This window comes from Streptomyces sp. NPDC029292 (assembly GCF_055569295.1).
In genome coordinates this window covers 88,463-143,637 of sequence record NZ_JBVHXR010000015.1, presented here as the reverse complement: position 1 = coordinate 143,637, position 55,175 = coordinate 88,463, and the positions used below count along the sequence as shown (strand labels likewise).

The window sequence follows — 55,175 nt, the reverse complement described above, 5'->3', positions numbered from 1 at the left end:
ACGGGCGCCCGCGCAGACGGGGCCCGCCCGAACACCCGGGGCCCGATGCGGGTAGGAGCGGACGGCCCCGGGTGGTCGTAGGACGTGACCCGGAGGCCTCCTGGTCACGATCCGCGAGAAGTATTTATATATACCGCCGGATACGCAAGAACATGAAAATTTTCATGCGCGAATTGGGGTGAATGATCCCGTGATGCCGTGGTGACGGGGGGTGCGCAGGAGGGAGCGCGGAGGGAGCGCGGGAAGGTGCGCGGGAGGGGGTCCTTCAGTCCTTGAGGAAGAACTGGTGCTGCTCGGCGACCTGCTCGTACTCCTCCAGGCGGGCCTGCGTCCGCTCCGGATCGGCGTCCGTCATGGCCTGGAGCAGTGCCGCCGACAGCACCACGGGCGCGGCGTAGGAGTCGAAGACGAGACGTGATCCGGTGCCGGTGGCGAAGGTGACGTCGGCCTCGTCCGCCAGTGGCCCGAGGCCCAGGTCGGTGATCAGGGCGACCCGCAGCCCCGCGCTGCGCGCGACCCGCACCGCGGTGAGCGTCTCCTGTGCGTGCCGGGGCATGTCAAAGGCCAGCAGCCACGTGCCGCCCGCCTCGCGCGACTGGAGCAGTGCGTCGTAGGCGACGCTCCCGCCCCGGGTCACCAGCCGCACATCCGGGTGGATGCGGCGTGCGGCGTACGCGAAGTACTCGGCCAGCGAAACGGAGATGCGCAGCCCGAGCACCGTCAGCGGCGTCGATTCCGACAGCGCGCGGCCGGTGCGGATCACCTGGTCCGGATCGGTGAAGTCCCGGCGCAGGTTCTCCAGGTTCTCGATCTCGGCGTCCACCGCTGCCTGGAGCTCATTGCTCGTGGCCTCGGCGGGCGTGCCCGGCGCGCTGCCGAGGGCGCTGAGCGCGATCGACTGGAGCTTCTCCCGTAGCGCGGGGTAACCGCTGAAGCCCACCGCGGCGGCGAAACGCGTCACCGAGGGCTGGCTCACGCCCACGCGCTCGGCCAGATCGGTGATCGACAGGAACGCCGCCTCGGTGATGTGCTCGATCAGATACTGGGCGATGCGCCGCTGCCCGGGGGAGAGCCGGGGCCCGTCGAACATCTCCCTGAGCTGGGACATGGGGGCCACGCCCGCCTCCGGGGCCGTCTTCCCCGAGGTGATCGCAGATGCCTGCGCGCGTGCCTGCTGCGGCGATGGCACCGGTGCGCCTCCTTCATGTCCCACGAGCACTCAACATAGCTCACGGACCGTGCTGACCTGGGCGTGTATCACCACACGTGATATGCGGCGGTTCCCGTTTCGCCCACACCTGCGGGGTACCCGTGACAGCACGAGGACGTGCCTGTTCTCAGCTGATTCGAAGGCGAGAGGGGAGAGGATTTCCATGAGCGCGCATCCGCTGCCCGCATCGCAGGTCCAGGTGGTGCTCAGCGACTGCTCCGCGGTGGACGCGGGGCACCTGTTCTCCGTCCTGCGCGGTCGCTTCGCCTCGGACCGAGGCGCCGGGGACGAGCCCCACGAGTCCAAGGAGCACCGCCCCACGGTGTGGAGCGGCACCTTCGACACGTCCGGCGAGCGCAAGGGCGGGGCAGTGCCCGCGGCACAGCTCGCGGCGCCGGTGACCGCGGATGTGCAGGGCAGCCCTCTCGCGGTGAAGCGTCTGCTGGACACCCTGGGCGAGGCCTGCATCGTGTACGAGGTGGGCGAGGACTCCGGTGATCAGGAGGTCCAGGTCCAGCTCCGGCTGGAGGGCGAACCGGCGCAGGAGCGGATCCCACACGAATCGGGGTCTGCCACGTGAACACGATCACTCGAACACCATCACCTTGAACACGATGACTTGAGCAGTATACGGATTCTGCCACTTGAACAGAGTCCGATGAGCTGAACTCCCTTAGATTCACGACAACTTGACGACGGGCCATGGACACCGCGGGAGGCGGGAGTTGAGGATGGGAGTCCCCATCCGTAGGAGTTGTTCATATGCATAGACGACGCCTGCTCTCCGGCGCGGCCGCGCTCACGGCATCCGCAACCCTCGTCCCCGCGCTGACGGGCCCCGCGCAAGCCGCCCCGCGCGCCGCCTCACCCGGGTTGCCGTCACGGGCCGATATCACCGCTGTCCTGCGGCGCGTAGCCGATCAGTGGATCACCGCGCACACCGACCCCGGCGACAACGGCTGGGCCAACGCCACCTTCTTCAGCGGACTGCTCGCCCTCCAGCGCCTCACCGGCAGCGCCCGGTATCTGGGCTACGCCCGCAGCTGGGCGGAGAAACACGCGTACGGACTCAACGGCGGAGTGACCACCCGTCACGCGGACAACCACAACGCCGGGCAGGCCTATCTCGATCTGTACGAGAGGGAACCCGAGGAGCAGAAGCTCACCGCGATCGAGACGTCCCTGCACCGCATGGTCTACGAGGACCAGCCGGACAAGAACGACGACTGGTGGTGGGACGACGCCCTCCACATGGCGATGCCTCCCTTCGCCCGCATCGGCGTGCTGCGGGGCGACCCCCAGTACGGGGAGAAGCTGTACGCCCTCTACGACCACACCAAGCGCATCGAGGGCGGCCCCGGCCTGTACGACCCGGCCACGGGCCTGTGGTACCGCGACAAGCGTTTCCTGCCCGGAGGCATCACGTCCCCCGCGGGCAAGCCGGTCGTGTGGTCGCGCGGCAACGGATGGGTGGCGGGCGGACACACCAAGACCCTCAAGGCCCTGCCGCCCGATGCGCCGCACACCGCCGAATACCGTGACACCCTGACCCGCCTGGTGACGGCCGTGGCCGGCGTGCAGCGCACCGACGGCTTCTGGAACGTCAACCTCGCCGACGCCACCCATCTGCCCGGCCCCGAGACCAGCGGCACGTCCTTCTTCCTCTACGGCACGTCGTACGCGATCTGGGCCGGCCTGGTCGACCGGAGCACCTACCTCCCGGTGGCGGCCCGAGCCTGGAACGGCCTCGTCGGCACGGCCGTACACCCCGACGGCTTCCTGGGCTACGTCCAGAACGTCGGCGACCGCCCGGAGTCCAGCCAGCCCGTCACCTACGACAGCACCGCGAACTTCGGCGTCGGCGCCTTCCTGCTGGCCGGCACCGAACTCGCCCGTCTGTCCCCCTCCTGACGACGACGGACCGGAGCCCCCACCGCTGGTTCGCGGCGGGGGCACCGTGGGGTCGACCGGTCAGGGCTGTGCGGTGAGCGTGAAGCTCTGCGCGGGGGAGTCGTCGCAGGGACGCTGGGTGAGCTGGACGCCGTTCGTCGCGGCGCTTGCCGCACTCAGACACTTGCCGCTGTGGCGGGCGATGAAGTGGTAGCGCCCGCTGCTCTCCTGCACGGCCTTCCACTGCTGGTTCTGTCCGCCCGAGTAACTCCACAGCTGGAGCGGCGCGTTGTCGGCCGTCGAGCGGTCGGTCACGTCGACGACCTGCTGCGGATTGCCGCGGATGGTGATCCGCGCGTAGCCGCTGTCCGTCGAGCGGAACTGGAACTGCTGTGCCTGCGTGCCGTTGCAGGCGTACTGCTGGATCGCGGTCCCGTTCGCCGTGGCCGCCGAACGAGCGTCCACGCAGGTGCCGTTGGCGCTGTTTGTGAGCGAGGACCAGTCGGTCTCGGAGATCGGGCCCGCCGGCGGCACGGAACCGTCGGCGCCGCCCAGCCACTTGAGCCCGTCCAGGAGGAACCGGTTCTGGGTCTCACTTGCGAACGTCGACGACAGACGGGTGTTGGTCGAGTAGTCCATCGCGTTGTGGCCGAAGTTCGCGTACAGCATCCGGTACTGCGTGTTGGTCCACAGGATCGGGTAATACCCGCTGTACCAGGTCTGGTTGGGATCGGTGCCCAGCGGGAAGCTGCTGGGGTCGATCGACGCCAGGATCTTGATGTTCGGGTTCTGCCGCAGGTCGTTGGTCCAGCTGTACCACTCGCTGACGGACGAGGTGAACGTGGCCGGCAGGTTCTTGGTGGACGGGTGTGTACGGTCCTCGACCTTCAGGACCGACGTCGTCGGACCCCAGGTGTTCGTGCTGAAGTTGCCTGTGCCGAGGAACTGGTTGTGGTACCACGGCCAGCCCGCCGCATTGGTCGTGAAGGCGGCTACATGGAAGCCCATCCAGGCACCGCCACCACGCATGTACTGCTCGAAACCAGTCCGTTGGGCGGACGTCTGCGGCAAGTCGTCGAGGAACAGTACGACTTGGTAGGCGTTGACGCCGCCGTTGCTGAGTAGGTCCCAGTTGTTGCTGGCCGTGTAGGTGAAACCATTCGCCGCGGCATGCTGGGGGAACCAGTCGTTCGCTTCCTTGACGAAGTCGATGTGCGCCGCGTCCCACGTGCCGCTGTAGAGCGCCAGCACCTTGAACGGTGTCGCCGTGGTGCTCGCCTGGGCGGCGGGTGGTGCCGCCAGACCGAGCAGCGTCGCCAGCAGAAGGAGGACCCGCAGGGCTGCGCGGGCGGAGTCGGATCTGATGGTGTGCATCTGCTGATCGATCCTTCCGTGCGGGTTACGGGTAGTTGGTGAGGTAGGCGACGTTGGTGCTGGAGTTGGACGGTCCTCCGGTGCTGTTGATGATGTGACTGATGGTGCCGACACCGCCCAGCGAGACGGTCACCATGTCGTGGAACTTGACGCCTGACACGCTCGGCACCTCGAAGGCGTGATCGGCGACCACGCTCGAGTTGGCGCTGAAGTAGCAGTAGCTGCCCAGACCCCATGCCTCGTGGCTGGTGACGGAGGCGGCGACCTTGTAGGCGGGATAGCCCTTTCCGGTGCCGTTCATCCAGGAGGCCTGGTTCGGCGGGTCGTAGGGCATCTCGTTCTGGAAGAAGTACGTTCTGCCGCCGTTGCCGTTCCAGATGACCTGGGTCTTCTGGAAGTGCTCGACGAACAGGCCGTACGCGGTCACGTTGCTGCCGTTGACCACCAGCCCGGTGTCCGCCGTGTTGGTGGTCCAGCCGACCGTGCCGCCGTTGCCGTGGTCGGCCCGCCAGATCCAGGTGTGGTCGATGATCGTGTTGGTGCTGTTGACCACCAGCGAGTTGGTCGCCTTGCCGACGGTGGCGCCGCCGATCCGGATGAAGACGTCCGACAGCTGCGTCGGGTCGCTCGCGTGGGTGGCGGATGAACCGGCCGGGCCGATCTGCATCAGCGTCGGGGAGTTGGTGGTGCCCGCGTCGATCAGCAGGCCCGCCAGCTGGATGCCGTCCACGTCGGCGGTGGTGACGGCGGTGATCCCGCCGTCCGGCACGAAGGTGGCCAGGCCCATGCCCAGCACCACCGTGTCGGGGCGCGTGATGTTGATCGTCTGGTTGAGGTGGTAGACGCCGGGGGTGACCAGCAGGTTCTTGCCGGCCGCGAGGGCCGTGTTCATGTCGGCCGCGGTGGCGCCGGGCTTGACGATGTAGAACTGGTCGATCGGCAGGGACTTGCCCGCCGGGGTCTTCCCGCTCCACGTGGTGCCGACGGCGTTGGTCTGCAGCCCGGGCACGAACACCTGGTAGGCGCCCGCGCTGTCGACGTACAGGAACGGCTTCTCGCGGATCGTCGGCGAGCTGGCGACGTTGGTGTACGTCGGGAAGGACTGGGCGGGCGCGCCCTGGTCGCCGACGAAGACCATGTTCCAGTTGGAGCCGGACCAGCTGCCCATCTGCGAGTTCCGGGTGAGGAACTGCTGCTGGGAGCCGGACTGGATCTGCCCGTCGACCTTGGTGTCGGAGATGAAGCCGCCGCTGGACCAGCCGCCGTCGTCGAGCGCGAGGTTGCCCCGCACGTGCATGCGCCGGTAGGGGGCGGCCTGAGAGACGGCCCAGCGGTCGGTGCCGTTGGTGGGGTTGACCGACAGGTTCTCGGCGTCGCGCCAGAAGTTCTGGGTGGCGTTGCCCTGGAACCAGTCGGCCTCCGCGTGCACGGAACCGTTGATGGTCACGTCGTCCGGCGAGAAACCCAGGCCGGCGACCTGCGTGTAGAAGCCGACGTTGGCGTTGGCACTGTAGGTGCCGGGCTTGAACAGCAGGGCCTGGCGGGCCGAGCCGAACTGGTTGGTCTCCTGCTGGGAGAAGACCGAGTCCAGCTTGGACTGGATGCTGGACGCCGACATCGACGGGTCGAACACCGTCACGTTGGGACCGAAGTCCGGAGTGCCCGGCGGGTTCGTCGTGCCGCCGCCCAGGGTGAAGGACTGCGCGGCGGTGCCGTTGCACGTGTACTGCGCCAGCTGCACGCTGTCCGCGGTGGAGGCGCTGGGGACGTCCAGACACTTCCCGCTGTTGCGGTTGACGAAGTGGTAGGCGCCGTCGGCCTCGGCGACGGGCAGCCACTGCTGGTTGTTGCCGCTGGAGTACGTCCACAGCTGGACGGTCGCGGAGTCGGCGGTGGAAACGCCGGTGACGTCCCAGGCCTTGGTGGCGTCGAGGTTGCTGTTCACGCGGTAGTAGCCGTCGCTGGTGGCCACCAGCTGCCAGTTCTGGGCGGTGCTGCCGTTGCACGTGTACTGCTGGACGGCGGTGCCGTCGGCACTCGCGGCCGAGCGGGCGTCGACGCACTTGCCGCTGCCCTTGTTGACCACGGTGGTGTACCCGGTCGGTATGGCGGCGGCCGCAGCGGTCTGCGCGCTCGCCGAGCCCTGCGCGGCGAACTCGATGCCGGTCACGGTGGTCGCCGCGAGCGCGACCACGGTCAGAACCCTCGGTATCCGGTGGCGGCCGGACAGTCTCTTCCGTCTGAGCACGGATCTGGGCACGGATATCTCCTGCGGTGATGGGGGGTGAATGGGCGGAGAGCGTCCGTCAGCCGGTGTACTGGGCGAAGATGCTGGTGAACTGCCAGTTGCTCTGGGCCACGCCCGAGCAGGTGTCGTCGTTCGGGTAGCTGCCCGGGCAGGGACGGTCACGGTTGGCCGACCAGAACGTCAGCCGCGCGAGGTGGTGCGTCTGCGCGTAGCCGAGGATGGTCTGGAAATCGGCGGTGGTGACGGTCTCGTTGTTGTCGGTGATCCCGTTCATGGAGGAGATGCCCATGTCGCGGTACGCCTGGTCGTCGCTGTAGCCGTACGCGTTCTTGAGCGCCGTCTTCAGACCCTCCGCGGCCCGCTGGGTGAGCGTTCCCATGTTCTGCCCCGCACCACCGAAGTCGAACGGCATGATCGTCCAGCTGTCCACGGTCAGCCCGGACGCCGCGGCCCGGTTGATGAGGCCCGTGTCGGGGCCGCTCTGCCCGGTGCCGATGGTGACGTACACCTTGATGCCCGGATTGTTGGCCTTGATCGTCTTGAGTGCGTCCACGGTGCGCTGCTGCACCGTCGTGTTGCTGTACGCGTCGGCCTCGATGTCGATGTCGATGGCCTTGAGCCCGTAGGCGCTGATGACCTTCTGGTACGCCGCCGCCAGCTCCCCGGCGCTGGAGCAGGAGCTCTCCAGCTTGTTGCCGCTGTAACCGCCGAACGAGGGGATGATGTCGCCGCCGTTCGCCCGCACGGTGGTGACGGTCTGCTGGTCGACGCCGCCGGTCAGCGGGCGGCTGCCGTCCCACTGCGGGTTGCAGTAGCCGTTGCTGAGCACGAAGGCCAGCGTGAACCACTTGACGCCGGTGGCGTTCATGACGGTGGTGGGGCTGGGCGGGCTGCCCCAGCCGTTGTAGAGGTACGGGGCTACGGCCATCGGCGCGGAGGGGGTCGTGCCTCCGTCGGCGGCGGGCGCGGTCCACTTCTGGTTGGCGGCGCCTGTGCAGGTCCAGATCTGTATGGGTGTGGCGTTGGCCGAGGTGTTGCCCGTGACGTCGGCGCACTTGTTGGCCTGCGGATTGACGATGTCGCGGGCCGAGGTGACCGTCCACTTCTGGTTCGCGCCGCCGCTACAGTCCCACAGCTGGAGATTCGCGCCGTCGGCGGTCGCATTGCCGGTGACGTCAAGGCACTTGCCGAGGGCGCGTATCGTCCCGTCGGAGCCGACCGTCCACTGCTGGGCGGCGGTGCCGTTGCAGTCGTAGAGCTGTACAGCCGTACCGTTCGCGGAGTTCGCTCCGGCCACGTCGAGGCACTTGCCCGCGAGACCGGTGATCGTGCCGGTGGCGGCGGAGGCGGGCGCCGCGCTCAGAGCACTGGCTGACAGGGCGAGTAATGCCGTGGTGAGTGTGGAGCGCAGTGCGGTGGAGCGCGCGAGGGAATGTCTGGCCATCAGAGGGATCACGGCCCTTCACAGGTGGCTGGTGGGGGGTTCACACGGGTTCACATGTGTTCACGTCCATGAACGTCGAGCGCATTCATGGAGCGTTGGTGATCGGTGAACCTAAAGGTCTGAACCAGACACGTCAAGACGTGAAGCAGTAACACCCTTCAATTGCTCCGCCGGCACAAGGAGTTGAAGGCGTGATCCGGTGGTGCCGCGCGCTGGGCACTTGGTTCTCGGCTCAGGCGAACAGCTTCCGGAGCAGTGTGTTGTCGTACACCCGGTGCGGGTCGAGCCGGTCCAGGATCGCGGCTGTCGCTCCCCAGTCGGGGCCCGTACCGTCGTCGAAGGTGGCGGGCACGTCGGTGCCCAGGACCTCCTCGTCGGTCCATGCGGCCTCGTCCGTGTACCCCCAGCCCTTGGACCACTCGACGCGGGTGAGGGCGTATCCGCCGTCGTACGTCTGGAGCAGGAAGCGCTCCAACTCCCGGTAGAACGCTGCCGCGTCGAGCGTGCCGGGCAGGGTGAGCACGTCCAGCCAGACGGCCGTGTCCCACTCGGGGTGGTCGGCTCGGGGGCGCAGTGCGGACAGCAGCGGGGTGCGGGCGCCGGGCGATTCGGCGTCGGACGGGTCGTCGAGGCCGGTCACGCGGATCTCGACCTGGCCGTTGACGGGGTAGCGCCCGTGGGCGGCGTAGGTGGTCAGCCGTTCGCGGAAGAAGGTGGTGAACTCCGAGACGACACGCTGCACTTCGCCTCGTGAGGTCAGCACGGCGTAGCCGTTGGCGGTCACCCGCAGGGTGGTGGGCTTGATGTAGAGCAGCGTGTTCTTGGACGGTCCCCAGATGTCCGCCGACAGCGTGGCGGTCAGGCCCAGGGTGGCCGCGGTGAGTTGCGCGGTGCCCAGGGCCGGCGCCAGGTACCAGGCCGCATCGGACACGATCCGCCCGGCGAGATCGGCCACGGCGGTGGGGATGTTGTCCGAGAAGGGGTAGTTGTACGGCGACGTCACGCGGCGCGAGGTCAGCGGCTGGGTGGGGGCGACGCTCCATACCTTCAGCCAGGGGAACTCGGTGAACGCGAACCAGATCGCCTCCGCCCGCCCGGACTCGTCGAGGAAGCTCGCGAAGGTACGCCCATCACTGCCCGGCGCCGCGAAGAGCTCGGCGGCGGGGATGTCGACGCGGCTGACGCAACGCAGGTTGGTGTTCGCGCCGACGCGCAGCACGACCTCGGTGATCAGGGCGCGGCCCAGATGGGTGAGGAGGGCCGCGCCGTCCGCGTCGCCCCGTTCGTAGGTGCGCAGCACATAGGCGTCACTGTCCGCGTCCCAGACCACCGCTGTCAGCGACAGCACGAGATTGCTGAGCGAGCCGTAGGTGTGACCGGGCAGACGGGTCTCGCCGTCGGCCGGGACGGCGGTGCCGTGCGCGTCGATGGCCAGCGCGCCGCCGAGCGTCAGATCGCCCGGCGCGGGTGTCGCGGTGAGACCGAGACCGCGGTCCTCCAGGAAACCGAGGAGGGTTTCGAGGGTGACGCCGGCACCGGCTCGTACGGCGGCGGGCTCGGTGGACTCCAGCGTCAGGCCGGTCAGACGGGTGGCCGTGTCGATCAGCAACACCGGGGCGCCGGTCTCGGTTCCCGCGGGGATCGTCAGGGGCGCCCAGCCGTGGGAGCAGCCCCGTGCGCGGACCGTCCAGCCCTGCTTCCGGGCCCAGTTGACCACCTGGACGACCTGGTCCGCGTCGCGCGGCGCACAGGCCCACAGTCCGTCGGCGGTGATGTCTCCGACCCAGTTGCGGTACGCCGACCGGTAGACGTCGACGCCCTCGGGGAACCCGGGCAGATCGGCCGCCATGGCGTGTCCCGGAGTCACGACCTGGTATCCGGCTGCGAGCGAGGCGGCGCTCAGCAGGAATCCTCGGCGCGACCACGCCGGGCGCCCTTCACTTCTTATATGGTCAGTCACGCGGTGCACGCTAGGCGGAGGTTTACACGAATCACCGTTCTGTCGAAGCGCTTCACTCTAACGAGTGACAAACCCGCACAGGCTGTTCTTTGTGGACGCACAGAAACGACGGACGGACGGCCGTCCACGACGGGCTTCGTACGGCACCCGGAACGGCGCGGCGGGTGGCACTCGGCACGGTGCTGCGGACGGCACCCGGTACGGCGCGGCGGGTGGCGTCCGGCGCGCGGGCCGGGAAGTGTCAGACTGACGGCATGGACGAACGCGTATTCGGCAGGTCAGGTCAGCAGGCTTCGGTCATCGGTCTCGGCACATGGCAGTTGGGCGCCGACTGGGGCGATGTGAGTGGCCGGGACGCCCTGGCCGTGCTGGAGGCGGCGGCCGAGTCGGGGGTGACCTTCTTCGACACGGCCGACGTGTACGGCGACGGACGCAGCGAAGAGACCATCGCCACGTTCCTGCGGAGCAGGCCGGACCTGCATGTACGGGTTGCGACCAAGATGGGCCGCCGCGTCGACCAGCTCCCGGAGAACTACGTCCTCGACAACTTCCGCGCCTGGAACGACCGTTCCCGGCGCAACCTCGGCGTCGACCGCCTCGACCTGGTGCAGCTGCACTGCCCGCCGACGCCGGTCTACTCCTCCGGCGAGGTGTTCGACGCCCTCGACACCTTGGTCGAGGAAGAGCGGATCGCCGCGTACGGAGTGAGCGTCGAAACGTGCGACGAGGCGCTCACGGCGATCGCCCGCCCAAACGTCGCGAGCGTCCAGATCATCCTCAACCCGTTCCGTATGAAGCCCCTGCGGCAGGTGCTCCCGGCGGCCCAGGAGGCGGGCGTCGGCATCATCGCCCGTGTTCCGCTGGCCTCCGGCCTGCTGTCCGGCAAGTACACGAAGGACACGGTCTTCGCGGCGAACGACCACCGGACGTTCAACCGCCACGGAGAGTCCTTCGACCAGGGCGAGACCTTCTCCGGCGTCGACTTCGTGACGGGCGTGGAGGCGGCGGCCGAGTTCTCCGCCCTCGCCCCGGACGGCTGCACCCCGGCTCAGCTGGCCCTTCGCTGGATCGTCCAGCAGCCCGGCGTGACCACGGTGATCCCGGGCGCCCGCTCACCCGAGCAGGCCCGCGCCAACGCGGCGGCCGCGCGGCTTCCCGAGCTGCCGCAAAAGACGCTCGACGCGATCGATGACCTCTACGAGCGGCGGATCAAGGAGCAGGTGGAAGGGCGCTGGTGAGTTCACAGCGCGTCGAGCGCCCGTTCGGCGCGGTCCAGCGCGGCTCGGACCTCGGCGTCTGTCAGGTTCTCGATCACCCACGGCAGGTACTGGATCGGGATCTGCACCGCGGCCCACCGGTAGCCGAGTTCGGCTGAGCGGGTGTCCAAGGGGCTTTTGGTCACGTCTTCCCAGGTCCGGCGGTAGACGGCGAATCCGTCGGAGTCGAGGGAGACCAGGTTGGCCAGGTCGAGCATGGCCGGGCCGACCCGACAACTGCCCCAGTCGATCAGCCAGGCGCGCTGACCGTCGATGAGCACGTTCCCGGGGTGGACGTCACCGTGCAGCAACGTGGGCGTCAGGCCGGTGAGCGTCCGCCGTACGGCGGGATGGACGGCGGCCCGGCTGATCAGTGCTCCGGCTCGGGCGATGGTGCCGGCGGGATGGCGGCCGCCGTGTCGGCCGACCTGGGGGAGGACCCAGTGGTGGCACAACTGCTCCCACCACTCGGGGTCCACGCGCGGTATACCGGCCGGCACGTTCGCCGCGCAGTGGAAGTGGGCGTGCAGTCGGGCCAGTGAAGCGAAGAGGCCAGCGGGGACCGGCGTGTCCCGGTCGGGCAGGGGCGCCCCCGAAACGAAGGCGCTGATGAGCCACGCCCCCTCCTCGTCCTCGCCCCAGGTGATCAACTCCGGGACGGCCGTCGCGGTGGGCCGGATCACCTGAGTCGCTGCCAGCCCGGCCGTCTCGTGCGGGAAGACGCGCTTGCGCACGACCTGGACAACCTGGGCGTCCCGGACGTCATGGAGGCCCCGCGTGTGCTCGCCGCCGTCGGCCAAGTACAACGTGATGCGCTCCACCAGGCCGGAGACCGTGCCACCGGCCAGAGGCCGTACGGTGCACCGCTCGACGCGCGCTCCGCCCGTCGTCTCAGCCACCCACGCCAGCAGTCCGGGAGGCAGGGCGGGAGGCGGCTCGGGAGGCGGCTCGGGAGGCCCGGCAGGCCCGGTCACGGCGCGCGCCGCTTCAGCCGACGCGCCCTCCGCCCACGTCGGCCGGAACCGGCGCCGCACATCCCCATCGTCGCACGGCCGCCTCAGGCCGACGTCAATCGGCCGCCCGCACACCGGGCTTCGACGCTTACCTCGCACCGTCGGAGTGTCCCGGACCGGAGCGTGCGGCGGCATCCGCCTGGGCCATGAGCTGGCGGTCGTGCAGTCGGCTCAGGACAAGCACCGAGACGGTGGCTCCGATCAGCGCGCAGAACATGTCCCACTGGGTGTCCCACACATCGCCCTGGGTGGCCAGGAAGTCGTCCGCGGCGTGTCCGCCGATCACCGCGGCCGCCCACTCGAACATTTCGAAGACCGCGCTGAAGGCGAGACAGGCGCTTACGGTCAGCGGCGCCAGCCAGCGACTGCCGCGCAGCGGTGAGGTCCGGCTCAGCAACTCCCGCACCAGGACGGCGGGCACGAAGCCCTGCATGAGGTGCCCGAAGCGGTCGTAGGGATTGCGGTCGAGCCCGAGCCAGTCCCGCACCCAGTCACCCAACGGCACCTGCGCGTACGTGTAGTGGCCTCCCACGGCGAGCACCAGCGCATGCGCCGCGAGCAGGCAGTACAGCAGATTCGTGAGCGGAAACCGCCGCCGGTACAGGACGGCCAACGGCAGACCGACCAGCACCCACACGGTCTCCAGCAGCCAGGTCGTCCGGTCGTGCGGATGCCAGGCGGAGAGGGCCAGGCCCGCGATCACGACCACGACGAGTGCGGTCGGCAGCGTCCTGCGCGCGACGCGTTCGTCGGACACCGGTCGGTGCGTGAGCGAGGCGAGCAGCGGTCCGGGCATGGGCGGGCTCCTTGGTCCAGGTGGGCCCATCGTGCTGGAGCGCGGGTGGAGGGCATGAGTACGGCTACTCACCTCGCGGCTGTGCGGGCAGGCGCCAGGAGAGATCGTTGAAAGTCGACGAACATGTTCGTGACGTACTTGTTCGTAGCGAACATGTTCGTTACCTTGGAGAGGTGACAGCGCACCCCAGCCCCCACCCCACGCCACGCTCCAGCCGTCGCGAACGACCGGCGAAACCGGCCTTGACCAGGGACGGCATCATCGAGACCGCCGTAGCCCTGATGCGGGCCGAAGGCCTCCAGCGGGTCACCATGCGCCGTCTGGCGCAGGAGCTCGACACCGGTCCGGCCTCGCTCTACGTCTACGTACGCAACACGGCTGAGCTGCACGCGGCCGTGCTCGACGAACTGCTCGGCGCCGTCGACCTGAGCCCCGCCGGGGCGAGCGGCGACTGGCGCGACCGGCTCGTTCGGGTACTGGACTCGTATATGGGCGTGCTGTTCGAGCACCCCGGGCTCGCCCGCTCGGCGCTGGTGGCCCGCCCGTTCGGCGAGCACTATCTGGACCTGGTGGAAGCACTGCTGTCCTTGCTGAGCGACGGTGGCATCCCCGACGAGCGGGCGGCATGGGCGGTCGACCTGCTGCTGCAGTTCGCCACCGCGACCGCCGCCGAACACGCTGCCGGGGACAAGGATCCCGCGGACGCCGAAGGCGAGTGGGCCGCGCTCGCCGCCGCCCTGCGCGGCGTTTCCGGAGAGCGGCACCCGCACCTCGCGGCTCTGGGCTCCGAGCTGCTCTCGGGACCCGGCGAGGCCCGCGTGAACTGGGGCTTCCATGTCCTGATCAACGGCATCCTGCAAACGCCCAGGCCGGACATGCCCGCGTCGGACACGAACGACGCGCCCTGATCGTGATGAACCCTCGTCCGTCCATCACCCCTCGTCCGTCATCACCTTCTCGCCCGTCATCGCCCCGCAAGGAGAGCAAGCCATGTCGACACACCACCCCATAGCCGTGATCGGCGCCGGTCTCGGCGGCCTGACGCTCGCCCGCGTACTGCACCTCAACGGCGTCCAGGCCGCCGTCTTCGACCTCGACGCCTCACCGACCGCCCGTGCCCAGGGCGGCATGCTGGACATGCACGAGGAATCCGGCCAGGCCGCGCTGCGAGCTGCCGGGCTCTACGAGGAGTTCCGCGCCATCATCCACGCCGGTGGTGAGGCGATGCGCATCCTCGACAAGGACGCCACCGTCCTGATGGAGGAAGGCGGCGAGGGCGGCGGGCGGCCCGAGGTCTCGCGGGGCGCCCTGCGTGACATCCTGCTCGGCTCCCTGCCCGAGGGCACCATCCGCTGGGGCGCCAAAGTCATCGGCACCCGGAGGCTCGACGGCGGCGGCCACGAGGTGACGCTCGCGAACGGGGAGACGTTCACCACCGACGTACTGATCGGCGCCGACGGTGCCTGGTCGAAGGTGCGCCCGCTGGTTTCGGACGCCACTCCGGAGTACCTGGGCATCTCCTTCGTCGATGTGCACCTCCTCGACGCCGACACCCGGCACCCGGAAAGCGCCGCGGTCGTCGGCGGCGGCATGCTGTTCGCGCTCGCCGAGGAGAAGGGCTTCCTCGCCCACCGCGATCCTGACGGTTCGCTGCGCGTCTACATCGCCCTCAAGGCGGCCGCCGACTGGGTCACCTCCGGTGCCGTCGACTTCGCCGACACCGAAGCGGCCAAGGAGAGTCTCCTGGAGTACTTCGACGGCTGGGACAAGCGCCTGCGGTCGCTCATCGCCGACGCGGACGGCGCGCTGGTCCCCCGGCAGATCCACGGTCTGCCCATCGGCCACCGCTGGGAGCGCACCCCGGGCGTCACCCTGCTCGGCGATGCCGCCCACCTGATGTCACCATTCGCCGGTGAGGGCGCCAACCTCGCCATGCTCGACGCCGCCGAGCTCGCGACCGCCCTCGCCGCCCACCCCGACGACACCGAGAAGGCGCTGTCCGAGTACGAACAGGCACTCTTCCCGCGTGCCGAGGCCGCGGCGGCCGGGTCCGCGGAGAACCTCGTGGTCTGCTTCCGCCCGGGCGCCGCCCAGGGTCTGGTCGACCTGATGGCGGGTTACCGCGCCGAGGCCGGCTGACGTACGGGGGAGGCGAAGGAAGAGCCTCAACGGGCGCTCACCGGAGGCGACTTGGGCCTCCCGCCCTCCCGCACCTTTACCACCTCGCACCTTCACCACCCCGACACCCTTCGGGCGAACGGACCGGACCGCTCCCGCGAGGCCACCGGGCGTCGCTCACTCCCGCGGAGCCGCCCCGCGAAGAGCCGCGATGCAGGAGCCGATCGCCTGCTGGAGATCCTCCAGACGCTGCACCATGTCGTCCTCGTAGATGTCGTCGGCGTCGTCGAGGGTCAGCTCCTCGAACACCTTCGTGGCCTTCTGCAGGCTGCTGTAGAACTTCGTCCGACGTTCCTGGACGCGCAGTTCGGGGTCGGCCTCGACGGTCTCGACGACGAGGCTCTTCATCGTGTCGTACGCCTCGGTCGCCCACTCGCCCGAGTCCTCGCCCTCGTCCAGCTCGTCGAGGAGGGACAGGTGCCGCTCGGCCTCGGAGCGGAGCTCGGCCGGTGCGTCCAGTGTCTGCCCCGCCGGGGTCTTGATCTGTCCCTTCTCCGCGATCTGACGCACGTAGCCAATGCGGTCGGCCGCCCTGGTCTCGGTGGCCACCGCCTTCTTCAGCTCGTCGGTACGGGCGATGTCGCGGGCCAACTCGGCCTGCAGAGCGGGGTCTTCCTTCAGCCGGTCGAGGAGTGCGTGGCGTGCGGCCTGGGCCGTCGAGGGGTCGGCGAGGATCGCCGCCCGCAGCGCGGTGGGGTTCTCGGCGACCTCCAGGGCCTTGGTGGGGCGGATGCCCTCAGCCTCGGCGGCCTCGGCGATGGCGGTGCCGCGCTCCGAGGTGGCACTGGAGCGGGAGACGTAGTACGTCAGCCACACCTCGGCGTCCGGAAGCTCGATGTCCGCGCCGGGGACCAGGACTTCGAAGTGCGGGACGAGACCGTCGTCGGCGGCCTTGTCCCACGCCTTGTAGTAGCGCATGACGCGCTCGGGCGAGCAGCCTGCCAGCTCGGCGAACTCCTTCGCGGAGACCTTCGGCGTCTCGTCGGCCGACTGCCCACCGGGACGCACACTGCGCGCCACCTTCAGGGCGAAGGCCCAGCCGCCGGTCCGCGCATAGGCCCCGAAGTCACGCGCGTCCCGCGTGACGGGGTCCGGCGCGGCGACGCGCGCGGCGGATTCTTCGGACGGGGCGATGGCTGCGGTCACCGGGAACTCTCCTGGGCAGGTGCGGCGTTCATAATCACGGAGGATGAAGCATTGGCCGTAGGTTTGGCCGAAATCAATCAGACACACGAGTGAAGCGGAACCAAGCGGACACTCAAGTAAAACCGAAACGAGCAAGCCAGAAACGACGCGATGTGATGCTCTTCACCCCGATGTGGCGGAAAGTGATGAATTCCTTACGGTCGTGACACGTACGGGTGGGCGTAGAACATCGTGAGACCGCGGGAGGATCATTCGTGCGACCGTTCACCCTCAACTACGCCCTGCCCACAGGGCAGTCGGCCGCAATACCCCCGTACCACTTCGATGTGTCCCTGCAACTGAACGTGCTGCCCGACGGCCGCCCGGCCGTCAGCGATCGAGCGCTCCTGATGGCCACCGGAACCACGACGTCCACCGCCGGCTCGCAGACGCACTTCGACGACTGACGGCCGCCCGCGCGCATGACGGTACTCATTCTCACGGCCGAACAGGACGTCACCGCCGACATGGTGGTGGCCAAGCTGCACGAACGGGGCGTGCCCATGGTGCGCCTCGACCCCGCCGACCTGCCGGGCAAGGCGGTGCTGTCCGCGGACTACGCGCACGGCGACTTCGACGGCTATCTGTCGGTCAACGGTCATGTGCTCAGCATGGGAGGACTGCGGTCCGTGTGGGTGCGCCGGCCGGGCGAGCCGGCGGCCCACGCGGCCGAGCCCTCGCCCTGGCTGACCGCCGAGACCCGGCAGGCCCTGTTCGGCATGCTCTACTCCGCCTCGACCCGATGGATGAACCACCCGCGCCGCGCCGAACAGGCCCGGCACAAGCCCTGGCAGTTACGGGTCGCCCACAGCAGCGGCTTCGCGGTGCCGCCGACCATCATCACCACCGCCCCGCGCGTGGCTCAGCAGTTCGTCGAGGAGTACCGGCAGGTCGTGGTGAAGTCCGCCTCGGGGCCTCCGCCCGGCGAGCCGCCGGTGGCCCTGCCGACCACGCTGATCGGACCCGACGCGGACTTCTCCGGTGTCTCGGCCGGCCCCGCGCTGCTCCAGCAGTACATTCCCAAGCGTGCCGACATCCGGCTGACCTGCATCGGCACCCGGCTGTTCGCCGCCCGGAAGGCGGCTGTGCCCGGACAGGTCGACGGCCGGTTCGGCGACACCGGTCAAGCCTGGGAGACCACCGCGGTGCCCGACCGCATCGCCCGCTCGGTCCACGAGTACCTGGCCTTCACCGGACTCGCGTACGCCGCCTTCGACTTCGCCGAGGACCGGGAGGGCGTCTGGTGGTTCCTCGAGGGCAACCAGGGAGGCCAGTTCGGCTTCGTCGAGCTGGAGACCGGACAGCCGATCGCCGAGGAGGTCGCCCTGTGGCTGTCGCAGCGAAGACCCGACGTCCGGACACCCGAGAGCCGACGGTGACACCCGGCGCCGCGGCGTACCCGTTGGCGTGAATGGCGCTGTTGCTCACGGGCTTTGAGATGCGTAAGCGTGCTCTGTCATGGAACGTGACTGGAGCAGCGCCGCTTTCCCTCTCTCCCGCCGTCAACTGCTCGCCGCGGCAGGGGTCGCAGGGGCCGCCACCATCGGCGCGACGGCGGCGCCGCCCGCACCGTACGCGTCCCACTGGACCGGCGCACACCCCTCCCCGCGGACACCGTGGTGCACGCCGGGCGGCTGCGGGACGGCACGGGCGCGGCGACGAGTGAGGACTGGCTCGAAGTCGGGCGGCTCATGCGGCGGGACGGCTGCTGCGACTCCGGATCACTGTGACGTGCCCGCAGTTCCCTGGAAGGACTTGAGGAACACGTCCAGGGCCCGCCGGTTGCCGGCGGTGTTCCAGTCGTTGGCCGGGGTGGTGTATCTGAGGGAGAAACCCTTGTGGCCGCCGATGAGGAAGCCCCGCCCGAACGTACGCTGACGGACCCCGCCCGACACGGAGAACCACTCCATGTCGGCGCCCTCACGGCCGCGATAGGACACGGCGCGGATGTCACCCACACGCTCGTATCCGGAGTCGCTCCGCAAGGACGCGTCCACCGCGCGCCAGACCTCGACGGGGTCCGAACCGAGCTGCGTGCTGTAGGTGACGGCCAGGGTGCGCAGGTCACCGCTCGCGCCGAAGGTGACGCGGTAGGACAGGTCGGCGGAAGCCTTGGTGCGGAGGGGCTCCCAGTCCTGGGGGAGGTCGACGGAGAAGCCCTGGGGCGCGTTGTAGTGGTAGAAGCCGGACGGCGGATCCTCTCCGAGGGTGGAGGACGGGGAAGGAGAGGCCGAGGCGGAAGGTGTCCGCTGCGGGGGAGCACTGCGGTCGATGGGGGAGGCGGACGGGCCGCCGGAAGACGAAGCAGCCCGCGAAGGCACGGGGCCGGACGCGGAAGTGCCGCGGTCGGACAGCCCGCCCGCCGCGGTGAGCGCCGCGAAGCAGACGAGGGTGACGGCCAGCGCCCCGCCGACCACAACCGGTCGGCCGACAGGCCGCCTGCCCCGGGGCCGCCCCGCGCGCGGGCGGCCGAAGTCCGCGTCCAGGAAGAGCGGCAGGGGCTCCGTGGGCGTCGCGTCCTCGCCTTCCGCCCTGAGGATGCGCGTGAGTGCTTCCCGTACGACCGACTCGGGCACCCGCTCCACGGAATCCCGGCGCAGGAGTCCTTGAACGGCCGGACCGAGCGGACCCGCGCTCAGCGGGGCTCGGATGGGAAGCCGCTCCACGGCACGGAACGTGGCGTCGAGCCGTCCCCGGTCCCGGATGGCCGGACGGCCCTCGACCAGCTCGTACATGAGCGCGCCGAGCGCCCACAGATCCGTGGCCGGTCCGCCGCCCTCGCCACGGGCCTGCTCGGGGGAGGCGTACGACGGGGCCGTGATCCGTGGGGACGCGGCAGCTCCCATCAGACCGAATCCGCCCACCGTGACTCCGCCCCGCTCCTGTACCCACACCTGCCCGGGGCTGAGGTCGCCGTGTGTGATCCCTTCGCCGTGAGCGGCTCCCAGGACGTCGAGAATGCCGAGCCCGATGCGGGCCGCCCGGACGTAGTTCACGGGGCCGTGCCCGAGGAGCGCACTCAGGGGAACGCCCTCGGCCCGTTCGGTGACCGTCCACAGGAAGTCACCGTCCTCGACGACGTCGACGACGGTGGCCACCCGACCTGGGCAGACCAGCCCCAGGGTCTCCGACTCACGCGTGATCCGGACGGCGGTGCGGAGCGCCGGCTCCTCGCGCAGATGGTCCGGCAGCCGTGACCGGGTCAGGGTGACGGGTCGCTTGAACTCGATGTCCTGACCGTGCCAGCCGTCGCGCCCCTCTTCGCGGTGGACCACCTCCAGGAGCCGGTATCTTCCGGCGACCAACTCATCCGTGGAGACTTGCACCTTGACCATGGTCATCCCTCGCTGCGCACCGGGCACTCACCTTTCCCGGTTGTACGGCGGGCGTGACGTTGAGTGTTCAAACGCGGACGATTCCCAGGGCCTGCTTTTCCCGAATTTCTTTCGTGTCGGGCGCACGTGCGAAGAAATCAGGCCGGTCAGCCGGAAAGTCCCCGGCGGTTCACCACCCGGTGTCCTTGCCGATGTACGAATCGGCGAAGGTGGCCGCCGCCGCGGGCGAGCCCAGGATCCGCCGCAGCCGGGCGACCGCGGACCCGGCCCGGAAGGGGTCGCCCGACGACGGCCCGTGCAGCAACTCCGCGAACCACTGCGAGAATTCCTGGTACTCCCAGACGCGCCGCAGACAGGCCGCCGAATAGTCGCGCAGCCCGTCGCCCTCGCCCGTCCCGAAGTACGCCACGAGCCCGTCCGCCAGCAGCAGCGCGTCGTGCAGCGCGAGGTTCATGCCCTTCGCGGCGATCGGCGCCACGAGGTGGGCCGAGTCGCCCGCCAGGAACAGCCGCCCGTACGTCATCGGCTCCACGACATGGCTGTGCATGTCGAGCACCCGCTTCTCGATCAGCCGTCCCTCGGTGAGCGGTGGCGCCCCCGTCGCCGACAGCCGGGTGTGGAGCTCCGACCACACCCGGTCGTGCGGCCAGTTCTCCGGGTCTTCGCCGGGCCGGACCTCCAGGTAGTAGCGGGTGATCTCGGGGCTGCGGGCCATGTGGGCGCCCAAACCGCGCGGGTGGACACCGAAGACGACGCAGTCGGAGGACGGCGGCGCCTCGGCGAGCAGCGCCAGCCAGCCGACTCCGTAGTCGTACCGGGCGACGGTGCCCCGATCCGGTGACACATGGGTGCGGGTCACGCCGCGCGCACCGTCGCAGCCCGCGATGATCTCGCAGTCGATGCGCCGGCGCTCGCCCGTCGCCGGGTCCGTGTACAACACCGAGGGCCGGTCGGAGTCGATGCCGCTCAGCGCCACATCCGTGACGCCGAAACGGATGTCGCCGCCCCGCACGTCCGCGTACTCGCGCACCAGATCGGTCACCAACAGCGGCTGCGGATAGACGAAGTGACGATCGCCGGTCAGCGCGGCGTACTCGAACCGGTGACGCTCGCCGCCGATCCGGAACTCGCACTCGCTGTGCGACTGCGCCCGCTCCACGAGCCGGTCGGCCAGCCCCCGCTGCCGCAGCGCGCGCACCGCCCACTCCTCGATGAACCCCGCCCGGGGCCGCTGTTCGATGAACTCGCGACTCTCGGTCTCCAGGACCACGCAGTCGACGGACGCGGCGCGCAGGATGTTGCCGATGGTGAGACCCGCCGGCCCGGCGCCGACGATGACGACCGGGACGCGCTGCACAGGGGTGGGGGTGGGGGAGGGGGTGACCATCTGATCATTATGGCGGTGACCCGTCAATGGTCGACATCCGCCTGTGGTGTGCGCGCAGTTCGGGCCGCGGCGTCTACGGGGCTGCGCAGCACGGCTGTTGGGCTTCGGGGGTGCGCGCATCAGCAGGTAGCTCGTGGACAGGCGAGAGCCGCACGGGAAGGATGGCGCATGCACACAGTGTCCGCCCGCCCCGTCACCGCCACTGCCCCCCGAGCCGCCCGGAGGCCGTCCGCATGAGCGTCCGTCCACTGCCCGTCAGCACGCCCGCCGAACAGGGCGTCGACGCCTCAGGCATACACGCGTTCCTCGACGCCGTCGAGGCCGCGCCGGACATCGAACCGCACAGCCTGATGATCCTGCGCCACGGTCACGTCGTGGCCTCCGGCTGGTGGGCGCCGTACGCACCCGAGCGCCTCCACCTGCTCTACTCGCTGAGCAAGAGCTTCACGTCCACGGCCGCCGGGCTCGCCGCCGCCGAGGGGCTACTGCGCCTCGACGACCCGGTGATCTCGTACTTCCCCGAGTTCGAGGCCGACATCACCGACCCGCGCAGCCGGGCCATGCTCGTACGGCATGTCGCGTCCATGGCCAGCGGTCACCTCGCCGAGACCTACGCCGAGGCGTCCCGGCTCGACCGGAAGGAGACCGTACGCGGCTTCCTGCTGATCCCGCCGGACCGCGACCCCGGCACCGTGTTCGCGTACAACCAGCCCGCCACCTACACGCTCGCCTCGATCGTCCAGCGCGTGACCGGCCAGACGATGACCGAGTATCTGCGGCCCCGGCTGCTCGATCCCCTGGGCATCGGGGAGGTCGCCTGGCTGCAGCGCCCGGCCGGCCGCGACCTCGGCTTCAGCGGTCTGCACGCCGCGACCGACGCGATAGCCCGGCTCGGCCAGCTGTACCTGCAGGACGGTGTGTGGGAGGGGCGGCGGCTGCTCCCGTCGTCGTGGATCGCGGAGGCCACGCGTGCCCACATCTCCAACGCCGACGGTACGGCCGAGGGGGCGCGGTCGGACTGGCAGCAGGGGTACGGGTTCCAGTTCTGGATGTCCCGGCACGGGTATCGCGGCGACGGGGCGTACGGGCAGTTCTGTCTCGTACTGCCGGAGCACGACGCGGTGATCGCGGTGACCGCGGCGACCGAGCAGATGCAGGACTTCCTGAACCTGGTGTGGCAGCACCTGTTGCCCGCGTTCGGGACCGCCCCGCTGCCCGGCGGGGAGGACGACGGGCTGCGGCGACGTCTCGCGCGGCTCGCGCTGCCACCGGTCGAGGCGGACTCCGAGCCACCGGCGCGGGGCGCGGGCTGGGCGGGCGCCGAGTTCCTCCCGGAGGGCGGCGTCTGCGCGGATCAGCGGTCCTTGACGGGAGTCGTGGTCGCGGCCGGGGCACAGGGCTGGACCGTGTCGCTCCGCGAGAGCGACGGGCCAGTCGACGTGCGGCTCGGCGCATCTGGTTGGACCGTCGACTCGGGCTCGCTCCCCACGGCGGTGAGCGGAGGGTGGACCGACCAGGACACGCTGCGCGTCGACGTGCTGTTTCTGGAGACCCCGCACCGCCTGACGGTGACCTGCTCGCTCCCGGACCGCACCTTCACGGCGCGATGGCACACGACCCCGCTGCACGGCGGTCCACTGCGCTCGCTCCAGGCTCCGCGCCGCGACCGGAGCCAGCCGTCTTCGCAGCCTGCCCGTTCCGCTGTCTGAGGCGCAAGCGCCTGCCTGAGGCTTAATTGTCCGAGACGCCAATCGCCTCTGTGAGGCTCAATCACCGCCGCCGTGAGGGGCGCCGGTCTCCGTCGCGGCGGGCACGCGCGCCGCGACGGGGATGAGCAGCGCCGTGATGTTGTCGGGCCCGCCCGCTCGCAGCGCGTAGGCGACCAGGGACCGCGCGTCCTCCAGAAGTCCGCCGGCGGCCGGGGCCGCGGGTCGGCGAGGGGCGAGCGCGCCCCGCAGTGCCTCGGCATCGGCCAGATGGCGCCACAGCCCGTCGGTGCACAGCAACAACCGGCCCGGCACCGCGGGCCGGAAGCTGCGCAGCCGCGGCGCCGGCGCGCCCGCGTCCGCTCCGAGCCATGCGGCGAGGACGCCGAGCTCGCCCGTGTCGTCCTCGCTCAGCGCCATCCCGGGCCCTTCGTCCGGCAGCCAGTAGGCGCGACTGTCGCCGATCCCGGCGCTCCAGAGGCCCTCCGGGCCGGCGATGCCCGCGACGTAGGTGCAGGCCGGTGCGGCGTCAAGCGACGCCGCCAGGGCGCCGACCGCGCGAGCGGCCCGGACTACGGCGTCCGTGAGCGCTACCTCCGGCAGGGCGTCCCCCCGGAGCCGTGCCACCAGCGTGGCCACCCCGACCTCGGCCGCGACCTGCGCGGCCCGCTCCGCCCGGGGCGACATGGACACGCCGTCGCAGACGACACCGACCGTCCAGGCGCCGGTCACGGCCACCGCCATGGCGTCCGCATTGACTCCGCGCCGCCTGCCGCGGTCGCTCACCCCCGCCGCACCGTCCTCCGCCGTGATCTCCACATGCGCGCGAAAGCCCGGCTGAGCCTCACCGCAGTGCCAGCAGTAGCCATCGGGGGCGACCGTTCCGCCACACACCACACAGTCAGCGATTTCGGCCATGAACACATGATCCCGTCTGGCACGAGCACCCGACCCTGAGCGTCGGTGGCGGCAACTGCCCGCTTCGGTCCGACTCCGGTGCGGGAGGCCCTGAACGATCCGACAGAAAACGCCAGACCGCGCCACCCCTTCCGCCGCATAGAAATATCTACCAACATGCATATGCCGAGGGCCTGATGTGCAGCCGCAGGCCCGCAGTCGGCTGAGTCTTCCTCCGCGCCTGACCAGAGGAGCGGAATATCCCCGGAGTGGGCCATGACGAACGCGATGTGGATGCAAGGGGTGGAGTGGCTCGCCGCGGCCGCTACAGACCCCCGGGCATGCAAACGGGAGTGGGATCAGGGGAGCGGGAGTGTGCTCCTGGAGGCAGGGAGGTTCTGGGACGTGCTGAGCGTTCCCGAACACCTGGGCCTGCTCGCCCTGGACATCCTGTGGTGCGACCCGATTCAGGTACCGGGTCCCACGCTGGTGGACTGCGCGGCCCGCCGCGTGGCCTTCTTCCTGCCGCACGATCCGGCCAGCCGCTGGGTGGGGTCCGGGCTGCGCCACCTCGGCAAGGGCTCGTGGATCGCCGTACCGCCGCCGTACCGCTCCGCGGGATCCCTGGAATGGATAATCCCTCCCGACGGCACGGGTGCCCTGCACCCGGCCCTCACCCTGGAGCTGGCGCTGCGGCAGGCCAACGGGACGCTCGCCGTGCTGGCACCCCTCCACGAGGAGTAGCGTCGCGACTCGGAGCACGGGGTGTCACCTGTCACCGTGCCTGCGCCGAGGGGATCACCAGCGGTGCAGTCACCGTGCCTGCGCTGAGGGATCACCGCCTGGTAAGACCCCGGGGAACGGGAACCGCGGGCACCGGCTTGACCGCGTCGTCCGGCATGTCCCGCTCCCGCTCCGGCTCGGTGGCCGCACGCCGAGCCGGCCGTTCGCACCGGTCCTCCGCCCAGGACTCGGCGGGCCACAGTCCTCCGCTCTCCGGTGCCGGAGCCGCGAAGGAAGCCCACAGCACCTCGCCGACGTCGCGACGGTCGGGAACCGGGTGGCCCTTCGCCCGCCACTCCGTGACGAGCTGAGCGTAGATCGGCGGATAGCTCCGGTAGCCGTCGGTCAGCTCGGCGTAGGGGCGGTTGGTGCACATGTGTGTCGGCACGCGTCGTAGCGCTGTGTGAGTGCTGTCCATGTCGGGGCAACGTCCGTGTGCACGCCGGCGGTACGCGCTCGTACCGCGGCCCACCGAAGTGAGTGAGCGCACCCCCCGTTCGGAGCAACGCGGGATCCGCCTCCTACGCGGCCTCGTAGGAGTGTGCCTGGCCCCCACGCCACTTCACCCAGGCCGGGTCATCGAGGAGGTCCTCGGCATCCGGCAGGCCTGCCCGGCCCAGGAACTCGAGCAGGTCCTCGTCCGAGAACGCGACGCCGAGGCTTTCTCCGCGCGCGGTCACCCGCCGACCGCCGGTGCCCAGCGGTGGATGCACGACCATAGGAGCCCGTCCGGACATGTCTCCAGCATCGTCCTGAGCGCGGCAACCCGCATCCGGACGAGAAACCCCGCGGCCAGGGCTGCATCGCCTCCCCGACGAGTGAGTATTCATTCACCGGTCAGGCGCGGCGGCGGTTCGCGATGTGGCCGTACCGGATCTGGCTGAACCGCCCCCTGGATTCCCCCTGGGCTCCCGTCGAATGAGTGACGTCCTCGCCGCGGAGAACACCGGAGAACAAGAGATGGCTGTCGCCGGCCGAACGATGGGCAGATGAGCGCCGAGGCGGGATGCTGAGGGAGTTTCACCGGGCTTGTGAACTCGGCGTGTTCCCTCGGAGAGGCGGAAGCCCATGAGTGCCTCCGACGCACCGCATCCCGTACCGGCGGGCCGGCAGGAACCCGACGACGCTTCGTACCCGGGCGGGCTGGGCCTCGTCGCCCGCACCGCGTGGCAGCGGGAGGTGGCCATGGGAGTGGTCACGCTGGCGCTCTGGATCGGCTTCGGCTGGCTGATCCACGGATTCATGGTGACGGCGGCGGCGATCTCGGCCGAGGATCTCCCGACCCGTGGCCGGCAGACGGTCGTCGGAATCCTCACCCTCCTGGGCGGGATCGTGCTGATCGTGTCGCCCTTCCGCTCGGTCGCCGCGCTCACCGGCACCTTCCTCGCCGACGACACCGGCCGCCGTCCGGTGCACGGGGCGCAGCCTAAGTCCCAGACGGACCCGCACTGGCAGAACCTGCCGCTGTTCTACGAGTACTTCCACGGGGACAACGGCGCGGGCATCGGCGCGAGCCACCAGACGGGCTGGACCGGCCTGGCCGCCGTCACCGCGACCCTGTTCCACCTCGTCGAGCCCGGACAGTGGCCCACGCGCGGCCGTGACGGCCTGCGACTGTCCACGAACCAGGAGAAGCCGTTGTCCTGAACGAGGTCTAGAGTGAGAAGAAAGTGGTTCAACTTGGGACCAAGTTGGTCTGTTCTTCCGTACCTGAGGAGCCCCTATGGACTCGGTGGACCTGGCAGCGATCGAGGCGGAGCGTCAGCGGATCCGGGACGCGTATCTGACCCAGGAGCGACCCGCGAGTTCCGCACGCGGTGTGCACCATGTGGCGCTGCTCTCCTCGGACGTCGAGCGGACCGTACGGTTCTATCAGGACGTCCTGGGGTTTCCCCTCACGGAAATGATCGAGAACCGCGACTACAAGGGCTCGACCCACTTCTTCTTCGATCTCGGCAACGGCAACATGCTTGCCTTCTTCGACTTCCCCGGCCTCGACCTCGGCCCGTACACCGAGGTACTTGGCGGGCTGCACCACCTGGCCATCTCGGTCGACTCCGCCACCTGGCGGCTGCTGCGCGAACGTCTGACCGCCGCCGGAATCGAGTACCAGGAGGAGAGCGGAACGTCGCTCTACTTCCGCGACCCCGACGGCGCACGCGTCGAGCTGCTCGCCGAACCGCTCGGGGAGATGTACGGCATGTCGGTGCGCTGACGGCGCGGTCGCCGCTCGGCGCGGACCGAAGCGCGAAGCCCGGGTGACGCCCGCGGTCCTCTCAGCGCAGTGTCTCGGCCCAGTTCGCGGGAACGCGTCCGGCGGGTCCGGGCGTGGGCTGGTCGGCCGGATGGCTCAGCGGGGGAGCGAGGTCGGGACCCGACTCGTACAACTCGGACGTGTCGTAGTTCCAGAACCAGCTCTCGCCCGGTTCGAAGCTGCGGATGAAGGGATGCCCGGTGCTCTGCGCGTGGGCGGTGGCGTGCTTGGCCGGTGAGTCGTCGCAACAGCCGATGTGACCGCACTGGGCGCAGCGCCGCAGATGGAACCACCAGCCGCCGGCGGCGTCGCATTCGGTGCAGCCGGTGCCGCTCGGAGGAACGGCGGGGTCGATTCCGGTCGTCGTGGTCATGACGGCTCCTCGGTGGTGTCCGTGGCGGTCAGCGGAAGACGTACCTGGAAGCGGGTGTCGCCGGGCACGGACTGCACCTGGAGGCTCCCGTGGTGCTTGTTGACGACGATCCGCCAGGAGATGTCCAGGCCGAGTCCGGTGCCCTCGCCGACCGGTTTGGTGGTGAAGAAGGGGTCGAAGATGCGGTCGCGGATCTCCGCGGGCACCCCGGCTCCGGTGTCCCGGAACTCGACGAGCAACTGGTCCCCGTCGAGCACGCTGCGCACCGTCAGCGTTCCCTCACCGCCCATCGCCGAGACGGCGTTGTCGATGAGGTTGGTCCACACCTGGTTCAACTCGCCCGGATAGGCGGGGATCCTCGGCAGCGTACGGTCGTACTCCTTGACGACCTTGATGCCGGAGCCCATCTTCCCGGAGAGCATCATCAGTGTGCTGTCCAGCAGTTCGTGCACATCGGCGACCTGGTAGGGCGCCCGGTCGAGCTGCGAGTACTGCTTGGCCGCGTCCACGAGGTGCGAGATACGGCTTGTGGAGTCCTCGATCTCGTTCATGAGGAGTTCGGTCTCCACGGTGTAGTTCAGCCACCGGATCGCGCCTTCGAGTGTCTGCTCGTCCACGGCTGCCGCGACCTGGTCCAGCCAGTCGGTGTCCAGGCCCGCCTGCACGAACGTCGGCGCGAGCTGCCAGCCGCCCGCGATGTCGTGGTCGTCGAGCCAGTCGGCGAGGGCGTCCTCCCGGTCGGAAGCTTCGAGCGGGCTGAGCGGCGTGGCCTTGGCGACCTGTTCGGCGGTGCGCTCCTGGATCTCGACGAGCGACGCCAGAGTGTCGCGCGCGTACGAGCCCGATGCGATCACACCGAGCTTGTGCCGCATATGGGCCACCCGGTCCCGCAGCGTGGAAGTGGCCCGAACCGCCGCCGCGGCCGGGTTGTTCAGCTCATGAGTCAGTCCGGCGGACAGCGAGCCCAGCGCCAGCAGCCGCTCGCGCTGACCGATGGTCCGCTGGGTGTTCTGACTGCCGAAGAACATCCCCTCCAGCAGATGGACGGCCATGGGGAACCAGTCCCGCAGGATCGCCGCGAACATCTCGGCGGGCAGGATGAAGAACCGCGAGGGCTCGGTGACCCGCATCGAGCCCTTGTAAAACGCCTTGTCCTGTTCGGCCAGATACGCCTGCATGGCGCCCGCATACACCCCGCGCTGGGAGGTGCGGCTGATCTCCACGTCGTCGACGCCGACCCGGCGTGACATCACGACGGTGCCTTCGAGGAGCACGTAGAAGCAGGTGGCCGGATCGCCCTCGGCATAGACGGGCCCGGGGTCGAAATGCTCCACCCGGCCTTCTTGGCACAACCGGTCCAGCTGCTCCGCGCTCAGCTTCTCGAACAGGAACAGCGTCCCGAGCTCCGCCACGCTGCACGGCATCGGCTGCCCGCTCACGACTGCTCCAGATAACGGTGGACGAGCATGACGGCCATGGCTCCCTCTCCGACCGCGGACGCGACGCGCTTCGCGGACTCGGCGCGCGCGTCCCCGGCCACGAACACGCCGGGAATATTGGTCTCCAGGTGGTACGGCGGCCGGTCCAGCTCCCAGTCCGCGGGCGGCTGCCCGTCCACGGTCATGTCGGGCCCGGCCACGATGAATCCACGCGCGTCCCTGAGCACGGTCCCCTCCAGCCAGTCGGTGAGCGGGGCCGCGCCGATGAACACGAACATCCACTGCGCGTCGACGAGTTCGGTGTGCCCGCTCGTCACATCGCGCAGGGTGAGCTGCTCCAGGTGGTCCGAGCCGTGCGCGGCCTCGACGACCGTGCCGGTGCGCACCGAGATGTTGGGCGCCTCGTCGATCTGCTGGATCAGGTAGTGCGACATCGATGCGGACAGCGAGGAGCCGCGTACGAGGATGGTGACGGACTTGGCGCCCCGCGCGAGGAACATGGCGGCCTGCCCGGCCGAGTTCGCCCCGCCCACGATGTACACGTCATGGCCCTGGCATGCGGCTGCCTCGGTCAGCGCCGAACCGTAGAAGACCCCGCACCCCGTCAGACCCTCCACACCGGGCGCCTCCAGCTGCCGGTACGACACCCCGGTCGCCAGGATCACGGAGTGCGCGGCGATCACGGAGCCGTCCGAGAACCGGATGGTGCGCGACGCCCCCGTGACCTCGAGGCCGGTCACCTCGCGCGCGGTCAGGATCTCGGCACCGAACTTCGCCGCCTGGCGCCGTGCCCGGTCGGTGAGCTGCGCCCCGGACACACCGTCGGGGAAGCCGAGATAGTTCTCGATCCGTGAGCTCTGCCCCGCCTGCCCGCCGGTGGCCGACCGCTCCACGAGCACGGTCCGCAACCCCTCGGACGCGCCGTACACAGCGGCTCCGAGCCCGGCGGGACCGCCGCCGATGACGACGAGGTCGTAGAACTCCGCCGTCGGTGTCGTGGCCAGCCCCACATGGGCCGCCAGATCCGGGTCCTCGGGCTCCACCAGCGGCGTACCGTCCGTCGTGATCACGAGGGGCAGCCGCTCCCCGTCCTGACCGGCCGCGGCGAGCAGCCGTTGCCCCTCCGGGGTGTCGGACGAGTACCAGCGGTACGGCACCTGGTTGCGGGCCAGGAACTCGCGCACGTCCGAGGAACGCGCCGACCACCGGTGCCCGACCACCTTGCAGGTCGGCACGGGCCGGAAGTCGCTGGCCCGCCATGCGTCCAGGAGATCGTCCAGGACCGGGTAGAGCTTCTCCTCGGGCGGGTCCCACGGCTTGAGCAGATAGTGGTCCAGATCGATCACGTTGATCGCGTCGATCGCCGCGTTCGTGTCCGCGTACGCGGTCAGCAGCACCCGCCGCGCGCCCGGATAGACGTCGAGCGCCTGCTCCAGGAACTCGATGCCGTTCATCTGCGGCATCCGGTAGTCGGCCAGGATCACCGCCACCTGGTCGCCGCGCAGTTTCAGCTCCCGCAGCGCCTCCAGCGCGGTCTCCCCGGACTCGGCGCGCACGATGCGGTGCGCCTCGCCGTAGCGGCGCCTGAGGTCGCGGGCCACGGCGCGCGAGACCCCGGGATCGTCATCCACGGTCAGAATGACGGTCCGCGCCGGACCGGCGGTCTGTGCCATACGTCTCCCACCCCGAGCAGGTCAGTGTCGTCCCGGCCGGGCGTACGCCGCTGCGCCCGCTGGGCCGGTACAGACATCAATCGTATGTACGATCGGTCACCTTTGCTCTGAAACCGGGGACTCAGGCGGGCGAAGCGGTGGCGTCCGCCCGTGGCGGCAGGGCTTCTCGCACCTTGGGGAGGATGTGCGTGACGTAGTCCTCGACGGCCGTGTCCAGGCCGATGTCGTGCTGGGCGTGCTCGGACAGATACCAGCGGTGTTCGAGGAGCTCGTGGTAGATCTCGGCCGGGTCCATGGAGCCGCGCAGGTCCGGCGGTACGGCCCGTACGGTCGGCCGGAACACGTCCCGTACCCAGCGGTGCGCGAGGACCTCCGGGCGGGCCGCGTGGGGGTGCCCCCTGGTCGAGCGAAGCCGAGAGCTTGGGGGAGGATCGCCGGGCGCGTAGTCGTCCTGGGTGGCCATCCAGCTCTCCAGGTCGTTCAGGAGCCGCCGTGCCTGGTTCTCCTCGGCGTCCAGCCCGGTCAGCCGCAGCAGCTGGCGCTGATGGTGGCCCGCGTCGACGACCTTGGGGACGAAGGTGACGGTGTCCCCGTTGGAGGAGTGGCCTATCTGCATCTCGGCGACGTCGAAACCGAGATCGTTGAGGCGGCGTATGCGGCGGTCGATGTAGTGGTGCTTGCCGGCCGGGTACACGGAGGTACGGGTCAGCTCCTCCCACAGTCCCCGGTAGCGCGCGCAGATCTCCATGCCGAATTCGATCGGGTCGATGGAGGGGTGCAGGGCGCCGGCCGCCTCCAGGTCCAGCAGCTCCCCGCTGATGTTGACGCGGGCGAGATCGAGGTCGTACTCGCGCTGCCCACTGCTCAGTTGAGGGTGCAGGTCCCCGGTCTCGGCGTCCACCAGATAGGCCGCGTACGCCCCGGCATCCCGCCGGAACAGCGTGTTCGACAGCGAGCAGTCGCCCCAGGCGAACCCCGCCAGATGCAGCCGCACCAGCAGCACCGCGAGCGCGTCCATCAGCCGGTGCATGGTGGCCGGCCGCATCGTCGTCTCGAACATCGAGCGGTACGGCATCGAGCCGCCCAGATGCCGCGTGATCAGGACCGGCTCCAGCGGCGCGCCCTCCTGGTCGGTGCGCCCCGTGACCACGGCGAGCGGATCCACCGCGGGGATACCGAGCCGGTCCAGGCTGCGCAGCAGCTCGTACTCGCGCAGCGCGGGCCGCTCGGCGAGTTCCTTGACGGCCACGACCTCGTCCCCGGCGCGCGCGTAGCGCACCACATGCCGTGAGATGCCGCGCGGCAGCGGGACCAGGTAGTGCTCGGGCCACTCCTCCAGGGGCAGCTGCCAGGGCAGTTCGAGCAGGAGCGCGGGATGCTCCGGATTGGTGGCACTGATCTGCAAAGCCATCGACGGGCTGCCCTCACCTCAGGTTCGAACGGTGTCCGGCTCAAGCATCTACGAATGATCCTGCAGGTGGAAGACGGATCGGGCGTTGGCCGACAGGAACAGCTCGGTGGTCTCGTCGTCCAGGCGCAGGCCGGCGAGGTGTTCCAGCGCCTGAGTCGGCGTGATCATGGGGTAGTTGGTGCCGAAGAGGACCTTGTGCCGGCCCCGGCCGCGCAGGTACGCGACCAGTTCGGGCGGGTAGCGGCGGGCGGTGTACGCGCTGGTGTCGATGTACACGTTGGCATGCTTGTCGGCCACCGCGATCATCTCCGTGGTCCACGGGTACCCGATGTGCCCGCAGACGATGGTCAGTTCGGGGAAGTCCAGCGCCACCTGGTCGATGTACGGGATGGGGCGGCCGGTCTCGGAGGGGCGCAGCGGTCCGGTGTGCCCGACCTGGGTGCAGAAGGGGACGCCGAGCTCGACGCAGGCGGCGTACAGCGGATAGTAGAGCCGGTCGGTGGGCGGCAGCTGCCACAGCCACGGAACGATCCTCAGCGCCACGAAGCCGAGTTCCTGGACGGCCCGCCGCAGCTCCCGCACGGCCGCGACGGGCTTCGTCAGATCCGCGCCCGCGACCCCGCGCAACCGCCCCTCGGACCCGGCCACGAACTCGGCGACCTCGTCGTTGCTGATGAGCGGGCCCTGCGGCCCGTACCAGGCAGCGGACAGGCCGATCTCCACGTCGGCCGCTGCCATCGCGGCGACCGTGGCCTTGACCGGCAGGGGCTCCTCCAGCAGTTCCATGCCCGTCCAGCGGCGCAGTGACGCGAACATCTCGTGGTTGGAGTGACGGAGTGTGGGGTGCTGCATCCACGCGTCGACGACCGGCATGATCCCGTGCCTCCCCTGAGCCAGCTTGGCTAAGCGATTGCTTACCCCGACTTTAAGGGCGATCGGGCTCCAGAGCTACGGCGATACGGCATCGACGAGCGCCGCCAGCGCCGACGCGACACGCAAGAACCCCGGGCCCACGGGGCCACCCGGCTCGGTCATGTACGTGTCCCGCCGGATCTCCACCATCAGGGCGCTGACCTGCGAGTCCTTGCCATAGAACCGCAAGGGCACATACGCGCCCGAGAACGGGCTGTCGATCCCCACACCCCCCAGGCCCGCGAAGGCCTTCTCGGCGAGGGTGACCAGCTCCGGCGGGGTGTGAAAGGGGTCGGTGCCCAGGCAGATCGGCGGCCGGGGCCCGTCGCCGTGCAGCTCGTACGGCAGGCGGGCCGTCGGATACGAGTGGACGTCGACGACCACGGCCCGTCCGGTGACGGCCAGCCGGTCGGCCACCGCCGCCGTCATCGCCCGCGCGTAGGGATGGAAGTAACGGTCGATCAGCGGCTGCGGGTCGACGTCCGCGGACCGGAGCGCCGTTCGATGCGTGGTCCGCGTGTAGACCGCGCCCATCCCGACGGCCAGCATCTCCTCCCGTTCGTCCGGGAAGCGTTCGGGGTCGATCACCAGCCGGGACAGCCGGTTGACGAACCGCCACGGTCCGACTCCGGCCGCCTCGGCCACGGCCGCGGCCAGCTCCGCGGTGTGCGCGTCCGTGATGTGGTCCAACTCGCGCTCCAGCGCCCCGTCGTCGAGCAGGATGCCGTCGCGCACCGGCGCCGGTATCCGCCGCGCGGAGTGCGGGACGTGCAGGATGACGGGCGAGTCGCTTGCGCCGGGGAGGAGCTCGAAGGAATCCGGGGTGTCGGCCATACGAGATTCCTATCCCAGCCCGGCGGGCCTTTGGGCACGATGGGGGGCGTGTCCTCGGGCACGACGGGGGTTTGCCCGGGGACCTCCTCTCAGCCACCACCGCCGTGGCGTGCATAGTGCTCGATCAGAGCCGCTCGCGTCGTTTCGAGCCGGTGGGCCAGGATGGCGCCGATCGTCCGGGTCAGGGACAGCTCCAGCGTCGGATCCTGGTCGCAGAGGGTCCGTACCTGCGCGGCGTCGAACTCGTAGGCGCGTACGGGGCTGAAGGCCTCGGCGCCGAAATCCCACGTGTGGGGCGGAAACAGCCATGACCAGCCGAGCAGATCGCCCGGGCCCAGTTGCGCGACGGAGATACGTCTGTCCGCGATGACCTTCTGGTACAGGGAGACCGTTCCGGAGCGGACCACCCAGAAGCGGTCCGCGGTTCCCCCTGCCTCGAAGATCTTTCCGTCCGCGGGGAAGGAGACCTCGCGGGCCACACTCATCAGTCGTTCGCGATGGTCGGGGGAGAGGGCGGGCAGAAGCCGGAGAGCAGTGGACATCGCGGACCTCCATCGCGCCGCCGCGGAAAAGCGACTCGTTCCGCGGATGTCGTGCCGGTCGTATCCCGTCACTCTCTATTGGAGCCGGTTCTACGGGATCCGGCGCGTCGGGCAAGAATCCGTCGGAAGGGGCCCAGGAACCGCGCGCCCACCATGCTGCCGCGACGATGGGGCCTTCGCTACCCTGCGGGACGGTGGGTGCCGGCCAAGCCCTTCCGCCGCCCTCGCTACGCTCGTCCACGGCGCACTGGCGATCGTCCTGAACCCGCGGGGCTGTAGATGTTCATCGCGTGCGCGATCACGTCCCGGCGGATGACGTGCAACAGCTCCTCCACCTCCGCCCCCTCATCTGGCAGGGGCCCCGCGAACAACGCCAGCAGGTCGGCCGGGATCGCCGCCCAAGGACACCGGGCCGTCTTCGAGCGACCGTACGCAGGCGGCGACCAGCTCCGTCATCGTGGCGCCCACCCGCGCTCGCCCTCGCCCACCGCAGACAGGGTGTCGACCGCGTGACGCACCTCGGCGATCGGCGGCAGACAACGACTGTGGGACTCATGGCAGTTGGTGTGCAACCAGGGAGCGGGCCCGATCGTCATTGGCATGAGGGTGAGGGGGAGCGGATGGGTGTGGTGCGGATCCTGCTGCCCCTGCCGCGTGCGCTGGCCCGGGTCAGCCCGCGGGTGGGTGGGCCGTTGCTCGGCGCCGCGCTGCTGCGGTGCCTCACACCCGGGTGGGTGTGGATGCGGCCACAGCCGCCGGCGCGACGGCTCGCATGGAGCGCGGAGGCCGTCGCCGCGTACCGCGTCCTTCTCGTAGGTGAGCACCCTCGTCGACGTGACCGGGACGGCTTGGCCCGCGCCCTTGCCCTGTACGCCAACGCCCTGCTCCTGGCCGGCCGTTATCAGGATGCGCTGATGGCCGCCGACGAGTCCCTGACGGTCCCTGGCGCCCGAACGTCCAGGGCACAGGCTGCCTGTGCCCTGCACACCCGAGCTCAGACGCTGACCGAGGCCGGCCGGCTCGAGGAGGCTTTGGAGGCGGCCCGGGAATGCGTGGCGGCGTACCGGCATGCCGTGCCCCGGCGCCGGGACAGGTCGCTGGGGACCCTTGCCGGCGCCCTGCGCACCTGCGCGTTGGTGCTGGGCGGCCTCGGTCGTACGGAGGAGTCCGTCGCTGTCTACGAGGAGTGCGCCGGGCTGCTTCGGGACATGTCGTTCAGACAGCAGCAGCGCGTGCTGCTGGTGAAGCCCCGCGTGCTGATCGAGCTGACCGGCGGACTGCGCGCACTCGGTCGGTACGGTGAGGCCGTCGAGGTCGGAGCCGAGGCCCGGGAAGCGACAGACGAGTTCCCCGCGTGGATCTACCCGGAGATCATGCTGCCACTGCGTGCCCGGCTCCTGACCGACCTGGCCCGGTGCCAGGAAGTGACCGGTGACCTTCCCCGGGCGCGCGAGACCGCGGAGCAAGCCGTCGGCGTGAGCCGCACGCTGGCCGAGCGGGATGCGGCCATCGGCGAACCGTGGCTGGTCGAGGCCCTGGAGTGCCTGGCCCACCACCTGGGCCAGTTGAAGAAGACCGGCGAGGAGCGGTCGGCGCTGCGGGAGTTGGCCGATCTGTGCACCCGGCTCACCGGAAGCAGCCCCGAGGTCTACGAACCGTGACTCGCCCAGGCCCTGGACGACTTGGCTTTCTGCTACGAGGCGGAAGGCGCCGACCGTGAGGCCGTCGAGGCGGGCGAACGGAGCGTGGCCGCGTATCGCGGCGCCGCCGAGCGCAGTCCCCAGACCTACGAACCGGAACTGGCCCGGGCGCTGGCCAATCTCACCATTCGGTACTACGGCACGGGCAGCCCGGACGCAGCCGTGGCCTGCGGACGCGAGGCCCTGGCCATCACCCGTCGGCTGGCCGAGTCCGACTGGGACACCTACCAGGCTCTGACCCCCCGCCGCCTGCGGGTCCTCGCCCGCGCACTGCGACACGCGGGGGACGAGGCGGGGGCACTGGTCTGCTACGAGGAGGCGGAGACGATCCTGCGGGAGCTGATGGAGGGCACCGACCCCGAGCGGTACGAGACCGGGCTCGCCATCACCCTCTCCGCCCTCGCCACCACCCTCCGCACCGCCGCCAAGGCCCACCTCACCGGTGACCGCGTCGATGAGGCGGTCACCGCCCTGCGCAGTCTGCTGGCCCTGACCCGGCGCACCGACCAGACCGACGTCCATGCCGCCTGCCTCACCGCCTTCGCCGTGGCCCGCGCGCAGGCTCCGGATGAGGTCAGGTCGGCCTGGCAGCGGGTCACCGCGGACCCGTACCCGTCGTTCGTCTACCGGATTCCCGCGGCGCACAAGGCCTCCGCTACGAACTGAGGGTCGGCGGAGTGGCCTTCGAACCGGCGGTCAGCGCGGTGGGCACGGGCCACGTCAGCACCGCCAGTGCCCCGGCGGTCAGCAGTGCGCCGATCAGGAACGTTCCGCGCACCCCCACGGCGGACAGCAGGGCGCCTCCGGTCAGCGCACCTGCCGCCACCCCCGCGTTGAAGGCGGCCGAATTCGCCGCCAGGGCCAACTCGGTGCGCCCGGGCGCGACATGGAGCACCTGGCTCTGCGTGGCCATGAAGACGGGTCCCACGGAAGCGCCGAGCAGCACCAGCATGGCGACGGTCACCGTCTGGCTGCCACCGCCCGCGTACAGGCCGAGCAGGGCCACCGCCTGGGCCGCCACGGGGACGGTCAGTGTTCCGCGCGGGAAGCGGTCGAGGAGCGGCCCGGCCGCGGTGACGCCCGCGATCCCCGCCACCCCGAACACCATCAGCAGCGCGCTCACCGAGCCCTCCGAGAACCCGCTCACCTCGTCGAGGAAGGCGACCACGTACGTGAATCCCGCGAAGGCTCCGGTCACCGACAGGGCGGTGGTGGCCAGCACCACGGCGAACCGGCGGGCGTCGGGAGCGGCCCCGTACGCGGCATGCCCCTCCTCCGGACGTGAGGTCGGCAGCAGGACGGCGATCGCGACGAGCGATACGAGACCGATCGCGCCCAGGGCCAGAAACGGCGCCCGCCAGCCGCTGTGCCCGCCCAGCCAGGTACCGGCCGGAACGCCGAGCACCGTGGCGAGGGAACCCCCGACCGACAGCAGCCCGATGACCCGGCCGCGCCGCTCGGGCGGGAACAGTCCCACCGCGACCGGACCCATCACCGCCCAGAACAGCGCCTGGGCCAGCGCGGTCGCCACGCGTGCCCCGAGCAGGAGCCCGTAGGAGAGGGCACCCAGTGCCGAGACCCAGCTGGCCAGCACGAGCAGCGCCAGCAGGCCCGACAGCACATGACGGCGCGGGATCGACCGGGTCAGGTGCGCGAGGGGCAGCGAGACGACGGCCACGGTCAGGCCGTAGCCGGTGACCAGCAGCCCGACGGACGCCAGCGACACACGCAGGTCGTCCGAGATGAGGGAGAGCAGCCCGACCGGCAGATTCTCCGTGGTGTTGAAGGTGAAGGCGGCCAGCATGAGCGCCGCGACGACGGCGGCTCTGCGCCAGGCGGTGAGACGTTCGCTGCCCATCAACGAGCCTTTCTGCGATGGGTTGTTGAGAGTGGCCGGTTGCGGCCAGGGGCAAGCGTGCGGGGCGCTCGCACGGCCTTCTACTCTTTCGGCTGGAGCCGAATCACTCGTGGACGGCTCATCGAGGCTCACCGGAGGCCGTTTTGCCGCTGACCCTGCGCCTGGGCACCGATGACCTGACCCGGTGCCGGTTCGCCGTGTCCCCGCTCTGTCAGACGCACGAGGCACTGCGCATGCTGCGGCGGCCGGCCCGGCACGCCTTCCACCGGGACTGGCTGCGGCGCGTACGCGACACCGTGGCGGGCCTGGACCTGTCGGAGCTGTGGCTGTTCATCCCCCGCGCGGGCGGCTACACGCCGGACTTCCTGGGACCACCGCCCCGGACGCCGAACGCCCCCTTCGAGGAGGAACTGGCGCGGATGCGGGCCACCGACCCGGCCATGGCCCGTGCGGAGCTGGCGCGTTCGCTCGCGTGCACGCCGGGCGTCACTGAATCGCCTTACGGGCGCGCTGCGTTGGACGATCCCGCGGCCACCGTGCGGCGGCTGGCCGAGCTGACCGAGCGGGCCTGGCACACGCTGCTCGCACCGGACTGGCCGCGCCACCAGGCCCTCCTGGAGGCCGATATCGCCCACCGCTCACGGCAGTTGGCGGACGGCGGACTGGAAGCGCTCTTCGGCGACCTGCACCCCGGAATCGGCTGGGCGGACGACACGCTCACCCTGCGCATGTACGCCGACCACAAGGAGGCGCAGGGCGCCGACGGCCGGGGCATCCTGCTGATGCCCAGCGTCTTCGTCCGGCCGGACGTGGTGAGCGGCTTCGCCCGGCCCTGGCAGCCGACGGTGATCTATCCGGCGCGGAGCATGGGCGCCCCTCCGCACACCGCCGGCACCGAAGCGCCCGGAGCCCTGGCCCGACTGCTGGGCCGGCACAGGGCCGCCATCCTCGCGGGCCTCGACACCCCTGTCTCGACGACGGCCTTGGCCGACCGCCTCGGCCTGGCCCCCTCGTCCGTATCGGCCCACCTGGCGGTGCTGCGCGAGGCGGGACTGCTGGTGTCGCACAGGCGGGGCCACCACGTCCTCTACGAGCGCACGGCGCTGGGGAACGCGCTGGCGGCCGGGGCCTGAACTACACGGCGTCCTTCAACGTCACCGTGAAGTGCGCCCCGTCGGGATCGCTCAGGACCGCCTCCGTCGAGCCGACCCCCTGCTGATGGGCGGTGCCCCCGTGGGCCCGCGCGGCCCGGGCACAGGCCTCCACGTCGGCGACCTTGAAGTGGATCTGCCAGTGCGGCCTGATCGTGGGATCGGGCGCTGCTTCCACCGCGCCCGAGTGGATCCGGGCCACGATGTCGCCCTGGCTGCGCAGCACGACCTCGTTCTCCTCGTAGTGGACCTCGCAGCATCCGGGGGTCGGGGACGCCCAGCCCAGGACCTCTCCGTAGAACATGGCGGCGTCGAAGGCGTCGCGGGTGTGCAGTCGTAGGAAGGCCGGTGCCGCGCGGCGCCACTCCTCCCAGCCGGCCACGAGCTCGCCCTCCCAGATACCGAAGACCGCCCCGTCCCGGTCGGCCAGCAGCGCCGCCCGCCCCGGCGGCAGCGAGATCGGCCCCACCGCGGTCGTACCGCCGCGTTCCTGGCTTCGGGACACGGTCTCGTCCGCGCTGGACACGGCGAAGTAGGGGGTCCACGCGACGGCCGTCTTCGCCACGAAGTCCACTTCCGAGACTCCCGCGACGGGGACCCCGTCCACGCGCGCGACCCGGTACTGGTCGCCCATTTTGGTGTCCGCGTGCCATTTCCAGCCCAGCACCGCGTGGTAGAAGTCCTGCGCGGACCGCAGATCGCGCGTGGTCAGGCTGACCCAGCAGGGCGCGCCGAACACCGAGTGACTGGTGACGACCGCACTGTGGAGTGTTCCGTCGCTCTTCATCGCCGCACCGTCCTGAGCTCACTGGCCGGCAGCGGTCGGGGGCGGCCGCCGGGGAATGTCCCCAGCCTGCGGCACGCCTCCGGAATCCGCTCAGCCGTCGATGGCCTCCCGTCCTGGAAGGCCTCCGACGGCATCAGTAGCACCTGCGGATCCGCTGTCCCATCAGCTCCAGCATCCCCCGCCGCGGCGCACTGCGCACGCGCGCGGCTAGCGGCGCGGACGCTCCAGCGTCAGGAGCAGTCCCTCGACGGCGCCGGGGCCTATGCGGCCCTTGACGTCGGCGGCAGTGATCGCCTTGAGCGCCCACCCGTCCTCGGCGTGCTTGTTCAGGACCTTCTCCAGCTTGTCGCTGTCCAGCGCGTCGCCGATCAGGGACTCCCGGAAGGTGACGACCTTGTACTCGTATGTATAGGGGTTACTCATGGCTGCGGAGCTCTCCTGCGCGTCGGTTGGCGTGGCCGGGGCCCACCCAATCATTGTTTGGTGCCGTCGCACAGGGGAGAACCCGTCCTGCGCGGATACCTTTGTTGAAGATTCATGTGGAGGGGGACTCATGGAAAGACACAGACCAGCGGCCACATAGGCGACACCGGAGACACCTCCGGCAGGGCAGCGGCCGACGACTTCGCTCAGCTGCGGGACCGCGCGTTCGGCTACCTCGACGATTGCGGGCACACCTACCTCGACCACACGGGCGCCGGACTGCCCCCACGCTCGCTCGACACCGGGAGCGCGCGGCGTATCACCGGCGGGTCATTCGGCAATCCGCACTCCGAGAGCCGAGCCTCGCGCGTCTGCGGACTCCTGCTCGGCCGAGGCCCGCCAAGCGGTCCTGCGGCACTTCAACGCCGATCCCGCCGAGTACGCCGTGATCTTCACCCCCAACGCGACGGGCGCCCTGCGCCTGGTCGGCGAGGCGTACCCGTTCGCACGCGGCAGTCGACCGGTGATGCCGCTGGACAACCACAACTCGGTCAACGGGCTGCGGGAGTACGCGCGGGCGCGGGGAGCCGCGACGGCGTACATACCGGTGAGCGGGCCCGGCCTGCAACTCGACGAGAGTGGTCCCGACGGGGCCACGCCAGGAACATTTCAATTACCGGGAGAGGAAGTGGACAGGCGGCCCATCCGCTTGGCGTTTGTTTCTGTCGGCGACAAGGCCCTGGTCGCCCCTGCTGGAGGAGCAGGGATTTGTGTACGACAGCGCGATCGCTTCTGAAGCCCGCCCGGGAGGGCCTTTAGGACCCTTTAGGACACCTTTAGAGCCGCAGTCGTGGCGTGACGGTGGAGGAAGTCGACCTCCGTGCGCAGCACTTCGGCGAAGCCGGCGCCGCCTTCGTACACGTCGTAGTGGCCGCCGGCGCTGCGGAACAGTTCGGCCCCTGGTGCCTTGCGGGCGACTTCGAGGGCGGCCGGGACGGGCGCGATGCTGTCTGCCTCAGGAACGACCAGCAGGAACGGGACACGCACGGAGGCAGCGCGTCGCACGGGACGGCGCCAGGAGAAGCTGAGCAGCGAGCGCGCGGCAACGCGGTCGTTCCATGGTGTCCCGTCCTTCGGAGTCATGAGCTTTTCACCGAACGGTCCGTCCGGCGTAGCTCCGATGGACAGGCCTCCGGGTTCTGCGTGGCCGGGGATGTAGATCGGCTTGCGGCTCAACAGGGCACCGACGCGGTCGAGCAGGGCAAGCCCGAAGAGCCGAATGCCGACCTTGGGGTCGGACATCCTCGCTGCGGCCAGGCCGTCGGTGAGCGGGGCCTGGGCGACCGCCGCGGCCAGTCGCGTGTCGGCCACAGCAAGCTCGAGGACGTGCATGCCGGCGAAGGACGTACCCCAAGCGATGATCTGACGCGGGTCGATGTAGGACTGTTCAACTGCCCAGCCGATGACAGTGCTGTAGTCCTCGCGCTGGCGCGGAACGGAGAGCCATTCGCGCGGCTGACCGCCGGAGCCGCCGAAGTTCCGGTAGTCGAAGGCGATGGCGACAAAACCCTCCTCGCGGAATCGCTCGGCGAACGGCGTCAGCCCTCCCGCCTTTATGGCGCCGATGCCGTGGCCCATCACTACGGCGGGGTGGGGGCCGCTGCCCTCGGGCAGATAGACCCAAGCTTCGATCGCGTCTCCCGACGCCGTCGGGATCTCCACGGTGATGCGCTCAGCAGCGGAGTCGTTGAGAGTCATTGCAGGTCATCGCCTTCCATTCAGCCATGTCCTGCCGATGCGACAAGGCTTCAGCAGGCTTCTGGTCAATCAGGTCAGTGGGGCTCACTTACTGCTCTGCGGCAGCTGTCAGGAGAGTTGGTCGAGCAGTTCCTGACGGTGTGCGGTGGCCCACGAGCCGAGGTGGATGGGCTCTCGGCCGAGTAGCTCCTGGACCGTGCTGGTGGTGACCGCGGAGTAGTCCATGCGGCCTTCGTAGGTCTGTCGCGCCCAGATCAGCGTGCTGGCCGCGTACGCGGCGTCCATGTCGGCCGGCGCGACGTCCAGCCCCGCGTCGATCATGTGCTGCAGATCGTCCGGGGTCAGGACCAGCGCGGGGATCTCCCGCCCGAGGGCGGCGGTGAGGACCTCGGCCACCTCGGCGCCGTTGAAGAGATCGGCGGACAGGTAGTAGTCCTTGCCCGCATGCGTGTCGGGGCCTTCGGCCAGGACCTTGGCCACGACCGCTGCGATGTCGTCGCTTGCGATCCAGCCGACCTGCTTGTCGCCCATCGGCCACACCATCTGGCCGTCGCGCAGCCGGTTGATGCCCAGCAGGTTCTCCATGAACACGTGCGGATGCACATTCGCCCAGGCCAGCTCGGAGCCGGCGATGTAGCGCTCCACCAGTTCGTGCCAGGCGAAGTGCGGGTCGGTGGAGCGTTTGTCGCTGAACACGCCCAGGTGCACCAGGAAGCTGACGCCGGCGTCCTCGGCGGCGTCCACCAGGGTCTTGGTCTGGTGGTTCATCGCCGAGGTGTAGCCGGTCATCAGGAATACCCGGTCGATGCCCTCCAGCGCGCCGGGGAAGGTGTCGGGGTCGTCGAGATCGATGCGGACCGCTTCCTTCCCCTCCTTGATCCACTGCTCGACGGTCGCCTTGCTGCGTGAAGCGCGCACCGGGACCGCTTGACCGGGTGTCGCCTCCAGCGCCTTCACGACCGCCGATCCGGTGCGGCCGGTGGCCCCGAGGACCAGCACTCGCGGGGTGTCTGTGTTCCGCATCTGTCTCTCCTTGCCTCATACAAAAGCAATCACTTTCGTATGACTCGATAGTGGTTGCTGTCGTATGCTCTGTCAAGCCGACGCAAGACCGGAGGAGGAACCGTGCGGACCTGGGCCGAGAACGACCCCAAGGCGCGCCTGATGGCGCGCAAGCGCGAGGCGATCATCAACGCTGCCCTCGCGGCCTTCCTCGAAGAGGGGTACGGCGGAAGCTCGGTCAACCGCATCGCCGCGAGCGCAGGTGTGTCCATCACCACCCTGTACCGGCACTTCGACAGCAAGGACGATCTCTTCGTCGCCGTCATCCAGGAGGCCTGCGACACCTCCGCGCAGACCGCAGACCCGCAATGGCTGAACCTGCCGCCCCTGGATGGCCTGACGGAAGCGGGCTGTGAGCTTCTCCAACACATCCTGTCCGAGCAGCAGTTGGCGCTCTTCAGAGTGGTGACCCGGGACGCGCAGCGCTTCCCCGAACTCGGCCGCCGCTACCAGCAGGAGATTCTCGGAGACCGCATAGCCCTGTTCACGCGACACCTGTCCCACTGGCCGGAGGAACTGCGCTCCAAGGTCAGCGACCCGACACGGGCCGCGCACGTCTTCTCCGCCCTCCTCCAGGCGGAGATCGTGGACACCGCCCTGCTCGGCGGACCGGTCCCCGACCCGGCCGCCCTCCGCATCCGCTCCCAGGAAGCCGCGAACGACCTACTTGCCCTCGCCCAGGCCGGACGGCTGTAGGGATCTACGGCTGGCGACGGGGCTGGATCACTTCCGGTCGCCCGGAGACGCGGCCCGGGGCCTGCGTCGACGAACAGGCACAGGTGGAGACCGTCGTAAGGCGTCGCTCAGGCCGGCCAGTGCTCGGCCTGTGGCGGGGTCCATGTTCAGCAGGGTGACTGCGCTCGAACGTGCCGGCGTGTTCGAGGGACTTGCGTCCTTCGCGCACTGGTCGGCGGTCCGACGAGGCGCCGACCGCTGCCGTGCGTCGGCTTGGAGGGCGCGCCGAGGTCCGCAGCGAGCCTTCTCCCGGGGGCGTACCCGTGCTGTGCGAGGAATTCGCCCAGCTCCGCCCGGCCGATGTGGGGTCCGCCTCCGGGTGCCCCGGGGTCGCGGGCCCGTTGTGACTTCTCCCACCTGCTCTTGCCGGGGCGAGGAACGCTTACCTACGTTCGGTCGCATGTCCCCCCATGGCCGCGCCCTTCCTGGCGAACCGGACGAACCCGCTGCAGCGAGCACGCCTGCGGCGGACCGACCTGACGCCCTCCCCTTGGTCGACCTGGCCGTCGACCTGAGCTCACACGAAATGCTCCGGCGCGCTCATGTCCTGGCCGCTCTCGGCTCCGACTGGGACCCCGGCGCAGCACTTCGCGGTGAGGAAGCGGCGTATGAGCTGCTCTATTCCGGCCTCAGCGCGGAGCAGCAGCGTGTGTACGACGAGCTGGTCTCGGCCGGTGTGCTTCCGCGGAGAGGGGGCGGCCATGCTGCCGCTTGACCCGCAGGCCGACGTCGGGCGTCGCGCCTGGGTGGCCTGCCCGAACTGCGACGACCGTCGCGGGTGCGCCACCTGCGAGCAGGGGCGCACCTGCTCCGAGCACTGGCGCTACTTGCTCTCCAACGTAGGCAGCCTGCTCCACCTGCAGTGCCGGTCGTGCACCCACATCTGGACACACGAGACCCATTTCGGTGCCACCCGCTCCCCGTGGGAGCGCATTACCAGCGGCCTGCGACGACGGTGATCATTTACAACGGCTGACTCAGTGAGCCGGGTCGTCGGTGCCGCCGCGGGCGATGGCCGGTGAGGCCGGACGGCGGATCGGCACCTGCTTTCGGATGACCTCACCGTCTGTCGTCGGGGACGGCAGGCCGCCTTGGCCGAGGATCGCGGTCGGCGGCCATCCCTGCCTGCCGTCCGTCCGCCCGGAGGCAGCCGTGCACATCCTGCTCCTAGCCAGCGCGTTCAACAGCCTCACCCAGCGCGCCCACGCCGAGCTGCGCGACCGCGGCCACACCGTGGCGGTGGAACTCGCCCTGCCCGGCAACAGCCTGTTGCCGGAAGCCGTGCGGCGGCATGCACCGCAGCTCATCGTGGCGCCGATGCTGAAGACGGCGATTCCCGAGGAGGTGTGGACAGCGCACACGTGCCTCGTCGTCCATCCGGGGCCCGTGGGCGACCGCGGACCGTCCTCCCTGGACTGGGCGATTCACGAGGGCGTCGACCAGTGGGGCGTCACCGTCCTGCAGGCCGATGGGGAGATGGACGCCGGTGACGTGTGGGCCTCCGTACCGTGCCGGCTCCCTCCTGTGTCCAAGAGCGAGCTGTACCGGGGTGAGATCGCCGACGCCGCGTTCGAGGGCCTCATGCTCGCGGTAGAGCGCTTCGCCGGGGGAACTCACGTACCGCGCAGGCAGGGCGCGGCATGCACAGCGGGCGCCCGCCTGCGCCCGCGTCCGTACCTCGACCAGAGCGTCCGGCGGATCGATTGGGCCGGGGATTCCACACAGGACGTCCTGCGCAAGCTGAGAGCGGCGGACTCGCAGCCCGGTGTGCTGGACGTGCTGCTCGGTGGTGAGTGGTATCTGCACGGCGGTCATCCCGAGAGCGTGTTGCGCGGCCGCCCGGGCGAGCTGCTGGCCACCCGGGCCGGGGCGGTCTGCCGGGCGACCAAGGACGGCGCCGTGTGGATCCCAGAACTGCGGCCCCGGCGCGGGCCCGGGCAGCCGCCCACGTTCAAACTGCCTGCCGTGCGGGCACTGGGCGACCGGCTGCCGCCGCTGCCCGAGCATGCCCTGCCCCTGTTGCCCGAGGTGCGGCACCGTACCTGGACGGACATCCGCTACCGGGAGGACGGGAACGTCGGCTTTCTCTCGTTCTCCTTCCCCGGCGGCGCCATGAGCACGGAGCAGTGCCGACGTCTGCTGGACGCCTACCGGGAAGCGTGCGCGCGGCCCACGTCGGTGCTGGTGCTGGGCGGCGAACGGGACTTCTTCTCCAACGGGATCCACCTCAAGGTCATCGAGGCTGCAGACGACCCCGCTGCCGAGTCCTGGGCGAACATCAACGCCATCGACGATCTGGTCGAGGCGGTCCTGACGACGACGGACCGGCTGGTGGTCTCGGCGGTCGCGGGCAACGCCGCGGCGGGCGGGGTGATGCTCGCCCTGGCGGCCGACGAGGTGTGGTGCCGCTCGGGCGCCGTGCTGAACCCTCACTACCGTCTGATGGGCTTGTACGGCTCGGAGTACTGGACGCATACCCTGCCGCGCAGGGTGGGTCCCGCGACGGCCGAACGGCTCATGTGTGAGGCGCTGCCGGTGAGCTCGGCGAGCGCACTGCGCCTCGGGCTCGTCGACCGGGTGGTCGACTGCGGTCCTGATGAGTTCGCGCGGGAGGTCGGCGCCCTGGCGGCGCGTCTGGCGTCACTTCCGGCGACGGCGTCACGGATCACCGCGAAGAAGACAGAGCTGGACCGACTGGAGAGTGAGACCCCGCTGGCCGGCTTCCGTGAGCAGGAGCTGGCCCGGATGCGGCGGACCTTCGACGACCCGGACGCCCCGTATCACGCTCTGCGTCGTTCCTTCGTCTACAAGAAGCGGCCACCGTGCACCCCGCCGCACCTCGGTTCCGCCACGGTTGCGCAAACCGGTCCGATCCCCTCCGCCGCGGATGTCACCGGAACGGCCCTCGATGGCGTCTCGTCACGGACGAACGGCTGATACGAAGAGGAGCGACGGTCGAAATGCAGGCCTTCATCCCTTACCTCCCCGGGAGGCGGTCCCATGACTGAGGCGACGCCGGGCACGGTCGGCACTGCGGACGCAGGCGGCGCGCCCGCCGACGAGACACCCACGATCCACATTCTCTGGATCAACGCGGGGCTGAGCTGCGACGGCGACTCGGTCGCGTTGACGGCGGCCATGCAGCCCAGCATCGAGGAGATCGTGCTCGGTGTGCTGCCGGGTCTTCCGAAGATTGCCGTCCACTGGCCGCTCATCGACTTCGAGTGCGGCCCGGTCGGCGGTTCGGACACGTTCATCGAGTGGTTCTTCAAGGGGGAGCGGGGCGAGATCGACCCGTTCGTACTGGTCGTCGAGGGTTCCATCCCCAACGAGGCGATCAAGCCCGAGGGCTATTGGTGCGGCTTCGGCGACAACCCGGAGACCGGCCAGCCGATCACCACCAGCGAGTGGATCGACCGGCTCGCCCCGAAGGCACTGGCGGTCGTCGCCATCGGCACCTGCGCCACGTACGGCGGCATCCACGCCATGGCAGGCAACCCGACCGGCGCGATGGGCGTGCCGGACTACCTCGGCTGGGACTGGAAGTCCCACGCCGGCATCCCCATCGTGTGCGTCCCCGGCTGTCCGATCCAGCCCGACAACTTCTCCGAGACGCTCACCTATCTGCTCTACCAGGCGGCCGGCGCCGCCCCGATGATCCCGCTGGACGACAAGCTGCGCCCGACCTGGCTGTTCGGGGCCACCGTGCACGAGGGCTGCGACCGCGCGGGCTACTACGAGCAGGGCGAGTTCGCCCTGTCGTACGACTCGCCGAAGTGCCTGGTCAAGCTCGGCTGCTGGGGTCCGGTCGTCAAGTGCAACGTGCCCAAGCGCGGCTGGATGAACGGGATCGGCGGCTGCCCCAACGTCGGCGGCATCTGCATCGCCTGCACCATGCCCGGGTTCCCCGACAAGTTCATGCCGTTCATGGACGAGCCCCCCGGCGCCAAGGTGTCGAGCGGCGCCAGCGGAGCCTACGGCGCCGTGGTCCGCAAGCTGCGGTCGATCACGGCCAAGACGGTGGACAAGGAGCCCAAGTGGCGCCGCACCGGAGACAAGATCACCACCGGATACCGACCCCCGTGGTGAGCATCCGCCGCAAGTAATCGGCTCCCTGCTTCGTGCACTCCCCCCACACGAACCTCCCGCGCAACGAAGGGCACGGCACACAGATGGCACCGAAGGCGAAGGCGGCCGGAGATGGCAGCGGCCTGGTGGAGATGGCCTGGGACCCGATCACACGGATCGTGGGCAGCCTGGGCATCCACACGAAGATCGACTTCAAGCAGAAGCGGGTCGCGGAGTGCTACAGCACGTCGTCGGTCTTCCGCGGCTACAGCGTCTTCATGCGCGGCAAGGACCCCCGCGACGCCCACTTCATCACCAGCCGCATCTGCGGCATCTGCGGGGACAACCACGCCACCTGCTCGGTGTACACGCAGAACATGGCGTACGGCGTGAAGCCCCCGCACCTCGGCGAGTGGATCATCAACCTCGGCGAGTCCGCGGAGTACATGTTCGACCACAACATCTTCCAGGAGAACCTGGTCGGGGTCGACTACTGCGAGAAGATGGTCAAGGAGACCAACCCCGGCGTCCTCGAACTCGCCGAGCGCACCGAGGCCCCGCACGCCGCGGAGCACGGTTACCGCACGATCGCCGACATCATGCGCTCGCTCAACCCCCTGGAGGGCGAGTTCTACCGCGAGGCCCTGCAGGTCAGCCGCTACACGCGGGAGATGTTCTGCCTGATGGAGGGCCGCCATGTGCACCCCTCCACGCTCTACCCGGGCGGCGTCGGAACCATCGCCTCCGTGCAGCTCTTCACGGACTACCTCAGCCGGCTGATGCGCTACGTCGAGTTCATGAAGCGCGTCGTGCCCCTGCACGACGACCTGTTCGACTTCTTCTACGAGGCGCTGCCCGGGTACGAGGAAGTGGGCCGCCGGCGTGTCCTGCTCGGCTGCTGGGGCGCGCTCAACGACCCCGAGTACTGCGACTTCACCTACGCCAACATGACCGACTGGGGCCGGCGCATGTTCGTCACGCCCGGCATCATCGTCGACGGCAAGCTCGTCACCAACGACCTCACCGAGATCAACCTCGGCATCCGCATCCTGCTGGGCAGCTCCTACTACGAGGACTGGCAGGGCCAGGAACAGTTCGTCACCCACGACCCGCTCGGCAACCCGGTGGACCCGCGCCACCCGTGGAACCAGCACACCATCCCCGCCCCGCAGAAGCGCGACTTCGACGACAAGTACAGCTGGGTCATGTCGCCCCGCTGGTTCGACGGCAAGGACCACCTCGCCCTGGACACCGGCGGCGGTCCCATCGCCCGCCTGTGGTCGACCGCCCTGTCCGGACTCGTCGACACCGGGTACGTGAAGGCCACCGGGCACAGCGTGGTCATCAACCTGCCCCGCACGATGACCAGGCCCGAGACCAGCTTCGAGTGGAAGATCCCGAAGTGGAGCAACGCGCTGGAACGCAACCGCGCGCGCACCTACTTCCAGGCCTACACCGCCGCCGTCGCGCTGCACTTCGTGGAGAAGGGCCTGGAGGAGGTCCGGGCCGGACGCACCCAGACCTGGGAGAAGTTCGAGGTCCCGGACGAGAGCATCGGCGTCGGCTTCACCGAGGCGGTCCGAGGCGTCCTCTCCCACCACATGGTGATCCGCGACGGCAAGATCGCCAACTACCACCCGTACCCGCCCACCCCCTGGAACGCCAGCACCAGGGACACCTTCGGCACGCCGGGCCCGTACGAGGACGCCGTGCAGAACACGCCCATCTTCGAGGAGAACACCCCGGAGAACTTCAAGGGCATCGACATCATGCGCGCCGTCCGCAGCTTCGACCCCTGTCTGCCCTGTGGCGTCCACATGTACGTCGGGGGCGGCAAGACGGTGAAGTCGATGCACGTGCCCACCGGCCTGAGCGGACTGGGCGGATGAGCGCGGGGGCTGCGGCAGTGCCGGTGAACGCGGAGCAGACCGGACGCCGTGTCGAGGAGGTGCTGGACCGACTGGCCGCGAGCGGCGACCGGGCCGCCGCCGCGGCGGCAGAGGAACTCGTCCGGTCCCTCATGGACTTCTACGGTGCCGGCCTGGCCCGCATCCTCCACCTGCTGTCCTCCGCTCCCGGCGAACCGTCGGCGGGACTGCTCGGTGATGAACTGGTCGCGAGCCTGCTCGTCCTGCACGACCTGCACCCCGAGGACCGCGACACCCGCATCGCCCGGGCCCTCGACAGCGTCAGTGAACACGCCCTGGACGTCGTGGACTTCGACGAGAAGAGCGGCACCCTGACGCTGCGGGCCCGCGAGGCCGGCGGCTGCGGTTGCGGCTCCGGCGCGGACGCCCGGGAGGCCGCGGAGGCAGCGCTCGCCTGCTTCGCACCGGAGGTCAGGGCCGTCGACGTACAGACCGCACCCGCCGGGCCCGCGCTCCTCCAGATCGGTATCGGTCCGGCACCGACGAGGACCCGATGAGCGCGTCCCCGGCGCCCGCCCGACGTGCGCGCCCCTCTGGTCTGCGGAGATTTCTCACCGAGCGTCCGCCCCGGCCCGAGCGATGTGAGCTGTGCGCGGTGGCCGTGACCGAAGCGGACCACCGCCACCTGGTCGACACCGAAAAACGCGCCCTCGTCTGCGCCTGCGCCCCCTGCGCGCTGCTGATGGAACAGCCTGGTGCCGCCGCGGGCCGCTTCCGCACGGTCCCGGCCCGCTACCTCGCCGACCCCGGACATCGCCTCGACGAGAGCGCGTGGGAGGCGTTGCAGATCCCGGTCGGCGTCGCCTTCCTCTTCCGCAACGCGGCGCTCGACCGGCTGGTCGCCCTCTACCCGAGCCCGGCCGGAGCCACCGAGAGCGAACTCGAACCGGCCACGTGGACGGAGGTCCTCGGCGGCAGCCGCCTTGCCGAACTGCTCGAGCCCGACGTGGAGGCGCTGCTGCTGCACCGCACCGACGGCCGCTGCGAGTGCCACCTCGTACCGATCGACATCTGCTACGAACTCGTGGGCCGCATGCGCCTGTTGTGGCAGGGCTTCGACGGTGGAGCCGAGGCCCGCGCCGCTCTGGACGCGTTCTTCGAGGACGTCTCGCGACGCGCCCGGCCTGTGGCCGAGGCGGTGCGGCCGTGACGGAGTTCTCTTTCGCCTGCACCGGCGTCCGCGCCGACCGGTACGCCGCCGGACCGACCCTCGTCTTCCGGCTGCGCGTCACCGCCGCCGGTAACGCCCGCGTGCACGCCCTCGCGCTGCGCTGCCAGATCCGCATCGAACCCGCCCGCCGGGCCTACGAGCCAGCCGAGGCCGGCGGCCTGGCGGACCTCTTCGGCGAGCGCTCACGCTGGGGCAGCACGCTCCAGCCGGTGCAGTTCGCCCAAGTCCCGCTCATGGTCCCCGGCTTCACCGGAGAGACCGAAGCCGACCTCGTCGTGCCCTGCACCTACGACATGGACGTCGCCGCGACCCGCTACCTCACCGCCCTCACCGGCGGCGAGGTTCCGCTGCTGATGCTCTTCTCCGGTACGGCGTTCACCGGAGCCGGCGGTTTCCAGGTCGAGCCGGTTCCGTGGGACCGGGAGGCGGCCTTCCGGATGCCGGTCGCCACCTGGCGGGAGATGGTCGAGCAGCACTTCCCCGGGTGCGGCTGGATCCGGCTGCCCCGCGACACCATGGACGCCCTCCTCGCCTACCGCTCCCGGCGCGCGTTGCCCTCCTGGGAAGCGGCCCTCAAGGCCCTGCTCGACGAGAGCGGCGCCGCGGACCCGCCCCGGAGCGACCCGCTGCGCGCGCTCACCGGCACCACCGGAAGGACGGATCCGTGACCGTGACCGCGTTCGCCTCCGAGACGGAGGAGCGGTTCGCCCTCGCCCGGCAGGTGGCCGACGCCGTCCTCTTCGAGGGCTATGTGCTCTACCCGTACCGCGCCTCGGCGGCCAAGAACCGGCTGCGCTGGCAGTTCGGGGTGCTCGTGCCGCCCGGCTGGGGCACCGAGTGCGAGGAGCACGACTTCCAGCACACCGAATGCCTGATGGAACCGAAGGCGGGCGCGACCCTCTCGGTCGAGGTGCGCTTTCTGCACGCCCGACGGCGCACAGTGCAGCGCGCCCGCCCGGACGGCGGCTTCGACACGGTTGCCGAACTCCGCCTCGACGACCGGGTGCTGGTGCCCTGGGACGAGGGGGGCGAGGAGCGTGTCGAGGTGGTCGCGTCGGTGGACGAGCTCCTCGGCGACGGCGTCACGCATCCCTTCCGACGCCCCGCCCGGGAGGACACCGCACCGGTCCTGGACGCGGCCGGCCGAACCGTCGGCCGACTGGTCCGGCGGTGCGAGGAGATCAGCGGGACGGTCCGGCTGTTCGCCCGCGAACTCGACGGTCCCTACCGGGCCATGCGGTTGACCGCCGTCGTGGAGAACACCAGCGACTGGACACCGCCCGAGGGCCGCGGAGCCGACCGGGACGCGGCGCTGCCGCACTCCCTGGTGGCCACCCACCTCCTCGTGGCCCTCAGCGCCGGATCGTTCCTGTCGATGACCGATCCCCCCGAGTGGGCGAAGGGCGCGGTCGCGACCTGCCGCAACCTGCACACCTGGCCCGTACTCGCCGGCGAACCCGGCTGCGCCGACCTCGTGCTGTCCTCGCCGATCATCCTGGAGGACCATCCGGCCATCGCACCGGAGAGCCCCGGCGCGCTCTACGACGCCACCGAGATCGACGAGATCCTCGCGCTGCGCACCGCGGCCCTCACCGACGAGGAGAAACGCGAGGCCCGGGGCACCGACGAGCGGGCGGCCGCCGTGATCGAGCTGGCGGACTCGATGCCGGCCGAGGTTCTGGAGCGTCTGCACGGGGCGGTGCGGAGTCTGCGTGAGGTGACCGGCCCGGGCCCCGCCGCCTCGGACGGCGGCTTCCCCGACGAGTACGGGGTGCAGCGGCCGGACACCCCCTGGTGGGACCCCGCGAGTGAGGCGGGCTTCGACCCGGCGCAGGACCGGGTGGTCGTGGACGGCCGGTCCGTGGGCAAGGGCAGCCGCGTCGAGTTGCGCCCGGGCCTGCGGCGCACCGACGCGCAGGACATCTTCCTGCGGGGCCGCACCGCGAAGGTCGAGGCGGTGCTGCACGACGTCGACGGCGGGGTGCACCTGGCGGTCACGGTCGAGGGTGACCCGGGCGCCGACATCCGCCGAGAGCAGGGACGGTTCCTGTACTTCCAGCCCGACGAGGTCACACCGCTGGAGGACGACGTATGAACCTTCCCCCACAGGCAGGTCCTAGGACTCTCGTGGCGGGCATCGGCAACATCTTCCTCGGAGACGACGGCTTCGGCGTGGAGACCGCGAGCCGGCTCGCCGAGCGCCACCTGCCCGGACACATCGAGGTCGTGGACATCGGGGTGCGTGGGGTGCACCTCGCCTACCAGCTCCTGGACGGCTACGACACCCTCGTCCTCGTGGACGCCACGGCACGCGGCGAAGCCCCAGGCACGCTGTACGTGATCGAACACGACATCGGCGGCGGGAGCCCTTCGCCCGGCACCCCTGCGCTGGACGGCCACCGGATGACCCCCGACGCCGTCCTGGCGCTGCTGGGCACCCTCTGCGCCGGGACCGGCGCCGAGCCACCACGCCGCGTCCTGGTCGTCGGATGCGAACCGGCCTCGGTGGACGAGGGCATCGGTCTCAGTGCGCCGGTGTCCGACGCCGTACCGGAGGCCGTCAGGCTGATCGAAGAGCTGCTGAGGCACGGGGAGCCGGGAGAGTCCGCGCCGCGGGCCACGGCCGGTGGGATCTCGACATGAGGAGAGACGGGATGAAGAAGATCGTCATCGGCGGAGTGGCCCTCGCCGCCATGGTCGCCCTCGTCGCCGAGGTGCTTCCCGACCTCAGGCGCTACCTGCGGATCCGACGGATGTGAACCGTGGGCGTCACCCGGTGTGCCGTGCGTTGCGTCGAACGGCGTACCTGCCGGCCGGTGACGGCGTGCCGGGCCGTGCGACCCGAGTGTGCGCGCCTCTAATGAAGCCCGGCGGGAGGCAGGCTGCGGAAGGACGGAGACCATGCACGAGATGTCCGTCGCGCTGGCCGTCGTCGACCAGGTGACAGAGGCCGCCACACGGGCCGGAGGCGTCACGGCGGTGCGATCGGTACGGCTCCAGGTGGGCGAACTGGCCGGCGTCGTACCCGATGCGCTCGCCTTCTCCTTCGAACTGGCCTGCGCCGGAACCCTGCTGGAAGGCGCCGAACTGGTCACCGAAGCGGTGCCGGGGCGGGCCCGCTGCACGCCCTGTGCGCACGAATGGGCCGTCGGCATGCCACCCCGGCTGACCTGCCCCGGGTGCGGCGGGGCGCGTACCGACCTGCTCGCGGGCCGGGAACTGCAGATCGTCGACGTGCACTGGGAGGACGGCGGCCCCACGCACGTGCCCACCCGCGAACCGATCTCTGAGGAGCGCTGAACCATGTGTCGTGTCGTCGACCTGCGGCAGGCCGTACTCGCGAAGAACGACGCGAGCGCCCACGAACTGCGCGCTCACCTCGCGGCTCGAGGCACCGCGGTCGTCAACCTGCTGTCCAGTCCGGGCAGCGGCAAGACCGCGCTGCTGGAGCGCGAACTGCTGCGGGCACGGGAGCGGTCCGTTCCCGTCGCGGCGCTGAGCGCCGACCTCGCCACCGAGAACGACGCGGCACGCCTGGCGCGTTCGGGCGTCCCCGTCAAGCAGGTGCTCACCGACGGACTGTGTCATCTGGAGGCGGGGATGCTCGCCGGGCACCTGGACGGGTGGCTGCCCGACGACACGCGGCTGCTGTTCGTGGAGAACGTCGGCAACCTGGTCTGCCCGGCCTCCTACGACCTGGGGGAGACGCTGAGGGTCACCCTCGCCTCCGTGACGGAGGGCGAGGACAAGCCGCTCAAGTACCCCACCGCCTTCGGCCTCGCCCACCTGGTCGTGGTCACCAAGACCGACATCGCCGAGGCCGTCGAGTTCGACGAGGCCGCGTTCCGCGCGAATGTGGAGCAGGTCAACCCCGGAGTCGAGGTGGTCCTGACCTCGGCACGCCGGGGGCAGGGAGTCGGCGCGCTGCTCGACAGGGCGGTGGCAGCCGCGGACGGCGCACCCGTCCACTCGCCGGTCATGGCCCGGCTGCCTCATCACCACGGTCACACCCACGCGCACACGGAGGCCACCGGCACGATGGCCCACACCCACTCGTGAGAGGTCCGCAAGCCCCGGCCGCCGTCGCCGAGGACACTCCGCGACGCCGCCGGGTCACCGTCCGGGGAGTGGTGCAGGGCGTGGGCTTCCGGCCCTACCTGTACGGCCTCGCCACCGAACTCGCCCTGGCCGGACATGTGACCAACACTCCCGAGGGCGTCGTTGTGGAGGTCGAGGGCACCGCCTCGGCCGTGGCCCGGTTCTGCGACCGGATCGCCGCCCAGGCACCCCCGCTGGCCCGCGTGGAGTCCGTCCACCACCGGGAGATGCCTCCCGCCGGCGGCACCGCGTTCACCATCCTCACCTCCCGAACCGACGGACCGGCCCGCACCCTGGTCTCTCCGGACTCCGCCACCTGCGCCGACTGCCTTGCCG

The 55,175-nt window shown here is 70.1% G+C and carries 55 protein-coding genes (1 of these 55 cut by a window edge); 30 read left to right on the top strand and 25 right to left on the bottom strand.

Going from position 1 to position 55,175, the window contains the following annotated elements:
* Window positions 1–265: 265 nt before the first annotated feature.
* The gene (locus ACZ4WS_RS29810) at window positions 266–1,189 is read right to left on the bottom strand and encodes a MurR/RpiR family transcriptional regulator (protein WP_467985252.1); all 924 of its coding nucleotides are present in this window, start codon (window positions 1,187–1,189) and stop codon (window positions 266–268) included.
* A 184-nt stretch (window positions 1,190–1,373) separates the two neighbouring features.
* Here ACZ4WS_RS29810 and ACZ4WS_RS29805 point away from each other — a divergent pair, with 184 nt between their 5' ends.
* A complete protein-coding gene (locus ACZ4WS_RS29805; RefSeq protein WP_467985250.1) occupies window positions 1,374–1,790 on the top strand; it encodes a hypothetical protein in 417 nt (138 codons plus the stop codon).
* A 182-nt stretch (window positions 1,791–1,972) separates the two neighbouring features.
* Entirely contained in the window at window positions 1,973–3,121 is a 1,149-nt protein-coding gene (locus tag ACZ4WS_RS29800; RefSeq protein ID WP_467985248.1) for a glycoside hydrolase family 88 protein, read from the top strand.
* Between the two features lie 60 nt (window positions 3,122–3,181).
* Here the strand turns inward: ACZ4WS_RS29800 and ACZ4WS_RS29795 are convergent, their stop codons facing one another.
* The 4 genes from ACZ4WS_RS29795 to ACZ4WS_RS29780 form a co-directional block, all read right to left on the bottom strand.
* Window positions 3,182–4,474, bottom strand: coding sequence for a ThuA domain-containing protein (locus ACZ4WS_RS29795; protein ID WP_467985246.1), 1,293 nt, complete (start codon window positions 4,472–4,474; stop codon window positions 3,182–3,184).
* A 25-nt stretch (window positions 4,475–4,499) separates the two neighbouring features.
* Window positions 4,500–6,734 (bottom strand): RICIN domain-containing protein, encoded by a 2,235-nt coding sequence (locus ACZ4WS_RS29790; protein ID WP_467985244.1) that lies wholly within the window; start codon window positions 6,732–6,734, stop codon window positions 4,500–4,502.
* A 46-nt stretch (window positions 6,735–6,780) separates the two neighbouring features.
* Window positions 6,781–8,166, bottom strand: coding sequence for a ricin-type beta-trefoil lectin domain protein (locus ACZ4WS_RS29785; protein ID WP_467985242.1), 1,386 nt, complete (start codon window positions 8,164–8,166; stop codon window positions 6,781–6,783).
* A gap of 232 nt (window positions 8,167–8,398) precedes the next feature.
* A complete protein-coding gene (locus ACZ4WS_RS29780; protein WP_467985240.1) occupies window positions 8,399–10,126 on the bottom strand; it encodes a cholesterol oxidase substrate-binding domain-containing protein in 1,728 nt (575 codons plus the stop codon).
* 254 nt (window positions 10,127–10,380) lie between these two features.
* On the opposite strand from ACZ4WS_RS29780, the gene ACZ4WS_RS29775 reads away from it, so the two are divergent.
* A complete protein-coding gene (locus ACZ4WS_RS29775; protein WP_467985238.1) occupies window positions 10,381–11,364 on the top strand; it encodes an aldo/keto reductase in 984 nt (327 codons plus the stop codon).
* Window positions 11,365–11,366: 2 nt separating this feature from the next.
* Here ACZ4WS_RS29775 and ACZ4WS_RS29770 read toward each other — a convergent pair whose 3' ends face one another.
* Both ACZ4WS_RS29770 and ACZ4WS_RS29765 read right to left on the bottom strand, forming a co-directional pair.
* Window positions 11,367–12,281, bottom strand: a complete 915-nt coding sequence (locus ACZ4WS_RS29770) for a phosphotransferase (protein WP_467985235.1) — start codon at window positions 12,279–12,281, stop codon at window positions 11,367–11,369.
* Between the two features lie 202 nt (window positions 12,282–12,483).
* Window positions 12,484–13,191 (bottom strand): DUF2238 domain-containing protein, encoded by a 708-nt coding sequence (locus ACZ4WS_RS29765; RefSeq protein ID WP_467985233.1) that lies wholly within the window; start codon window positions 13,189–13,191, stop codon window positions 12,484–12,486.
* Window positions 13,192–13,433: 242 nt separating this feature from the next.
* Here ACZ4WS_RS29765 and ACZ4WS_RS29760 point away from each other — a divergent pair, with 242 nt between their 5' ends.
* Both ACZ4WS_RS29760 and ACZ4WS_RS29755 read left to right on the top strand, forming a co-directional pair.
* The gene (locus ACZ4WS_RS29760) at window positions 13,434–14,099 is read left to right on the top strand and encodes a TetR/AcrR family transcriptional regulator (protein WP_467985231.1); all 666 of its coding nucleotides are present in this window, start codon (window positions 13,434–13,436) and stop codon (window positions 14,097–14,099) included.
* Window positions 14,100–14,181: 82 nt separating this feature from the next.
* Entirely contained in the window at window positions 14,182–15,330 is a 1,149-nt protein-coding gene (locus ACZ4WS_RS29755) for an FAD-dependent oxidoreductase (protein WP_467985229.1), read from the top strand.
* Window positions 15,331–15,486: 156 nt separating this feature from the next.
* Here the strand turns inward: ACZ4WS_RS29755 and ACZ4WS_RS29750 are convergent, their stop codons facing one another.
* Window positions 15,487–16,515: a hypothetical protein gene (locus ACZ4WS_RS29750; protein WP_467985227.1), complete on the bottom strand. Its 1,029-nt coding sequence runs from the start codon at window positions 16,513–16,515 to the stop codon at window positions 15,487–15,489.
* Window positions 16,516–16,769: 254 nt separating this feature from the next.
* Between ACZ4WS_RS29750 and tgmA the strand changes: the two genes are divergently transcribed.
* Entirely contained in the window at window positions 16,770–16,961 is a 192-nt protein-coding gene (gene tgmA, locus ACZ4WS_RS29745) for a putative ATP-grasp-modified RiPP (RefSeq protein WP_467985225.1), read from the top strand.
* A 15-nt stretch (window positions 16,962–16,976) separates the two neighbouring features.
* Complete coding sequence (gene tgmB, locus ACZ4WS_RS29740) at window positions 16,977–17,933, top strand: ATP-grasp ribosomal peptide maturase (RefSeq protein ID WP_467985224.1); 957 nt, start codon at window positions 16,977–16,979, stop codon at window positions 17,931–17,933.
* A 342-nt stretch (window positions 17,934–18,275) separates the two neighbouring features.
* On the opposite strand, the gene ACZ4WS_RS29735 is transcribed toward tgmB, so the two are convergent.
* Window positions 18,276–19,889 carry a serine/threonine-protein kinase gene (locus ACZ4WS_RS29735; protein WP_467985222.1) on the bottom strand — a complete coding sequence of 538 codons (1,614 nt, stop codon included), beginning with the start codon at window positions 19,887–19,889 and terminating at the stop codon, window positions 18,276–18,278.
* 169 nt (window positions 19,890–20,058) lie between these two features.
* Window positions 20,059–21,276: a 4-hydroxybenzoate 3-monooxygenase gene (locus tag ACZ4WS_RS29730; protein WP_467985220.1), complete on the bottom strand. Its 1,218-nt coding sequence runs from the start codon at window positions 21,274–21,276 to the stop codon at window positions 20,059–20,061.
* Window positions 21,277–21,509: 233 nt separating this feature from the next.
* Here ACZ4WS_RS29730 and ACZ4WS_RS29725 point away from each other — a divergent pair, with 233 nt between their 5' ends.
* Window positions 21,510–22,985, top strand: coding sequence for a serine hydrolase domain-containing protein (locus ACZ4WS_RS29725; RefSeq protein ID WP_467985218.1), 1,476 nt, complete (start codon window positions 21,510–21,512; stop codon window positions 22,983–22,985).
* Between the two features lie 57 nt (window positions 22,986–23,042).
* On the opposite strand, the gene ACZ4WS_RS29720 is transcribed toward ACZ4WS_RS29725, so the two are convergent.
* The gene (locus tag ACZ4WS_RS29720; protein WP_467985216.1) at window positions 23,043–23,900 is read right to left on the bottom strand and encodes a PP2C family protein-serine/threonine phosphatase; all 858 of its coding nucleotides are present in this window, start codon (window positions 23,898–23,900) and stop codon (window positions 23,043–23,045) included.
* Window positions 23,901–24,155: 255 nt separating this feature from the next.
* Between ACZ4WS_RS29720 and ACZ4WS_RS29715 the strand changes: the two genes are divergently transcribed.
* Entirely contained in the window at window positions 24,156–24,623 is a 468-nt protein-coding gene (locus ACZ4WS_RS29715; protein WP_467985214.1) for a hypothetical protein, read from the top strand.
* Between the two features lie 91 nt (window positions 24,624–24,714).
* Here the strand turns inward: ACZ4WS_RS29715 and ACZ4WS_RS29710 are convergent, their stop codons facing one another.
* Together ACZ4WS_RS29710 and ACZ4WS_RS29705 are read right to left on the bottom strand one after the other, a co-directional pair.
* Window positions 24,715–25,080: a hypothetical protein gene (locus ACZ4WS_RS29710; protein WP_467985212.1), complete on the bottom strand. Its 366-nt coding sequence runs from the start codon at window positions 25,078–25,080 to the stop codon at window positions 24,715–24,717.
* A gap of 103 nt (window positions 25,081–25,183) precedes the next feature.
* Window positions 25,184–25,399 carry a hypothetical protein gene (locus ACZ4WS_RS29705; protein ID WP_467985210.1) on the bottom strand — a complete coding sequence of 72 codons (216 nt, stop codon included), beginning with the start codon at window positions 25,397–25,399 and terminating at the stop codon, window positions 25,184–25,186.
* Window positions 25,400–25,730: 331 nt separating this feature from the next.
* On the opposite strand from ACZ4WS_RS29705, the gene ACZ4WS_RS29700 reads away from it, so the two are divergent.
* Window positions 25,731–26,309 carry a hypothetical protein gene (locus ACZ4WS_RS29700; protein WP_467985208.1) on the top strand — a complete coding sequence of 193 codons (579 nt, stop codon included), beginning with the start codon at window positions 25,731–25,733 and terminating at the stop codon, window positions 26,307–26,309.
* A 76-nt stretch (window positions 26,310–26,385) separates the two neighbouring features.
* The gene (locus ACZ4WS_RS29695; RefSeq protein WP_467985206.1) at window positions 26,386–26,877 is read left to right on the top strand and encodes a VOC family protein; all 492 of its coding nucleotides are present in this window, start codon (window positions 26,386–26,388) and stop codon (window positions 26,875–26,877) included.
* Window positions 26,878–26,938: 61 nt separating this feature from the next.
* On the opposite strand, the gene ACZ4WS_RS29690 is transcribed toward ACZ4WS_RS29695, so the two are convergent.
* From ACZ4WS_RS29690 to ACZ4WS_RS29660, 7 genes are all read right to left on the bottom strand, one after another.
* Window positions 26,939–27,289: a UBP-type zinc finger domain-containing protein gene (locus tag ACZ4WS_RS29690; RefSeq protein WP_467985204.1), complete on the bottom strand. Its 351-nt coding sequence runs from the start codon at window positions 27,287–27,289 to the stop codon at window positions 26,939–26,941.
* Window positions 27,286–28,728 carry an ATP-binding protein gene (locus ACZ4WS_RS29685; protein ID WP_467985202.1) on the bottom strand — a complete coding sequence of 481 codons (1,443 nt, stop codon included), beginning with the start codon at window positions 28,726–28,728 and terminating at the stop codon, window positions 27,286–27,288. Before ACZ4WS_RS29685 ends, ACZ4WS_RS29690 begins: the two co-directional genes overlap by 4 nt.
* On the bottom strand, window positions 28,725–30,401 hold the full coding sequence (locus ACZ4WS_RS29680; RefSeq protein WP_467985200.1) for an NAD(P)/FAD-dependent oxidoreductase: 1,677 nt from the start codon (window positions 30,399–30,401) through the stop codon (window positions 28,725–28,727). Before ACZ4WS_RS29680 ends, ACZ4WS_RS29685 begins: the two co-directional genes overlap by 4 nt.
* Window positions 30,402–30,522: 121 nt before the next feature.
* Window positions 30,523–31,812 carry a DUF4032 domain-containing protein gene (locus ACZ4WS_RS29675; RefSeq protein ID WP_467985197.1) on the bottom strand — a complete coding sequence of 430 codons (1,290 nt, stop codon included), beginning with the start codon at window positions 31,810–31,812 and terminating at the stop codon, window positions 30,523–30,525.
* A gap of 48 nt (window positions 31,813–31,860) precedes the next feature.
* The gene (locus ACZ4WS_RS29670; protein ID WP_467985195.1) at window positions 31,861–32,685 is read right to left on the bottom strand and encodes an amidohydrolase family protein; all 825 of its coding nucleotides are present in this window, start codon (window positions 32,683–32,685) and stop codon (window positions 31,861–31,863) included.
* Between the two features lie 75 nt (window positions 32,686–32,760).
* Entirely contained in the window at window positions 32,761–33,558 is a 798-nt protein-coding gene (locus ACZ4WS_RS29665) for an N-formylglutamate amidohydrolase (protein ID WP_467985193.1), read from the bottom strand.
* Between the two features lie 89 nt (window positions 33,559–33,647).
* Complete coding sequence (locus tag ACZ4WS_RS29660; RefSeq protein WP_467985191.1) at window positions 33,648–34,100, bottom strand: cyclic nucleotide-binding domain-containing protein; 453 nt, start codon at window positions 34,098–34,100, stop codon at window positions 33,648–33,650.
* A gap of 620 nt (window positions 34,101–34,720) precedes the next feature.
* Between ACZ4WS_RS29660 and ACZ4WS_RS29655 the strand changes: the two genes are divergently transcribed.
* A complete protein-coding gene (locus ACZ4WS_RS29655) occupies window positions 34,721–35,761 on the top strand; it encodes a hypothetical protein (RefSeq protein WP_467985189.1) in 1,041 nt (346 codons plus the stop codon).
* A 21-nt stretch (window positions 35,762–35,782) separates the two neighbouring features.
* Complete coding sequence (locus ACZ4WS_RS29650; RefSeq protein WP_467985187.1) at window positions 35,783–36,466, top strand: hypothetical protein; 684 nt, start codon at window positions 35,783–35,785, stop codon at window positions 36,464–36,466.
* On the opposite strand, the gene ACZ4WS_RS29645 is transcribed toward ACZ4WS_RS29650, so the two are convergent.
* A complete protein-coding gene (locus ACZ4WS_RS29645) occupies window positions 36,456–37,658 on the bottom strand; it encodes an MFS transporter (RefSeq protein ID WP_467985185.1) in 1,203 nt (400 codons plus the stop codon). The two genes, ACZ4WS_RS29650 and ACZ4WS_RS29645, sit on opposite strands and share 11 nt — an antisense overlap.
* Before the next feature lie 143 nt (window positions 37,659–37,801).
* Here ACZ4WS_RS29645 and ACZ4WS_RS29640 point away from each other — a divergent pair, with 143 nt between their 5' ends.
* Window positions 37,802–38,791, top strand: a complete 990-nt coding sequence (locus ACZ4WS_RS29640) for an ArsR/SmtB family transcription factor (protein WP_467985184.1) — start codon at window positions 37,802–37,804, stop codon at window positions 38,789–38,791.
* A 1-nt stretch (window position 38,792) separates the two neighbouring features.
* Here ACZ4WS_RS29640 and ACZ4WS_RS29635 read toward each other — a convergent pair whose 3' ends face one another.
* Both ACZ4WS_RS29635 and ACZ4WS_RS29630 read right to left on the bottom strand, forming a co-directional pair.
* Window positions 38,793–39,596 (bottom strand): VOC family protein, encoded by an 804-nt coding sequence (locus ACZ4WS_RS29635; RefSeq protein WP_467985183.1) that lies wholly within the window; start codon window positions 39,594–39,596, stop codon window positions 38,793–38,795.
* 207 nt (window positions 39,597–39,803) lie between these two features.
* Entirely contained in the window at window positions 39,804–40,019 is a 216-nt protein-coding gene (locus ACZ4WS_RS29630; RefSeq protein WP_351133412.1) for a DUF4177 domain-containing protein, read from the bottom strand.
* A gap of 445 nt (window positions 40,020–40,464) precedes the next feature.
* Between ACZ4WS_RS29630 and ACZ4WS_RS29625 the strand changes: the two genes are divergently transcribed.
* Window positions 40,465–40,815 (top strand): hypothetical protein, encoded by a 351-nt coding sequence (locus tag ACZ4WS_RS29625; protein ID WP_467985181.1) that lies wholly within the window; start codon window positions 40,465–40,467, stop codon window positions 40,813–40,815.
* A gap of 29 nt (window positions 40,816–40,844) precedes the next feature.
* Here ACZ4WS_RS29625 and ACZ4WS_RS29620 read toward each other — a convergent pair whose 3' ends face one another.
* Entirely contained in the window at window positions 40,845–41,777 is a 933-nt protein-coding gene (locus tag ACZ4WS_RS29620) for an alpha/beta hydrolase (protein ID WP_467985179.1), read from the bottom strand.
* Window positions 41,778–41,885: 108 nt separating this feature from the next.
* Window positions 41,886–42,800 carry an NmrA family NAD(P)-binding protein gene (locus ACZ4WS_RS29615; protein ID WP_467985177.1) on the bottom strand — a complete coding sequence of 305 codons (915 nt, stop codon included), beginning with the start codon at window positions 42,798–42,800 and terminating at the stop codon, window positions 41,886–41,888.
* Window positions 42,801–42,902: 102 nt separating this feature from the next.
* Here ACZ4WS_RS29615 and ACZ4WS_RS29610 point away from each other — a divergent pair, with 102 nt between their 5' ends.
* From ACZ4WS_RS29610 to hypF, 15 genes are all read left to right on the top strand, one after another.
* Window positions 42,903–43,535, top strand: a complete 633-nt coding sequence (locus ACZ4WS_RS29610; protein WP_467985176.1) for a TetR/AcrR family transcriptional regulator — start codon at window positions 42,903–42,905, stop codon at window positions 43,533–43,535.
* A gap of 439 nt (window positions 43,536–43,974) precedes the next feature.
* Window positions 43,975–44,289 (top strand): DUF6400 family protein, encoded by a 315-nt coding sequence (locus ACZ4WS_RS29605; RefSeq protein ID WP_467985174.1) that lies wholly within the window; start codon window positions 43,975–43,977, stop codon window positions 44,287–44,289.
* Window positions 44,276–44,533, top strand: coding sequence for a hypothetical protein (locus tag ACZ4WS_RS29600; RefSeq protein ID WP_371573163.1), 258 nt, complete (start codon window positions 44,276–44,278; stop codon window positions 44,531–44,533). The genes ACZ4WS_RS29605 and ACZ4WS_RS29600 overlap by 14 nt, the downstream gene beginning before the upstream one ends.
* Window positions 44,534–44,726: 193 nt before the next feature.
* Entirely contained in the window at window positions 44,727–46,511 is a 1,785-nt protein-coding gene (locus ACZ4WS_RS29595; protein ID WP_467985454.1) for an enoyl-CoA hydratase-related protein, read from the top strand.
* 63 nt (window positions 46,512–46,574) lie between these two features.
* On the top strand, window positions 46,575–47,663 hold the full coding sequence (locus ACZ4WS_RS29590; RefSeq protein ID WP_467985172.1) for an NADH-quinone oxidoreductase subunit B family protein: 1,089 nt from the start codon (window positions 46,575–46,577) through the stop codon (window positions 47,661–47,663).
* Window positions 47,664–47,746: 83 nt separating this feature from the next.
* Window positions 47,747–49,531 carry a nickel-dependent hydrogenase large subunit gene (locus ACZ4WS_RS29585; RefSeq protein WP_467985170.1) on the top strand — a complete coding sequence of 595 codons (1,785 nt, stop codon included), beginning with the start codon at window positions 47,747–47,749 and terminating at the stop codon, window positions 49,529–49,531.
* Window positions 49,528–50,067 carry a hypothetical protein gene (locus tag ACZ4WS_RS29580; protein ID WP_467985168.1) on the top strand — a complete coding sequence of 180 codons (540 nt, stop codon included), beginning with the start codon at window positions 49,528–49,530 and terminating at the stop codon, window positions 50,065–50,067. Before ACZ4WS_RS29585 ends, ACZ4WS_RS29580 begins: the two co-directional genes overlap by 4 nt.
* On the top strand, window positions 50,064–50,720 hold the full coding sequence (locus tag ACZ4WS_RS29575; RefSeq protein ID WP_467985166.1) for a DUF5947 family protein: 657 nt from the start codon (window positions 50,064–50,066) through the stop codon (window positions 50,718–50,720). The genes ACZ4WS_RS29580 and ACZ4WS_RS29575 overlap by 4 nt, the downstream gene beginning before the upstream one ends.
* The gene (locus tag ACZ4WS_RS29570; protein WP_467985164.1) at window positions 50,717–51,409 is read left to right on the top strand and encodes a DUF6084 family protein; all 693 of its coding nucleotides are present in this window, start codon (window positions 50,717–50,719) and stop codon (window positions 51,407–51,409) included. Before ACZ4WS_RS29575 ends, ACZ4WS_RS29570 begins: the two co-directional genes overlap by 4 nt.
* Complete coding sequence (locus tag ACZ4WS_RS29565) at window positions 51,406–52,836, top strand: hypothetical protein (protein WP_467985162.1); 1,431 nt, start codon at window positions 51,406–51,408, stop codon at window positions 52,834–52,836. The genes ACZ4WS_RS29570 and ACZ4WS_RS29565 overlap by 4 nt, the downstream gene beginning before the upstream one ends.
* Window positions 52,833–53,384, top strand: coding sequence for a hydrogenase maturation protease (locus tag ACZ4WS_RS29560; protein ID WP_467985160.1), 552 nt, complete (start codon window positions 52,833–52,835; stop codon window positions 53,382–53,384). Before ACZ4WS_RS29565 ends, ACZ4WS_RS29560 begins: the two co-directional genes overlap by 4 nt.
* Window positions 53,385–53,395: 11 nt before the next feature.
* Window positions 53,396–53,500, top strand: a complete 105-nt coding sequence (locus tag ACZ4WS_RS29555; protein WP_467985158.1) for a DUF6893 family small protein — start codon at window positions 53,396–53,398, stop codon at window positions 53,498–53,500.
* 142 nt (window positions 53,501–53,642) lie between these two features.
* Window positions 53,643–54,041 (top strand): hydrogenase maturation nickel metallochaperone HypA/HybF, encoded by a 399-nt coding sequence (locus ACZ4WS_RS29550; protein WP_467985156.1) that lies wholly within the window; start codon window positions 53,643–53,645, stop codon window positions 54,039–54,041.
* A 3-nt stretch (window positions 54,042–54,044) separates the two neighbouring features.
* Window positions 54,045–54,800 carry a hydrogenase nickel incorporation protein HypB gene (gene hypB, locus ACZ4WS_RS29545; protein WP_467985154.1) on the top strand — a complete coding sequence of 252 codons (756 nt, stop codon included), beginning with the start codon at window positions 54,045–54,047 and terminating at the stop codon, window positions 54,798–54,800.
* Window positions 54,797–55,175, top strand: partial view of a carbamoyltransferase HypF gene (gene hypF / locus ACZ4WS_RS29540; RefSeq protein WP_467985152.1) — the beginning only. Its footprint extends 2,006 nt past the window's final position; only the first 379 of its 2,385 coding nucleotides appear in the window; it begins with the start codon at window positions 54,797–54,799; its stop codon lies beyond the right edge, outside the window. Before hypB ends, hypF begins: the two co-directional genes overlap by 4 nt.

What these genes read in the sequence shown, in the direction of transcription:
- ACZ4WS_RS29670 (WP_467985195.1), bottom strand. Translation starts at nt 32,685, where the DNA reads ATGCCGGTCGTCGACGCGTGGATGCAGCACCCCACACTCCGTCACTCC.
- ACZ4WS_RS29550 (WP_467985156.1), top strand. Translation starts at nt 53,643, where the DNA reads ATGCACGAGATGTCCGTCGCGCTGGCCGTCGTCGACCAGGTGACAGAG.
- ACZ4WS_RS29765 (WP_467985233.1), bottom strand. Translation starts at nt 13,191, where the DNA reads ATGCCCGGACCGCTGCTCGCCTCGCTCACGCACCGACCGGTGTCCGAC.
- ACZ4WS_RS29665 (WP_467985193.1), bottom strand. Translation starts at nt 33,558, where the DNA reads ATGGCCGACACCCCGGATTCCTTCGAGCTCCTCCCCGGCGCAAGCGAC.
- ACZ4WS_RS29615 (WP_467985177.1), bottom strand. Translation starts at nt 42,800, where the DNA reads ATGCGGAACACAGACACCCCGCGAGTGCTGGTCCTCGGGGCCACCGGC.
- ACZ4WS_RS29620 (WP_467985179.1), bottom strand. Translation starts at nt 41,777, where the DNA reads ATGACTCTCAACGACTCCGCTGCTGAGCGCATCACCGTGGAGATCCCG.
- ACZ4WS_RS29795 (WP_467985246.1), bottom strand. Translation starts at nt 4,474, where the DNA reads ATGCACACCATCAGATCCGACTCCGCCCGCGCAGCCCTGCGGGTCCTC.
- ACZ4WS_RS29680 (WP_467985200.1), bottom strand. Translation starts at nt 30,401, where the DNA reads ATGGCACAGACCGCCGGTCCGGCGCGGACCGTCATTCTGACCGTGGAT.
- ACZ4WS_RS29730 (WP_467985220.1), bottom strand. Translation starts at nt 21,276, where the DNA reads ATGGTCACCCCCTCCCCCACCCCCACCCCTGTGCAGCGCGTCCCGGTC.
- ACZ4WS_RS29695 (WP_467985206.1), top strand. Translation starts at nt 26,386, where the DNA reads ATGGACTCGGTGGACCTGGCAGCGATCGAGGCGGAGCGTCAGCGGATC.
- ACZ4WS_RS29715 (WP_467985214.1), top strand. Translation starts at nt 24,156, where the DNA reads ATGACGAACGCGATGTGGATGCAAGGGGTGGAGTGGCTCGCCGCGGCC.
- ACZ4WS_RS29560 (WP_467985160.1), top strand. Translation starts at nt 52,833, where the DNA reads ATGAACCTTCCCCCACAGGCAGGTCCTAGGACTCTCGTGGCGGGCATC.
- ACZ4WS_RS29725 (WP_467985218.1), top strand. Translation starts at nt 21,510, where the DNA reads ATGAGCGTCCGTCCACTGCCCGTCAGCACGCCCGCCGAACAGGGCGTC.
- ACZ4WS_RS29775 (WP_467985238.1), top strand. Translation starts at nt 10,381, where the DNA reads ATGGACGAACGCGTATTCGGCAGGTCAGGTCAGCAGGCTTCGGTCATC.
- ACZ4WS_RS29690 (WP_467985204.1), bottom strand. Translation starts at nt 27,289, where the DNA reads ATGACCACGACGACCGGAATCGACCCCGCCGTTCCTCCGAGCGGCACC.
- ACZ4WS_RS29805 (WP_467985250.1), top strand. Translation starts at nt 1,374, where the DNA reads ATGAGCGCGCATCCGCTGCCCGCATCGCAGGTCCAGGTGGTGCTCAGC.
- hypB (WP_467985154.1), top strand. Translation starts at nt 54,045, where the DNA reads ATGTGTCGTGTCGTCGACCTGCGGCAGGCCGTACTCGCGAAGAACGAC.
- ACZ4WS_RS29700 (WP_467985208.1), top strand. Translation starts at nt 25,731, where the DNA reads ATGAGTGCCTCCGACGCACCGCATCCCGTACCGGCGGGCCGGCAGGAA.
- tgmB (WP_467985224.1), top strand. Translation starts at nt 16,977, where the DNA reads ATGACGGTACTCATTCTCACGGCCGAACAGGACGTCACCGCCGACATG.
- ACZ4WS_RS29635 (WP_467985183.1), bottom strand. Translation starts at nt 39,596, where the DNA reads ATGAAGAGCGACGGAACACTCCACAGTGCGGTCGTCACCAGTCACTCG.
- ACZ4WS_RS29590 (WP_467985172.1), top strand. Translation starts at nt 46,575, where the DNA reads ATGACTGAGGCGACGCCGGGCACGGTCGGCACTGCGGACGCAGGCGGC.
- ACZ4WS_RS29605 (WP_467985174.1), top strand. Translation starts at nt 43,975, where the DNA reads ATGTCCCCCCATGGCCGCGCCCTTCCTGGCGAACCGGACGAACCCGCT.
- ACZ4WS_RS29755 (WP_467985229.1), top strand. Translation starts at nt 14,182, where the DNA reads ATGTCGACACACCACCCCATAGCCGTGATCGGCGCCGGTCTCGGCGGC.
- ACZ4WS_RS29630 (WP_351133412.1), bottom strand. Translation starts at nt 40,019, where the DNA reads ATGAGTAACCCCTATACATACGAGTACAAGGTCGTCACCTTCCGGGAG.
- ACZ4WS_RS29555 (WP_467985158.1), top strand. Translation starts at nt 53,396, where the DNA reads ATGAAGAAGATCGTCATCGGCGGAGTGGCCCTCGCCGCCATGGTCGCC.
- ACZ4WS_RS29735 (WP_467985222.1), bottom strand. Translation starts at nt 19,889, where the DNA reads ATGGTCAAGGTGCAAGTCTCCACGGATGAGTTGGTCGCCGGAAGATAC.
- ACZ4WS_RS29585 (WP_467985170.1), top strand. Translation starts at nt 47,747, where the DNA reads ATGGCACCGAAGGCGAAGGCGGCCGGAGATGGCAGCGGCCTGGTGGAG.
- ACZ4WS_RS29600 (WP_371573163.1), top strand. Translation starts at nt 44,276, where the DNA reads ATGCTGCCGCTTGACCCGCAGGCCGACGTCGGGCGTCGCGCCTGGGTG.
- ACZ4WS_RS29720 (WP_467985216.1), bottom strand. Translation starts at nt 23,900, where the DNA reads ATGGCCGAAATCGCTGACTGTGTGGTGTGTGGCGGAACGGTCGCCCCC.
- ACZ4WS_RS29785 (WP_467985242.1), bottom strand. Translation starts at nt 8,166, where the DNA reads ATGGCCAGACATTCCCTCGCGCGCTCCACCGCACTGCGCTCCACACTC.
- ACZ4WS_RS29575 (WP_467985166.1), top strand. Translation starts at nt 50,064, where the DNA reads ATGAGCGCGTCCCCGGCGCCCGCCCGACGTGCGCGCCCCTCTGGTCTG.
- ACZ4WS_RS29675 (WP_467985197.1), bottom strand. Translation starts at nt 31,812, where the DNA reads ATGGCTTTGCAGATCAGTGCCACCAATCCGGAGCATCCCGCGCTCCTG.
- ACZ4WS_RS29710 (WP_467985212.1), bottom strand. Translation starts at nt 25,080, where the DNA reads ATGGACAGCACTCACACAGCGCTACGACGCGTGCCGACACACATGTGC.
- ACZ4WS_RS29705 (WP_467985210.1), bottom strand. Translation starts at nt 25,399, where the DNA reads ATGTCCGGACGGGCTCCTATGGTCGTGCATCCACCGCTGGGCACCGGC.
- ACZ4WS_RS29655 (WP_467985189.1), top strand. Translation starts at nt 34,721, where the DNA reads ATGGGTGTGGTGCGGATCCTGCTGCCCCTGCCGCGTGCGCTGGCCCGG.
- ACZ4WS_RS29645 (WP_467985185.1), bottom strand. Translation starts at nt 37,658, where the DNA reads ATGGGCAGCGAACGTCTCACCGCCTGGCGCAGAGCCGCCGTCGTCGCG.
- ACZ4WS_RS29580 (WP_467985168.1), top strand. Translation starts at nt 49,528, where the DNA reads ATGAGCGCGGGGGCTGCGGCAGTGCCGGTGAACGCGGAGCAGACCGGA.
- ACZ4WS_RS29660 (WP_467985191.1), bottom strand. Translation starts at nt 34,100, where the DNA reads ATGTCCACTGCTCTCCGGCTTCTGCCCGCCCTCTCCCCCGACCATCGC.
- ACZ4WS_RS29800 (WP_467985248.1), top strand. Translation starts at nt 1,973, where the DNA reads ATGCATAGACGACGCCTGCTCTCCGGCGCGGCCGCGCTCACGGCATCC.